The organism is Streptomyces mesophilus (genome assembly GCF_011044995.1).
Lineage (GTDB): Bacteria > Actinomycetota > Actinomycetes > Streptomycetales > Streptomycetaceae > Streptomyces > Streptomyces mesophilus.
The window spans coordinates 1-57671 of sequence record NZ_JAAKZW010000010.1; the positions used below are offsets into that span (position 1 = coordinate 1).

Annotated in this window: 49 protein-coding genes (1 of these 49 running past the window's edge); 25 read left to right on the forward strand and 24 right to left on the reverse strand. The window is 69.1% G+C overall.

What is annotated here, in order from left to right:
• Positions 1-1405 (forward strand): MFS transporter (locus tag G6045_RS05415; RefSeq protein WP_235967576.1); only part of this gene is annotated, 1405 nt, incomplete at its 5' end.
• A gap of 6 nt (positions 1406-1411) precedes the next feature.
• Here G6045_RS05415 and G6045_RS05420 read toward each other — a convergent pair.
• Genes G6045_RS05420 through G6045_RS05435 form a run of 4 tightly spaced genes read right to left on the reverse strand, consistent with a single transcriptional unit; the run spans position 1412 to position 4643 of the window.
• Positions 1412-1771, reverse strand: coding sequence for an MmcQ/YjbR family DNA-binding protein (locus tag G6045_RS05420; RefSeq protein ID WP_165330644.1), 360 nt, complete (start codon positions 1769-1771; stop codon positions 1412-1414).
• Positions 1758-3065: a hemolysin family protein gene (locus G6045_RS05425; RefSeq protein ID WP_165330645.1), complete on the reverse strand. Its 1308-nt coding sequence runs from the start codon at positions 3063-3065 to the stop codon at positions 1758-1760. The genes G6045_RS05420 and G6045_RS05425 overlap by 14 nt, the downstream gene beginning before the upstream one ends.
• The gene (gene ybeY, locus G6045_RS05430; RefSeq protein ID WP_165330646.1) at positions 3062-3559 is read right to left on the reverse strand and encodes an rRNA maturation RNase YbeY; all 498 of its coding nucleotides are present in this window, start codon (positions 3557-3559) and stop codon (positions 3062-3064) included. Before ybeY ends, G6045_RS05425 begins: the two co-directional genes overlap by 4 nt.
• Positions 3560-3587: 28 nt before the next feature.
• A complete protein-coding gene (locus G6045_RS05435; RefSeq protein ID WP_165330647.1) occupies positions 3588-4643 on the reverse strand; it encodes a PhoH family protein in 1056 nt (351 codons plus the stop codon).
• A 200-nt stretch (positions 4644-4843) separates the two neighbouring features.
• Between G6045_RS05435 and era the strand changes: the two genes are divergently transcribed.
• A complete protein-coding gene (era, locus tag G6045_RS05440; protein ID WP_165330648.1) occupies positions 4844-5785 on the forward strand; it encodes a GTPase Era in 942 nt (313 codons plus the stop codon).
• Between the two features lie 105 nt (positions 5786-5890).
• On the opposite strand, the gene G6045_RS05445 is transcribed toward era, so the two are convergent.
• The 4 genes from G6045_RS05445 to G6045_RS05460 form a co-directional block, all read right to left on the reverse strand.
• Positions 5891-8167 (reverse strand): peptidoglycan recognition protein family protein, encoded by a 2277-nt coding sequence (locus tag G6045_RS05445; RefSeq protein WP_165330649.1) that lies wholly within the window; start codon positions 8165-8167, stop codon positions 5891-5893.
• A 246-nt stretch (positions 8168-8413) separates the two neighbouring features.
• Complete coding sequence (locus tag G6045_RS05450; RefSeq protein ID WP_165330650.1) at positions 8414-8680, reverse strand: protealysin inhibitor emfourin; 267 nt, start codon at positions 8678-8680, stop codon at positions 8414-8416.
• A gap of 53 nt (positions 8681-8733) precedes the next feature.
• Positions 8734-9801 carry a M4 family metallopeptidase gene (locus G6045_RS05455; protein ID WP_165330651.1) on the reverse strand — a complete coding sequence of 356 codons (1068 nt, stop codon included), beginning with the start codon at positions 9799-9801 and terminating at the stop codon, positions 8734-8736.
• Between the two features lie 91 nt (positions 9802-9892).
• Positions 9893-11140 carry an RNA-guided endonuclease InsQ/TnpB family protein gene (locus G6045_RS05460; protein ID WP_165330652.1) on the reverse strand — a complete coding sequence of 416 codons (1248 nt, stop codon included), beginning with the start codon at positions 11138-11140 and terminating at the stop codon, positions 9893-9895.
• Between the two features lie 404 nt (positions 11141-11544).
• Between G6045_RS05460 and leuA the strand changes: the two genes are divergently transcribed.
• The 6 genes from leuA to G6045_RS05495 all read left to right on the forward strand — a co-directional run bounded on the left by leuA (position 11545) and on the right by G6045_RS05495 (position 19758).
• Positions 11545-13305 carry a 2-isopropylmalate synthase gene (gene leuA, locus G6045_RS05470; RefSeq protein ID WP_165330653.1) on the forward strand — a complete coding sequence of 587 codons (1761 nt, stop codon included), beginning with the start codon at positions 11545-11547 and terminating at the stop codon, positions 13303-13305.
• A gap of 148 nt (positions 13306-13453) precedes the next feature.
• Entirely contained in the window at positions 13454-14215 is a 762-nt protein-coding gene (locus tag G6045_RS05475) for a TerB family tellurite resistance protein (RefSeq protein WP_165330654.1), read from the forward strand.
• Positions 14216-14372: 157 nt separating this feature from the next.
• Complete coding sequence (locus tag G6045_RS05480) at positions 14373-16457, forward strand: MMPL family transporter (RefSeq protein WP_165330655.1); 2085 nt, start codon at positions 14373-14375, stop codon at positions 16455-16457.
• A gap of 74 nt (positions 16458-16531) precedes the next feature.
• Entirely contained in the window at positions 16532-17749 is a 1218-nt protein-coding gene (locus G6045_RS05485; RefSeq protein WP_206343296.1) for a sensor histidine kinase, read from the forward strand.
• Positions 17746-18414 (forward strand): response regulator, encoded by a 669-nt coding sequence (locus G6045_RS05490; RefSeq protein ID WP_165330657.1) that lies wholly within the window; start codon positions 17746-17748, stop codon positions 18412-18414. Before G6045_RS05485 ends, G6045_RS05490 begins: the two co-directional genes overlap by 4 nt.
• Positions 18415-18546: 132 nt before the next feature.
• A complete protein-coding gene (locus G6045_RS05495; RefSeq protein WP_206343297.1) occupies positions 18547-19758 on the forward strand; it encodes a sialidase family protein in 1212 nt (403 codons plus the stop codon).
• A gap of 36 nt (positions 19759-19794) precedes the next feature.
• Here the strand turns inward: G6045_RS05495 and G6045_RS05500 are convergent, their stop codons facing one another.
• From G6045_RS05500 to G6045_RS05525, 6 genes are all read right to left on the reverse strand, one after another.
• A complete protein-coding gene (locus G6045_RS05500; protein WP_165330659.1) occupies positions 19795-20421 on the reverse strand; it encodes a hypothetical protein in 627 nt (208 codons plus the stop codon).
• A 217-nt stretch (positions 20422-20638) separates the two neighbouring features.
• On the reverse strand, positions 20639-21565 hold the full coding sequence (locus tag G6045_RS05505; protein WP_165330660.1) for a dihydrodipicolinate synthase family protein: 927 nt from the start codon (positions 21563-21565) through the stop codon (positions 20639-20641).
• Complete coding sequence (locus G6045_RS05510) at positions 21562-22650, reverse strand: ABC transporter ATP-binding protein (RefSeq protein WP_328707658.1); 1089 nt, start codon at positions 22648-22650, stop codon at positions 21562-21564. Before G6045_RS05510 ends, G6045_RS05505 begins: the two co-directional genes overlap by 4 nt.
• On the reverse strand, positions 22647-24740 hold the full coding sequence (locus tag G6045_RS05515) for a dipeptide/oligopeptide/nickel ABC transporter permease/ATP-binding protein (protein ID WP_165330661.1): 2094 nt from the start codon (positions 24738-24740) through the stop codon (positions 22647-22649). The genes G6045_RS05510 and G6045_RS05515 overlap by 4 nt, the downstream gene beginning before the upstream one ends.
• Entirely contained in the window at positions 24740-25699 is a 960-nt protein-coding gene (locus G6045_RS05520; protein ID WP_165330662.1) for an ABC transporter permease, read from the reverse strand. Before G6045_RS05520 ends, G6045_RS05515 begins: the two co-directional genes overlap by 1 nt.
• Positions 25700-25731: 32 nt before the next feature.
• A complete protein-coding gene (locus G6045_RS05525; protein ID WP_165330663.1) occupies positions 25732-27369 on the reverse strand; it encodes an ABC transporter substrate-binding protein in 1638 nt (545 codons plus the stop codon).
• A gap of 256 nt (positions 27370-27625) precedes the next feature.
• Between G6045_RS05525 and G6045_RS05530 the strand changes: the two genes are divergently transcribed.
• The 8 genes from G6045_RS05530 to G6045_RS05565 all read left to right on the forward strand — a co-directional run bounded on the left by G6045_RS05530 (position 27626) and on the right by G6045_RS05565 (position 36408).
• Positions 27626-28345: a FadR/GntR family transcriptional regulator gene (locus G6045_RS05530; RefSeq protein ID WP_165330664.1), complete on the forward strand. Its 720-nt coding sequence runs from the start codon at positions 27626-27628 to the stop codon at positions 28343-28345.
• Between the two features lie 28 nt (positions 28346-28373).
• Positions 28374-30326, forward strand: a complete 1953-nt coding sequence (locus G6045_RS05535) for a beta-galactosidase (RefSeq protein WP_328707659.1) — start codon at positions 28374-28376, stop codon at positions 30324-30326.
• Positions 30327-30404: 78 nt separating this feature from the next.
• Positions 30405-30833, forward strand: coding sequence for a hypothetical protein (locus tag G6045_RS05540; protein WP_328707660.1), 429 nt, complete (start codon positions 30405-30407; stop codon positions 30831-30833).
• 70 nt (positions 30834-30903) lie between these two features.
• Positions 30904-33111 (forward strand): hypothetical protein, encoded by a 2208-nt coding sequence (locus G6045_RS05545; protein WP_165330665.1) that lies wholly within the window; start codon positions 30904-30906, stop codon positions 33109-33111.
• A 35-nt stretch (positions 33112-33146) separates the two neighbouring features.
• Positions 33147-34214: a hypothetical protein gene (locus G6045_RS05550; protein ID WP_165330666.1), complete on the forward strand. Its 1068-nt coding sequence runs from the start codon at positions 33147-33149 to the stop codon at positions 34212-34214.
• 48 nt (positions 34215-34262) lie between these two features.
• Positions 34263-35012, forward strand: a complete 750-nt coding sequence (recO, locus tag G6045_RS05555) for a DNA repair protein RecO (protein WP_165330667.1) — start codon at positions 34263-34265, stop codon at positions 35010-35012.
• A 15-nt stretch (positions 35013-35027) separates the two neighbouring features.
• Positions 35028-35867 carry an isoprenyl transferase gene (locus G6045_RS05560; RefSeq protein WP_165330668.1) on the forward strand — a complete coding sequence of 280 codons (840 nt, stop codon included), beginning with the start codon at positions 35028-35030 and terminating at the stop codon, positions 35865-35867.
• 22 nt (positions 35868-35889) lie between these two features.
• Positions 35890-36408: a YcxB family protein gene (locus G6045_RS05565; RefSeq protein WP_165330669.1), complete on the forward strand. Its 519-nt coding sequence runs from the start codon at positions 35890-35892 to the stop codon at positions 36406-36408.
• 53 nt (positions 36409-36461) lie between these two features.
• On the opposite strand, the gene G6045_RS05570 is transcribed toward G6045_RS05565, so the two are convergent.
• From G6045_RS05570 to G6045_RS05585, 4 genes are all read right to left on the reverse strand, one after another.
• The gene (locus G6045_RS05570; protein WP_165330670.1) at positions 36462-36902 is read right to left on the reverse strand and encodes a Fur family transcriptional regulator; all 441 of its coding nucleotides are present in this window, start codon (positions 36900-36902) and stop codon (positions 36462-36464) included.
• A gap of 64 nt (positions 36903-36966) precedes the next feature.
• On the reverse strand, positions 36967-37866 hold the full coding sequence (locus G6045_RS05575; RefSeq protein WP_165330708.1) for a metal ABC transporter permease: 900 nt from the start codon (positions 37864-37866) through the stop codon (positions 36967-36969).
• 2 nt (positions 37867-37868) lie between these two features.
• Positions 37869-38627 carry a metal ABC transporter ATP-binding protein gene (locus G6045_RS05580; RefSeq protein WP_165330671.1) on the reverse strand — a complete coding sequence of 253 codons (759 nt, stop codon included), beginning with the start codon at positions 38625-38627 and terminating at the stop codon, positions 37869-37871.
• A gap of 38 nt (positions 38628-38665) precedes the next feature.
• Complete coding sequence (locus tag G6045_RS05585) at positions 38666-39694, reverse strand: metal ABC transporter substrate-binding protein (RefSeq protein WP_165330672.1); 1029 nt, start codon at positions 39692-39694, stop codon at positions 38666-38668.
• A 176-nt stretch (positions 39695-39870) separates the two neighbouring features.
• Here G6045_RS05585 and G6045_RS05590 point away from each other — a divergent pair, with 176 nt between their 5' ends.
• From G6045_RS05590 to G6045_RS05600, 3 genes are all read left to right on the forward strand, one after another.
• The gene (locus G6045_RS05590) at positions 39871-41253 is read left to right on the forward strand and encodes a glycine--tRNA ligase (RefSeq protein WP_165330673.1); all 1383 of its coding nucleotides are present in this window, start codon (positions 39871-39873) and stop codon (positions 41251-41253) included.
• Positions 41254-41421: 168 nt separating this feature from the next.
• Positions 41422-42321 carry a DUF4394 domain-containing protein gene (locus G6045_RS05595; protein WP_165330674.1) on the forward strand — a complete coding sequence of 300 codons (900 nt, stop codon included), beginning with the start codon at positions 41422-41424 and terminating at the stop codon, positions 42319-42321.
• A 106-nt stretch (positions 42322-42427) separates the two neighbouring features.
• Positions 42428-42634: a hypothetical protein gene (locus tag G6045_RS05600; protein ID WP_165330675.1), complete on the forward strand. Its 207-nt coding sequence runs from the start codon at positions 42428-42430 to the stop codon at positions 42632-42634.
• 139 nt (positions 42635-42773) lie between these two features.
• Here the strand turns inward: G6045_RS05600 and G6045_RS05605 are convergent, their stop codons facing one another.
• From G6045_RS05605 to G6045_RS05615, 3 genes are all read right to left on the reverse strand, one after another.
• Complete coding sequence (locus tag G6045_RS05605) at positions 42774-44945, reverse strand: glycoside hydrolase family 3 protein (protein WP_165330676.1); 2172 nt, start codon at positions 44943-44945, stop codon at positions 42774-42776.
• 285 nt (positions 44946-45230) lie between these two features.
• A complete protein-coding gene (locus tag G6045_RS05610; protein ID WP_165330677.1) occupies positions 45231-45827 on the reverse strand; it encodes a TetR family transcriptional regulator in 597 nt (198 codons plus the stop codon).
• Between the two features lie 26 nt (positions 45828-45853).
• The gene (locus tag G6045_RS05615; RefSeq protein WP_165330678.1) at positions 45854-46858 is read right to left on the reverse strand and encodes an aldo/keto reductase; all 1005 of its coding nucleotides are present in this window, start codon (positions 46856-46858) and stop codon (positions 45854-45856) included.
• 241 nt (positions 46859-47099) lie between these two features.
• Between G6045_RS05615 and G6045_RS05620 the strand changes: the two genes are divergently transcribed.
• Positions 47100-47309: a DUF6243 family protein gene (locus G6045_RS05620; protein WP_165330679.1), complete on the forward strand. Its 210-nt coding sequence runs from the start codon at positions 47100-47102 to the stop codon at positions 47307-47309.
• Positions 47310-47380: 71 nt separating this feature from the next.
• On the opposite strand, the gene G6045_RS05625 is transcribed toward G6045_RS05620, so the two are convergent.
• A complete protein-coding gene (locus G6045_RS05625) occupies positions 47381-48247 on the reverse strand; it encodes an alpha/beta fold hydrolase (RefSeq protein WP_165330680.1) in 867 nt (288 codons plus the stop codon).
• Positions 48248-48304: 57 nt separating this feature from the next.
• Complete coding sequence (locus G6045_RS05630) at positions 48305-49804, reverse strand: MFS transporter (RefSeq protein WP_165330681.1); 1500 nt, start codon at positions 49802-49804, stop codon at positions 48305-48307.
• A gap of 65 nt (positions 49805-49869) precedes the next feature.
• On the opposite strand from G6045_RS05630, the gene dusB reads away from it, so the two are divergent.
• Positions 49870-51012, forward strand: a complete 1143-nt coding sequence (dusB, locus tag G6045_RS05635; protein ID WP_165330682.1) for a tRNA dihydrouridine synthase DusB — start codon at positions 49870-49872, stop codon at positions 51010-51012.
• 374 nt (positions 51013-51386) lie between these two features.
• On the forward strand, positions 51387-54098 hold the full coding sequence (ppdK, locus tag G6045_RS05640) for a pyruvate, phosphate dikinase (protein WP_165330683.1): 2712 nt from the start codon (positions 51387-51389) through the stop codon (positions 54096-54098).
• Between the two features lie 222 nt (positions 54099-54320).
• Here the strand turns inward: ppdK and G6045_RS05645 are convergent, their stop codons facing one another.
• On the reverse strand, positions 54321-55472 hold the full coding sequence (locus tag G6045_RS05645; protein WP_165330684.1) for an alkaline phosphatase PhoX: 1152 nt from the start codon (positions 55470-55472) through the stop codon (positions 54321-54323).
• 184 nt (positions 55473-55656) lie between these two features.
• On the opposite strand from G6045_RS05645, the gene G6045_RS05650 reads away from it, so the two are divergent.
• The 3 genes from G6045_RS05650 to G6045_RS05660 form a co-directional block, all read left to right on the forward strand.
• Positions 55657-56352 (forward strand): SRPBCC family protein, encoded by a 696-nt coding sequence (locus tag G6045_RS05650; protein WP_165330685.1) that lies wholly within the window; start codon positions 55657-55659, stop codon positions 56350-56352.
• 112 nt (positions 56353-56464) lie between these two features.
• Entirely contained in the window at positions 56465-57067 is a 603-nt protein-coding gene (rdgB, locus tag G6045_RS05655; RefSeq protein WP_165330686.1) for an RdgB/HAM1 family non-canonical purine NTP pyrophosphatase, read from the forward strand.
• A gap of 322 nt (positions 57068-57389) precedes the next feature.
• Positions 57390-57671: the start of a PTS transporter subunit EIIC gene (locus G6045_RS05660; protein ID WP_165330709.1), read on the forward strand. Its footprint extends 936 nt past the window's final position; 282 of the gene's 1218 nt are visible here — the first part of the coding sequence; its start codon is at positions 57390-57392; its stop codon lies beyond the right edge, outside the window.

Sequence of the window (57671 nt, forward strand, 5' to 3'; positions counted from 1 at the left end):
CGCCCAGCCCGCCGCCCGCCTCTCCGCCCGCGACAAGCTCGTCCTCTTCGTGCTCTGCGCCGCCCAGTTCATGGTCGCGCTCGACTTCTCCGTACTGAACGTGGCGCTGCCCGTCCTCGGCGCCGACCTCAACATGAGCGACGCCGCGCTGCAGTGGGCCATCACCGCCTTCGCGCTGCCGTCCGGCGGTTTCCTGCTCCTGTCCGGACGGCTCGGGGACCTGTACGGCAGGCGGCGGCTCTTCCTGTCCGGACTCGCCCTGTTCGGCGCCGCCTCGGTGCTCGCGACCTTCGCGTGGGACGCGCCGTCGTTCCTCGCCGCGCGTGCGCTGCAAGGCATCGGTGCGGCCGCGATCGTGCCCACCGGCATGGCGCTGCTGACCACCACGTTCCGCGAGGGCCCGCAGCGCGACCGGGCGCTCGGCCTGTCCGGCACGCTGATGTCGCTCGGCTTCACCGTCGGCATGGTGCTCGGCGGCATCCTCACCGACACCCTCGGCTGGCGCTCGACGATGGGACTGCTCGCCCTGTTCGCCGTGATCGTGCTGCCGCTCGCCCCCGCACTGCTCACGGAGTCCCAGAGCCCCGAGCGTCCGCGGCTCGACGTACCCGGCGCGATCACCGTCACCGGCGGACTGCTCGCCCTGATCTACGCCCTGACCACGGCCGCCGAGCACGGCTTCGGCACCCTCGACGTCCAACTCACGCTGGCCGCCGGTCTGTTGCTGCTCGCCGCGTTCGTCCGTATCGAATCCCGCACGGCACAGCCGCTCGTCTCGCTGCCGATGCTGCGCCGCCCGACCGTCGCCTGGGGCAATATCGGCGGCCTGATCACCTTCTCGATGATGACGACGATCGTCTTCGTCCTGACCCTCTATCTGCAGGAGACCCTCGGCCTCTCGCCCCTCCAGACCGGCATCGTCTTCGGGGTCCAGGGCCTGGCCGCCCTCGTCTCCGGCACCCTGACGCCGCGCGTCGTCGGCCGCGTCGGCTCGCGCACCGTCCTCGTCGTCGGCCTCACCGGTCAGGCGGTGTTCACGGCCGCGCTGCTCGTGACCGGCACCGGCACCCTGGGCGTGGTCCTCGCGACCCTGGTGGCCTCACTGGCCTGCATCTTCCACATGGGCGCGATCATCTCGTACGGCATCACCGTCACCTCCGGCGTCCCGGACGAGCAGCAGGGCCTGGCCACCGGCCTCGTCACCAGCAGCCAGCAGCTCGGTCTGACGATCGGCATCCCGCTGCTCGGTGTGCTCGCCACCACCGCGGACGATCTGACCTCCGGCTACCACACGGTGGTCGCCCTCGACGCGGCGATCGTGCTGGTGGCCGCCGCGCTGATCGCGCTCGGACTGCGGAAGTCGGCAGAGCGGACGTCCGTACCGCAGAAGTCCGTACAGCAGTAGGGAAGTTCAGCCCCGGTCCAGCCGCAGCCGCTCCGCCTTCGGCAGCCCCGCCACCACCAGATCGTACGAATCCTCGATGAGTTCCCGGACAACGGCGTCCGGGAGCTCTCCCACGGTCACGGTGTTCCAGTGCCGCTTGTTGACATGCCAGCCGGGCACGATCGCCGGGTACTGCTCGCGCTGGAGGATCGCGTTCTCGGGCTCGGCCTTGAGCGTGAGCGTCAGCGGCTTCTCGTCGAGCGCGCCGAACGCGAAGATCTTGCCGAGCACCTTGAAGGTGGAGAGCTCCTGATGGCGCGAGAAGGGGAACTCCTCCACCGCCGCGTTGAACGACAGACAGAACGCGCGCAGGTCAGCGGGTTTCATCCTTGGTGTCCTCCACGTCCGGTACCGCCACCGGCTCCACGAGCACCGTCATGATCTTGTTGCGCCGGCCCGCCGCCGACTCCGCGGTGAGCTTCAGGGAGCGTCCGTCGGGCAGCTCGACCTGGGCCTCGGCACCCGCGATCGGGACCCTGCCGAGCGCCTTCGCGAGCAGACCGCCGACCGTCTCCACATCGTCGTCGTCGAACTCCTCGAGCCCGTACAGCTCGCCGAGGTCCTCCACATCGAGCCGCGCGGTGACCCGGAAACGGTCCTCGCCGAGCTCCTCGACGGGGTCGATCTCGCGGTCGTACTCGTCGGTGATCTCGCCGACGATCTCCTCGAGGATGTCCTCGATGGTCACGATGCCGGCCGTGCCGCCGTACTCGTCGATCACGACCGCGACATGGTTGCGGTCCTGCTGCATCTCGCGCAGCAGATCACCGGCGTTCTTGGTGTCCGGTACGAAGGACGCGGGCCGCATCGCCGTGGAGACCAGCTCGGACTCGGCGTCCCGGTTGATATGGGTCTTGCGGGCCAGGTCCTTGAGATAGACCATCCCGACCACGTCGTCCTCGCTCTCACCCGTCACCGGGATCCGCGAGAACCCGGACCTGAGCGCGAGCGTGAGCGCCTGCCGGATGGTCTTGTACCGCTCGATGACGATCAAGTCCGTACGCGGCACCATCACTTCGCGTACGAGGGTGTCGCCGAGCTCGAAGACCGAGTGCACCATGCGGCGCTCGTCGTCCTCGATCAGCGACTCCTGCTCGGCCAGGTCCACCATCGCGCGCAGCTCGGCCTCGGACGCGAACGGCCCCCGGCGAAAGCCCTTGCCGGGGGTCAGCGCGTTACCGATCAGGATGAGCAGGCGGGGGATCGGGCCCATGATCCGGGCCAGCGGCAGCAGCACGTACGCGGACGCCGTCGCCGTATTGAGCGGATGCTGACGTCCGATGGTGCGCGGCGAGACACCGACGGCCACATAGCTGACGAGCACCATCACACCGATGGCGACCGAGAGCGCCTGCCAGGTCTCGTCGAACTCCTGCAGACAGGCGTACGTGACGAGCGAGGCGGCGGCCATCTCGCAGGCGACGCGGACGAGCAGCGCCACATTCAGATACCGCGTCGGATCGGCCGCGACCTGCTCCAGCTTGGCGCTGCCCCGGCGGCCCTGGCGCACCGCCTCGGCCGCACGGAAGCTGGAAACGCGCGCGAGGCCCGCCTCCGCACAGGAGGCGAGCCAGGCGACGATCACAAGCGCGATGACGCCGAGGATCAGGGCGGTACTCACGAGACCGTGGGCGCCGGCGACGGACCGGTCATGCCGCGCTCTTCGCGCCAGCCGTCGACGATCGCGGCCTGGAGGCCGAACATCTCGGCCTTCTCGTCCGGCTCCTCATGGTCGTAGCCGAGCAGGTGCAGCACTCCGTGCACGGTGAGCAGCTGCAGCTCCTCGTCCATGGAGTGCTCCGTCTCGGCGTCCTTGCCCTGCTTCTCGGCGACCTCCGGGCAGAGCACGATGTCGCCGAGCAGGCCCTGCGGCGGCTCCTCGTCGTCCTTCATGGGCGGGCGCAGCTCGTCCATCGGGAACGACATGACATCCGTCGGACCCGGCAGGTCCATCCACTGGATGTGCAGCTGCTCCATGGCGGCGGTGTCCACGACGATCACCGACAGCTCGGAGAGCGGGTGGATCCGCATCCGCGCGAGCGCATAGCGGGCGATGTCGAGGATCGCCTGCTCGTCGACCTCGGTTCCGGACTCGTTGTTGACGTCGATCGCCATGGTGCGCTGTTGCTCCGTATTGAAAAAGTCACGCCCGCTTGGTGCGGCCGCCCTTGTGGGTGCCGTTCTCCGTGCCGTGCTCGCTGTCGTACTTCTCGTAGGCGTCGACGATACGGCCGACGAGCTTGTGCCGTACGACATCGTGCGACGTGAGCCGCGAGAAGTGCACATCGTCCACGCCCTCCAGGATCTCCTGGACCTGGCGCAGACCGCTCTTCGTACCGCTCGGCAGGTCGACCTGGGTGACGTCACCGGTGATGACGATCTTCGACTCGAAGCCGAGCCGGGTCAGGAACATCTTCATCTGCTCGGGCGAGGTGTTCTGGGCCTCGTCGAGGATGATGAAGGCGTCGTTCAAGGTCCGGCCACGCATGTACGCCAGCGGCGCGACCTCGATCGTCCCGGCGGCCATCAGGCGCGGGATCGAATCCGGGTCGAGCATGTCGTGCAGCGCGTCGTAGAGCGGGCGCAGATACGGGTCGATCTTCTCGTAGAGCGTGCCCGGCAGGAAGCCGAGGCGCTCGCCGGCCTCGACCGCGGGGCGGGTCAGGATGATGCGGTTGACCTGCTTGGACTGCAGGGCCTGCACCGCCTTCGCCATGGCGAGATAGGTCTTGCCCGTGCCGGCGGGGCCGATGCCGAAGACGATCGTGTGCTGGTCGATCGCGTCGACATAGCGCTTCTGATTGAGCGTCTTGGGCCGGATCGTGCGGCCGCGCGAGGACAGGATGTTCTGCGTCAGTACCTCGGCCGGCGTCTCGTCCGGCCCTTCCCCGTTCTCGCTCGCCCTGAGCATGGCGATCGAGCGTTCCACTGCGTCCTCCGTCATCGGCTGGCCCGTGCGGAGCACCAGCATCATCTCGTCGAACAGGCGCTGTACGAGAGCGACTTCTTCGCGGTCGCCGACGGCGCTGATCTCATTGCCCCGGACATGGATGTCGGCCGCCGGGAAGGCCTTCTCGATCACACGCAGCAGGGAGTCTCCGGAGCCGAGCACCGTCACCATGGGGTGCTTGGCAGGCACGGTGAACTGGGCTCGTGCGGGGCCCTGCGCGGAGGGCTGAGCTGTCGGTGTCTGAGTCATGGGCCGGCGCTGTGGCCTGAGGTCGTCCTCCTCGTACGGGGCTCCGCCTGAGGCGGCGGACCTTGCACTCCAAGGGTACGTCGGGGGACTGACAGGACCGAGGGGTTTTACGGCCCCCGGCGGACGGTTGGTGCCCCGTGCCGTTGTTTTAAGGGGCACCGTGGCAGGCAGCCCTCCAGGTATCAGGGACAATGGGCCGCATGAGCGCACCTTCCTCCGAGTCGCAGGCACCGCACCGCGCAGGTTTCGCCTGCTTCGTGGGCCGGCCCAACGCGGGCAAGTCCACCCTGACCAACGCACTCGTGGGCCAGAAGGTCGCCATCACGTCGAACCGGCCGCAGACCACGCGGCACACGGTGCGCGGCATCGTGCACCGCGAGGACGCGCAGCTGATCCTGGTGGACACCCCTGGCCTCCACAAGCCGCGCACCCTCCTCGGCGAGCGGCTCAACGATGTCGTCCGTACGACCTGGGCCGAGGTCGACGTGATCGGCTTCTGCCTGCCGGCGAACGAGAAGCTCGGCCCTGGCGACCGTTTCATCGCCAAGGAGCTCGCGGGGATCAAGAAGACCCCGAAGATCGCGATCGTCACCAAGACGGACCTCGTCGAATCCAAGGCGCTCGCCGAGCAGCTGATCGCCATCGACCGGCTCGCGCAGGAGCTGGGCTTCGAGTGGGCCGAGATCATCCCGGTCTCCGCGGTCAAGGGCGAGCAGGTCGACCTGCTCGCCGACCTCCTCGTACCGCTGCTGCCCGAGAGCCCGCCGCTCTACCCGGAGGGCGACCTCACGGACGAGCCGGAGATGGTGATGGTCGCGGAGCTGATCCGCGAGGCCGCGCTCGAAGGCGTACGGGACGAGCTGCCGCACTCGATCGCGGTGGTCGTCGAGGAGATGCTGCCGCGGGAGGACCGTCCGGCGGACAAGCCGCTGCTCGACATCCACGCGAACGTCTACATCGAGCGCTCCAGCCAGAAGGGCATCATCATCGGCCCGAAGGGCAAGCGCCTCAAGGACGTCGGGACCAAGTCCCGCAAGCAGATCGAGGCGCTGCTCGGTACGCCGGTCTTCCTCGACCTGCATGTGAAGGTCGCCAAGGACTGGCAGCGGGACCCGAAGCAGCTGCGGAAGCTGGGCTTCTAGCCGGCCTCGCGCACAGCCGTGAACGCAGAAGTCCGGGCGTCCACCCCACATGCTGGGTGGACGCCCGGACTTCTGCGTTCGGCGGCATGACCCGCTCGGCGTGACCTACTTGATGTAGACCAGACCGTCCGTCGTGATCGTCGGACGGCCGCTGGTGCCGACCACGACGATCTTCACGGTGTGCTTGGCGCTGCCGGACCAGGTCTTCGTCCAGATCGCCTGGCGGTACTTCACGGTGGAGGACTTCAGGTCGACGGTGCTGACCTTGACGCCGTCCACGTAGACGTACGCCTGACCCGAGGTCGAAGCCCGGCTGACCACCCACGAGGCGGAGCGGCCGGTGAACGTCCAGGTCAGGCTCGCGCCCTTGGAACCGCTCGAGTACGACTTGCCGCCCAGGTAGCTGGTGGACGACCGGCTCGTCCAGCTGCCGGACCTGACCGCGGAGGTCTCCTGCAGGATGACCGGCGTGTAGGCCGCGGACGCCGTACGGGAGTTGCCCGCGACGTCGTACGCCGCCATCGACCAGGTGGTCGCGGTGCCGGGCTTGGCCGTGCGGGCGACCGAGGTGGTGGTCGGGCCGAACGTGGTGGCGGTGGGAACGAGCTGCTTGACGCTCTGCAGGGCCGCGTTGTCGGCGGCCTTCCAGCGCAGGCTCACCGGGACCGAGGTGGTGCTGACCGTGCCGGTGGCCAGGGCCAGGTTCGGCGTGGTCGAGAAGGTCGGCGCGGTCGTCTCCGCCACGAAGTTCTGCGCGGTGGTGGTCACGGCCTTGCCGGACTGGTGCACGGCCCGTACGGCGACGGTGTGGTTGCCCAGGGCGAGGGTGGCGGCGGCCGAGGTGGCCGTACCGGAGGCGGTGGCGGCGACCTTGCCGTCCACGAGCAGCTCGAAGCGCTTGATCAGCGAGCCGGGCGTCGTGGTCGACCACTTCGCGGTGATCGCGCCCTTCGTGTAGTACGTCGTACCGGAGGCGGTGGCGCCGGAGACCGACGTGACCTTCAGGCCCTGCACCGGTCCGGACGCCATGGTGCGGATGGCCGGCAGCTGGGCGTAGAGGGAGTTGCCCGGGCACTGGGTGTTGTAGCCGTCGCGGTGCCCGGAGACGGCCTTGAAGGTGTACTGCTGCCCCGCGAAGTACTTGGCGCCGAAGTAGTTCGTCAGCACGACGCGGTTGTCCGGGGTGTCCGGCTTCTCGGGGTCGATGAGGATCACCGGCGCCGTCATCTGAGTGCTGCCGCTCGGGTCGATGCCGTACTGGCCGAGTTTCCACGCCGCCAGCCGCGCGACGGCTGTCTGCGCGGCCGTGGAGACGCCGGCGTCGGTATACGTGCCGAGCACCGCGATGCCCGCGGACTGGCTGTTCCAGCCGTAGGTGTGGGCTCCCGTGACGGGCAGGTCCACGCCGCCCTTGCGTCCCTCAAAGATCGTGCCGCACTTGTCGACGAAGAAGTTGTAGCCGATGTCGTTCCAGTGGTTGGTGTTCACGTGGTACGCGTAGATGCCGCGCACGAGCGCCGCCGAGTCGGCGCAGGAGTAGCTGTTGCTGTCGACCGTGTGGTGCACGAAGACGGTCTTCACGCCGGCGTTGTAGTTCGACGGGTCGGGGCTCATCGATTCGTTGGCACCCCAGCCGGCCCGCGAGACGATCGACGGCTTGGGCACGGTGGACGGCGGCGCCGTGGGAACGGTGGGCGAGGGGCTCGCGGTCGCGGAGGCCGACGTCGAAGTGGAGGCGCTCGCGCTCGGCGAGACCGACTCCGACGGCGGGACGGACTCGCTCGGTGACGCCGACGGCGAAGCGCTGTCGCTCGGCGACCCTGTAGCGGCCGGCGACGTCTCCGCCGCGAAGGCCGCAGGCTCGTACGCCACCGGCTCCGCCTGCGTCTCGGCCTTGGTCACCACGCCCGGGTCGACCAGGCTGACCTCGAGACCCTTGGGCAGCGCGGAGGTGGAACCGTCCTTGTGGACGACCTGGACCTGGACACCGTCGGAGGGGCCCACCCAGATCGGCTCGGTGGCGCCGCGCGCCTCCTCGCGGGCCTCGGGGTCCTCCAGCGGGTCCACGTTCGCCTCGAGGTCCTGCCACCCGGACCACTCACCGGTCCCGATGCTGCGGGTGCGCACCTGGGCCGTGCCCTGCAGCCGCTTCTCCGCGTCCGTCCAGGAGACACCGAGCATCGAGAACTGCTCGGTCTCGGTACGCGGCAGCTCACGCTTGCCGCTCGCGGGGCTCTTGAGCGTCAGGTCGTAGACCTTCACCGGACGCTTGGCCCGGCCCGCGTCCGACGGTCCGTCGGAGGGGCTCGCAACGGCGTAGGTGATGATGCCGCCGCCTCCCACCAGCACCGCACTCAGCGTCAGCCAGGCCCGGCGCTTCATGCTGAGCGGTCTGTATGCATGCGACATGCGTCGACTCACGGATTCCCACCCCTGAAAGGTCCGAGGACCAAAAGAAAGAAGTCACTGGAGGCACACCCGTCACAGGTGCGGCCACGCTTGGACAGCGGGGTGGGAGCAGGAAGTGTCACTGCCGAGCCGCTTCAAGTGACCTAAGTCACGCTACGGCTGGGGGAATTGGGGTACATGGGGCGGGACCAGAGGCTGACAGCCCCGCGGAGCGAACTCCTAGTCGCCCTCCTTGAGTACCCGCGAGATCAACTTCCGCTGCGGCTCGGTGAGTCGCGGATCCGCGCAGTACACGGTCCGCCCGTCGACGGTGATCTGGTAGGCGAAGCCGTCCGGCACCCCGATCGGGGGCGAGAGCCGGCCCTGCGCGAGGGCCTCCTCGGCGAGCGCCTGCCAGTCCGCCGCGTCCAGGCGGCCTTTCGTATCGACCGAGCGGTGGTGATCGAGACCGCCGAATCCTCCGGTACGCCTGACTTGGATACGCATGTCTTCCTGTCTAGTACGGGGCGGGCCGGTGCGGAACCCGCCCCGGACTCGGATCAGGAGGACGCGACGCCCACCTGGGACCAGGCCTTGACCACCGCCTGGTGCTCCTCGCCCTCCCCGTAACGGGAGGCCGCGGCCGCCACCGTCGCCTTGGCGAAGTCCTCGAAGTTCGCGTCGACTTCGAGCCCGCCGGCCGTCAGCGTGTCGTACCAGATCTGCCCGGCCCGCTCCCATGCGTTGCCGCCGAGGGCCTCCGCCGCCAGGTAGAACGCGTGGTTGGGGATGCCCGAGTTGATGTGCACGCCGCCGTTGTCGCGGCCGGTGCGCACATAGCCGTCCATCGTGGCCGGTTGCGGGTCCTTGCCGAGCACGTCGTCGTCGTACGCCGAACCCGGCTCCTTCATCGAGCGCAGCGCCTTGCCCGTCACGCGCGGTGCGAGCAGCCCCGCCCCGATCAGCCAGTCGGCCTGTTCGGCGTTCTGGCCGAGCGTGTACTGCTTGATGAGCGAGCCGAAGACGTCCGAGACCGACTCGTTGAGCGCGCCCGGCTGACCGAAGTACGAGAAGTTCGCGGTGTACTGCGTGACGCCGTGGGCCAGTTCGTGGCCGATGACATCCACCGGGATCGTGAAGTCGAGGAAGATCTCGCCGTCCCCGTCGCCGAACACCATCTGCTCGCCGTTCCAGAAGGCGTTCCCGTAGTCCTCGCCGAAGTGCACGGTGGCGATCAGGGGGAGGCCCTGGCCGTCGATGGAGTTGCGGGAGAACGCCTTCAGGAAGAGCTCGAAGGTCGCGCCGAGGCCCGCGTACGCACGGTTGACCGTGGCGTCCTTACCGGGCTTGTCGCCCTCGCCGCGAACCTTCTTGCCGGGCAGGTCCTGCTTGTGCTTCGCGTCGTGGATGGTGCGCTGCGGCTTCTCCGGCTCGGCGGCGGGCGAGACCGAGGGAGCGCCGACGACCGTGGTCAGCCGGCGCGCGGTGCGCTGGGCGGCGTCCGCGACGAGGGTCTTACGGGCGGCTGCGGACAGCCGCGGATCCCCGGACCTCGCGAGGTGGTCGAGGACATGGGGCGGCACGATGGTGCAGAAGACGGGCTCGAAGCCCGTGCGGTTGGCGGTCATGGCCGCACAGTGGCACTGAGTTATGGCCCTGTCACTACCAGCAACCATGATCGTTGAATGCTCCCCCTCAAGAGTGAGGAGGATTCCTGGCTCACGCTGCTCGTTCGTCCTGCGGACGGCCGAGTCTGACGCGATCGACACCAGCCGGGGTCAGGCCTGCCCGGCGGAGCATGACGAACGCGGAGTTCTTGTCCCGGGGGACGGAGATTCCGCATACGTCGCACCGATAAGTACGTGCGCTGAGCGGCAGGCGGGACTTGGCTCTCGCCCCGCATGCCGCACAGTCCGTCGTGGTGTGTGCCGGAGGGATCAGGTGTACATCACGACCGTGTTTTCGGCCCATGTCGACGACGGCCTGTTTCGCCGCACCGATTGCCGCGTCGGCAGCCTTGCGCGCCATGGGGGACTTGGCCAGGAATTGGGGCCGGAAGTCCTCGACCGCCAGCACGTCATGGGCGCGCACCACCTTCTTGGCCCACTTTCGTGCTGTGTCCTGGCGTTGCCGAGCGACCTTCCGATACGCCTTGGCTGCCATGCGTTGCGCCTCACGGTAGCCACGCGAGGGCAGCCTGCCCTTCTCGGGGCGACGGCGGGCCATCATGCGCTGCGCGGCTGCCAGCCGCGCTGCGGCCTTCGCGCCATGCTGGGGATGCTCCAAGTCGTGGGCGTCACTGGTCGTGATCGCCAGCGCCTTCACCCCCCAGTCGATGCCGATCACTTGCCCCGTGGCAGGCAGCGGATCAAGGGCAGCGGGGACGACGAAGGAGGCATACCAATGTCCCAGTCGATCTTGGAAGACGCGGACCGACGAGGGGCCGGCGGGAAGCGGACGTGACCACACCACTCCCACCTGGATGCCCCCAGCCAGCCACAGTCGGCCGCCTGTCATCGTGCTGTCGCCCTGGCCGGTGAGGCGGAAGCCTCGCCGGGTGTAGTTCAGGCTCGGGCGCGAGGCCCGCTTGCCCTTGCGGGCCTTGAGCCGTGGCATACCCGTGCGCTGGTGGGCAGGCAGTTTCGCAGTGATGTCCTTGATGGCCTTTGCGCGAGCCCGGCCGAAGTCACGGATGATCTGCTGTTGCGGCACGCAGGAGCCCTCCCGCAGCCACGGGGTGATGGACCGGGCGCGGGTGAGCATCCGGTCCAGCTCGGCGGGCCCGCACGTCCGCTTGTCCTGCGGGTTGTCGAGGTTGTGGGCGTGCGTGCCCTGCGAGCGGGCCACGCACTCGTTCCACACCCAGCGGCAGCGCGCCCACTCGGCTTCGAGCTCTCGCCGTGCGGAGGCCGGGACCCGCAGTCGGTAGACGAAGCGCGCGTGGCCTGCGGTCATGGTCTTCGTCATCGGCCCGCCCCGCTTCCGTCATGCTCGCTGTGATCAAACCGGCTCGTACCGTAGTGCGCGTTACGCGCAGTCGTCCGGCCACCTGTGACGGATCACCGTTGCGGGCGATGATGGGTATGGGTGTTCGTCAATCGGAGCGAGGGCAAGGGGCGCCGGACCAGGCGATTCGAGGCTTTCCTCACCTCTGGCCCGATAGGTTCGCCCAGTCCCGCATACTGAAACGGTCCCGCGCCCGGCGTGAGCCTCGGCTACGCTGCTCGGCATCATGCGTTTCGGGCTGCTTCTTCTTAGCTGCCGCGGCGAGGGCCTGTAAGACGTAGGCCGACCCCCTCCCCGCGGAGTTTGGTGTTGCGCTACGACCCGTCGGCCGCCCACGAGCGGACCAATGAGGAGCCCTACGCATCATGACTGCATTTGCAGGCAACGAGACGCCCATCACCAATGCCACGCACGACCAGAAGCCCTCGGGCATGCCGGTCCACAAGTACCGCGGGTACGAGGACGTGGACATCGCCGACCGCACCTGGCCCTCGCAGCGCATCACCAAGGCGCCCCGCTGGCTGTCCACGGATCTGCGGGACGGCAACCAGGCGCTGATCGACCCGATGTCGCCCGAGCGCAAGCGCCGGATGTTCGACCAGCTGGTCAAGATGGGCTACAAGGAGATCGAGGTCGGCTTCCCGGCCTCCGGTCAGACCGACTTCGACTTCGTACGGTCGATCATCGAGGAGCCGGGCGCCATCCCGGACGACGTCACCATCTCCGTACTGACCCAGGCCCGTGAGGACCTGATCGAGCGGACCGTGGAGTCCCTGAAGGGCGCCAAGCGGGCCACCCTGCACCTGTACAACGCGACCGCGCCGGTCTTCCGCCGGGTCGTCTTCCGCGGCTCCAAGGAAGACATCAAGCAGATCGCCGTGGACGGTACGCGGCTGGTGATGGAGTACGCCGAGAAGCTGCTGGACGAGCGCACCACGTTCGGCTACCAGTACAGCCCCGAGATCTTCACCGACACCGAGCTGGACTTCGCCCTGGAGGTCTGCGAGGCCGTCTGCGACGTATGGCAGCCGGGTCCGGGCCGCGAGATCATCCTCAACCTGCCCGCCACGGTGGAGCGTTCGACCCCCTCCACGCACGCGGACCGCTTCGAGTGGATGGGCCGCAACCTGACCCGCCGCGAGTACGTCTGCCTGTCCGTGCACCCGCACAACGACCGCGGCACCGCCGTGGCCGCCGCCGAACTGGCCGTGATGGCCGGCGCCGACCGTATCGAGGGCTGTCTGTTCGGCCAGGGCGAGCGCACCGGCAACGTCGACCTGGTGACGCTGGGCATGAACCTGTTCTCGCAGGGCGTCGACCCCGAGATCGACTTCTCCGACATCGACGAGATCCGTCGCGTGTGGGAGTACTGCAACCAGATGGAGGTCCACCCGCGCCACCCGTACGTGGGCGACCTGGTCTACACGTCCTTCTCCGGCTCCCACCAGGACGCCATCAAGAAGGGCTTCGACGCGATGGAGGCCGACGCCAAGGCCAAGGGTGTCACCGTCGACGACATCGAGTGGGCCGTGCCGTATCTGCCCATCGACCCGAAGGACGTGGGCCGCTCCTACGAGGCGGTCATCCGGGTCAACTCGCAGTCCGGCAAGGGCGGTATCGCGTACGTCCTGAAGAACGACCACAAGCTGGATCTGCCGCGCCGTATGCAGATCGAGTTCTCGAAGCTGATTCAGGCCAAGACGGACGCCGAGGGCGGCGAGGTCACGCCGGCCGACATCTGGGCCACGTTCCAGGACGAGTACCTGCCCAACCCGCTGAACGCGTGGGGCCGGATCCAGGTGCGCAACGGCCAGTCCACGACCGACCGCGACGGCATCGACACGCTGACCGTCGAGGCCGAGGTGGACGGTGTGGAGACCACGCTGGTCGGCACCGGCAACGGTCCGATCTCCGCGTTCTTCCACGCGCTGCAGGGCGTCGGCATCGACGCACGCCTGCTGGACTACCAGGAGCACACGATGAGCGAGGGCGCGTCCGCGCAGGCCGCCTCGTACATCGAGTGCGCGATCGGCGACAAGGTCCTGTGGGGCATCGGCATCGACGCCAACACCACGCGCGCCTCGCTGAAGGCGGTCGTCTCGGCGGTCAACCGCGCCTCGCGCTGACCCGTTTCGGTACCGGCTGATCCTTTTCGGCACCCGCCGGCCGGAGCCCCGTCCGCATCCCGGCGGACGGGGCTCCGGCCTTTTTCTGTACGTGTGTACGTACGGTCTTGGCCAATCTGGCGTCACAGGTGCTGACGGGCAATCACTGATGTGGCTAACATCACGCCAACGCGGCAGCGTTGCCGAAGCGTTACGGAGGTGTGGCGTGCGGACCAGTGGACGAGTTGGTCGAAACCCCGGCGTACTGGGACGCATCTGCGGTGTCCGTACCGCGTGGAACACCATCGGTGACGGGGAGTTCTTCTGCCCGGGCTGCGGCGGGGACCGCAACTACCGGCGCAGGACCGGCCGCAGACGCTTCACGCTGCTCGGTGTGCCGCTCCTTTCGCGCGGCACCGCGGGCCCGGTCGTCGAATGCGCCTCGTGTCGCGACCACTTCGGGACCGACGTCCTCGACCACCCGACCACGCACCGGTTCTCCGCGATGCTGCGCGACGCCGTGCACACGGTCGCCCTCGCGGTGCTCGCGGCCGGCGGCACCTCTTCTCGTACGGTGCTTTCGCGTGCCGTCGGGGCGGTGCGCTCCGCGGGCTTCGACGACTGCACGGAGGACCAGCTGACCACGCTGGTGGCCGCGCTCGCCGAGGACACGGGGCGGCTGCCCGGCGGTCCCTGCGACCCCTCGGGGGTCACCCTCGCGATCGAACTCCACGAGGCGCTCGACCCGTTGGCGCCGCATCTGGCTCCGCCCGGGCGGGAGGCGATTCTGCTGCAGGCCGCGCGGATCGCTCTCGCGGACGGTCCGTACACCCCTGCCGAGCGCGAGGTGCTCGCCACGGTGGGGGCCGCGCTGACCATGGAGGCCGAGGAAGTCGAGCGGCTTCTGGCGGCCGCCCGTACGCCGTCCTGATCCCGTACGAGCAGCAGCCGTTACTCCCCAGGGAGTAACTCCACCCCCGGGCCACCCCGGGGAGTACCCCCCAACTCGCCCGCACGTCCGACGAAAGCCGCCCTGCCCGCCGGGAGTCTGGTGACCACCGGACAACGGGACGAGGGAGGGATTCGCCATGACGGCGAAGACACAGGGCAGGACCCGCAGGCGGGCGATTCCGTGGGTGATGCTCGGGCTGTGGGTGGCGATTCTCGCGCTCGCCATGCCGTTCGCGGGCAAGACCGGGGATGTGCAGCAGGACAGGGCCGTCGACTATCTGCCGGCCAGTGCCGACTCCACCCGGGTGGCGAAGATCCAGGAGCAGCTGCCCGGCGGCGAGTCCACGGAGCTGGTGCTCGTCTACCACCGTGACGGCGGCCTTACCGCGCAGGACAAGGCCACCGCGCAGGGGCAGATCGACGAGATCGCCGGGCAGCACAAGCTCGTGGGCACCCCCGAGGCCGTACCGGCGAAGGGCGGGGACACCCTGTTCTATCCGGTGGCGAGCAATGAGCCCGGTTCGGACGAGAAGCTGCGGGACGCGTTCGTCAACGAGGTACGGGAAGTCGCCGAAGGCAGCGGTGGGTTGAGCGTCGATGTCGGCGGACCCGGTGCGCTCGCGACCGATGCCTCCGAGGTCTACAACGCCCTCGACGGTCCGCTGCTCTACACGACCGTCGCCGTCGTCGCGATCCTGCTCATCATCATCTACCGCAGCCCGCTCCTGTGGCTGGTCCCGCTGATCGTCGCCGGGATCGCCGACATGCTGTCCCTCGCCGTGACGTACGGCCTTCACCAGACCTTCGACATCACGGTCAGCGGACAGTCCACCGGCATCATGACGGTGCTCGTCTTCGGCGCGGGGACGGACTACGCACTGCTCCTGATCGCCCGCTACCGCGAGGAACTGCGCCGCCAGGAACGCCCGTTGGACGCCATGGCCACGGCGCTGCGCGGCTGCGGCCCCGCGATCCTCGCCTCCTCCGGCACGGTCGCCGCGGGCATGCTGTGTCTGCTCGCCGCCGACCTCAACTCCAGCAGCGGCATGGGCCCGACGGCCGCCGTCGGCGTGCTGTGCGCCCTGGTCACGATGACCACGCTGCTTCCCGCGCTGCTCGTCCTGCTCGGCCGCCGGGTGTTCTGGCCGCTGATCCCCGCCTTCGGCTCCGCGCCCAAGCAGCGCCGGAGCGTCTTCGGGGCCATGGGTGCCTCGGTGCAGCGCCGTCCGCTCGCCGTGCTCGTCTCCTCGGCGGTGGTGCTCGGTGCCCTTGCGCTCGGCGCGTTCAACCTCTCCGGGAACGTGAAGCAGGAGGACTCCTTCACCAAGACCCCCGAGGCCGTACGGGCGATGACGACGCTCTCCGACGCGTACCCGGAGCGCTCCAGCCAGCCGATCACCATCCTCGCGCCGAACGGCGAGGCCGACCGAGTCCTCGGCGCCGCACGGGACACCAAGGGGGTGTCCGCCGCCGAACAGGGACGCAGCGGTGATACCTGGACCGAGATCTCCGTGATCGCCGAAGCCCCGCCGCAGTCCGCGGCCGAGACCGCGACCATCGAGAAGCTCCGGGACAAGCTCGACACCAGCCTGGTCGGCGGGCCCAGCGCCCAGCAGCTCGACCTCCAGGACACCAGCTCGCGCGACACGATGGTCGTCGTACCGATCGTGCTGCTCTCCGTCCTGCTCATCCTGATCGTGCTCCTGCGCTCCCTGGTCGCCCCGCTGCTCCTGACCGCGGCCGTGGTCGCGGTGTGGGGCGCTTCGCTCGGCATCGGCGGTCTGGTCTTCGACTCGGTCTTCGGCTTCGAGGGCTCCGACTCCGGACTTCCGCTGATCTCCTTCGTGTTCCTCGTCGCCCTGGGCGTCGACTACGGCATCTTCCTGATGCACCGGATGCGTGAGGAGGTGCTCGGCGGCCAGGACACCCCGACCGCCGCGCTCACCGCCCTGCGGACGACCGGAGGCGTGATCGCGTCGGCGGGCCTGGTGCTCGCGGCGACCTTCGGGGTCCTGATGAACATGCCGCTCGTCCAGCTCGTCGAGATGGGCTTCGTGGTCTCGGTCGGCGTGCTGCTCGACACCTTCCTCGTCCGCACCTACCTGGTGACCTCGGCGAGCATGGTGCTCGGCAGCAAGGTGTGGTGGCCGGGCCCGCTGTCGAAGCTGCCGGCGCGGACCGTGGTGCCCGAGCGGACCGAGCGGCCCGCGGCGACCGTGTGAGGCACCCACGCGGCCGCGGACCGGATTTCCTGGCAATGGCCCAGGGGGTCCGGTCCGCGGCCCGATCGGCAAGGATGGGGGATGTGTTGAGGATCAAGCTGCCGTCCCGGAGCGACGAGAGGCGGCCCACGCCGCGCGACTGGCTGCTCGCGGTGGGGGTCGGCGTGGCGTCGATCCCGCTGGCGTTCGTCGGGCAGGGCGACAACGCCCATACGCCGGACCTGGTCGGCTGGACGCTGTTCGCCCTGTCGGCGCTGACGCTGGCCTGGCGGCGGTACTTCCCGATGGGCGTCCTGGTCGCGCTCATCGTGCTCGAGGGCACCTACCACCGCCTGAACAACGCCCACTCGGCGCTGATCCCGGTGACGATGGTCGCCATCTACTCGCTCGCGGTGGCCGGGCCCAGGCGGCGGACCCTGACCGTGCTGCCCACGCTGCTCGGCCTCAGCGTGATCATGCTGCTCAGCGTCAACCCGCACCAGGGCGTGGAGCTGCTGCGGATCTCCGGCTGGATCATGGCCTGCGCACTCACGGGAGAGGCGGTCCGCGTGCACCGCAACTACATCGGCGCCATCGTGGAGCGCGCCGAACGCGCCGAACGCACCCGCGAGGAGGAGGCCGCGCGCCGCGTCGCGGAGGAACGGCTGCGGATCGCCCGCGACCTGCACGATCTCCTCGCGCACTCCATCACGTTGATCGGCGTGCAGACCTCGGTCGCCTCCCATGTCCTCACCGTCGACCCGGACCGCCTCGACCGCGCGGCGATATCCAAGGCGCTGGACGAGATCTCCGAGACCTGCCGCACGGCGCGCGGCGAACTGCGCTCCACGCTCGAAGTGCTGCGGGAGGCCGAACTCCCGGACGGTCGCGGCCCGTTGCCCGGCCTTGACGGACTGTCCGATCTGGCGGACTCCGCCCGTACGGCAGGTGCCCATGTGACCTTGGACGTCCAGGTGACGGATGCACCGGCCGCGGTGGGCGCGGCCGTCTACCGCCTCGTACAGGAGGCGCTCACCAATGCCGTACGGCATGCGGGGCCAGGCGTGAAGGTGGCGGTGCGTGTGGCGCCCGAAGGCGCCTGGGGTCTGCGCCTGAGCGTCGAGGACGACGGTCCCGAAGGGGCTGCGCCCGCCCGCACCGGCACCCCGGGATACGGTCTCGTCGGGATGCGGGAACGGGTCCGCAGCGTGGGCGGCACCTTGGACGCGGCCCCGCGCGGGACGGGCGGGTTCGCGGTGACGGCGGTGCTGCCGCTGGGGCTCGCGGCCGCGGGGGAGAGGAGCGAGGGATGACCATCCGAGTGCTGCTCGCGGACGATCAGCGCCTGGTGCGCGCGGCGTTCGCGATGCTGGTCGAATCGGCCATGGACATGGAGGTCGTCGGCCAGGCGGGCACGGGACGAGAAGCCGTCGAACTGGCCCGCAGCGAACGCGCCGACCTGGTCGTCATGGACATCCGGATGCCCGATCTCGACGGCATCGAGGCGACCCGTCTGATCGCCGCGGACGAGGACCTCGCGGGCGTCAAGGTCCTGGTCCTCACCACGTACGACACGGACGAGCATGTGCTCGAGGCGCTGCGCGCGGGCGCGTCCGGTTTCCTGGTCAAGGACACCAAGCCCGCCGAACTCCTCGATGCCATACGGACGGTGGCGGCCGGGGAATCGCTCCTGTCACCGGGGCCGACGTCCCGTCTGATCGCCCGCGTCCTGCGCGCCCCCGAGGCCCCGCAGTCCGGCGGACCCGAAGGCCTCTCGGGACGTGAACGCGAGGTGCTCACGCTGGTCGCCCGCGGCCTCAACAACACCGAGATCGCCGAGTCGCTTGGCCTCAGCCCGCTCACGGCGAAGACCCACGTCAGCCGCATCATGGGCAAGCTCGGCGTCCGCGACCGGGCCCAACTGGTCATCTGCGCCTACGAGTCGGGTCTGGTGGCGCCCGGCGACTCCGGGTCCTGACGGCTTCCGTCCCGGGGCGTGCAGAAGTATTGCCGTACCCCTTGCGGCCCACTACGTTCACGCAAGACGTCCTACGTCCTACGTCCGATGTGCACGCGCCCGATGTGCATACGTCTTGTGCGAAGGAGAACGATGCTCTCACCGTGGAAGCGCAAGAGATCCCTGGCGGCGGGCGGTCTCGTCGCCGCCGCCCTCGCCGCGCTGCTGCTGCCGGGCGCGCCCGCGTCGGCGGCGGCCCCCTGCACCGGTTCCGTCCCGTACGCCTCGGGCGAGGGCGGCTATGACACGTACCGCATCCCCGCCGTCATCGAGACCCGCGCGGGCACCCTGCTGGCCTTCGCCGAGGGCCGGGTCGGAGGGGCCGGCGACACCGGCAACATCGACGTCGTCGTCAAGCGGTCCCGCGACGGGGGCTGCACCTGGGGCGACTTGAGCATCGTCGCGGCCGGCGGCGGTGACACCCGGGGCAACCCGGCGCCCGTGATCGACCCGCGCACCGGCAGGATCGTGCTGCTCACCTCGTACAACAGCGGCGATGTCACCGAAGCCCAGATCATGCGGGGCGAGGCGACGGCCGAGCAGAGCCGCCGGGTCTTCGTGCAGACCAGCCGCGACGACGGCCGCAGTTTCAGCGCGCCCCGCGACATCACCGCCACGACCAAGCACGCCGACTGGCGCTGGTACGCCACAGGTCCTGGCCATGCCGTCGCCCTCACCCACGGCCGGCACGCGGGACGCCTCGTCGTCCCGGCCAACCACTCCATCGCGCCGCCCGCCGGGTCCGCGGACACGGGAGCGGAGGCCAAGTACTACGGCGCGCACTCGCTCTACAGCGACGACGGCGGGCAGAGCTGGCGGATCGGCTTCGTCGACGACTCGTACGACGGCGTGATCAACTCCAACGAGTCGATCGCCGCCGAACTCCCGGACGGAATCCTCTACTTCAGCTCCCGCGACCAGAACGGCACGAGCCCCGGCAATCGTCTCGACAGCTACTCGCGCGACGGCGGGAGGACGCTGACCCGGCCGTACGCCGTCGAGCCCACGCTGAACGACGTGCCCGTGGTGCAGGCAAGCGTCCTGCAACTGGCCGGAAAGAACGCGCCGTTGGTGTTCTCGGGGCCGTCCGTGCCGACCGCACGGCAGTCGATGGCGCTCTGGGCGAGCGAGGACCGCGGCGCCACGTTCACCAAGGTCCTCACCCTCTCCCAGGACAAGGCGGCCTACTCCGACCTGGTGCAGGTCGACCGCCGTACGGTGGGGCTCCTTTACGAGACCGGGGTGGCCGGAACGTACGAGACGATCACGTTCCGGCGGATCCCGGCGGACGTGATCGCTCCGTAGCGCGGGCTGTGGGTAGAGGCCCGGCCGGCCGGGCCTCTACCGGGCGCTGCGCCTGCGGTGGTACGCGAAGCAGACGGCCGCAAGCAGCGGTCCCCACAGCAGGAGCGGGACGTAGGTGAGGTGGAAGAAGGCGAGTTCCCAGCCGTGCAGCGCCTTCGTGGGGTGGTCGCCGGGAAGCTGCTCCCCTTGGAGGGTGACCCCGGCCAGCTCGGTGGCGAAGGCGGCGGTCCACATGACGGTCAGGACCACGGCGCCGAGCGCGGCGGGTACGACGGCGGCGAGGGGCGGCACCCTGCGGCCGCCGAGCAGCGGGATCCAGCGCGGCAGGACCTCGCCCCACGCGGCGACAAGCCCGACGGCGGTGAAGGCGATCAGCTCGGAGAAGATCGACAGGGCGACGATGTACACCGGCCCCGGCAACCACGACGGGAGCTGCCCCACACCGTGCGTGGCCTCGTCGCCGATGTGGAAGACGACGGTCATGATCCGCCATACGCCGGAAGGAAGCACGGTGAAGGGGATGGCGTAGGCCGCGATCCGCGCCCAGCGGGGGACACCGGGCACCGGGGTGTGCGCGCGCTTGAAGGCTGCGCGCAGTCGCCCGGTCGGGGCCGGGGCGGTGGGTGCGGTGGGCGCGGCGGCATGGTCGGCGGTGACGGTCATGCGTGCTCCTCGGGCGGTCAGCTGTTGCTCGCTTGAGCGGTATCAACTGTCACAGCCGTCCACGCCCGGGACGTCGCCCACCGTACTGAACCCGGATCAGTACGGTGGACGAGAACGCCGCTGCTTCCGTAAGCCCTCAGGATGATCGTGCGGGCAGGGCACGTGCCCCCTGAGGATCATGCGCACGATGCGCGATGCGCGATGCGAGGTGCACGATTCAGAGCAGCCCGGCGGCGGCCAGGTACTTGCCCACCCGCTCCACCTCCGAAGGCGACAGCGGCACCTGCGGGACCGCTGTCGCCGCGCAGTCGATGACGCCGCGCAGGTGGAGCGCCGCCTTGAAGGCGCCGAGCGCCGAGGAGGAGCCGCCCATGCGGGCGGCGTCGCCGACGCCGACCATGCCGAACAGGGCGCACAGGCGCTCCTGTTCGGCGCGGGCGCGGTCCCAGTCGCCGTCCTTCGCGTACCGGTACAGGTGGACGTAGCCCTCGGGGTCCACGTTGCCCAGGCCGGGGACCACGCCGTGCGCGCCCATCGCGAGGGCGGAGTCGACGGTCAGTTCCGAGCCGGTCAGGACGCTGAAGCCGGGGATCCCCCGCGTGGCGATCAGGGAGGCGCGGAACGCGCCCTCGTCGCCGCTGGAATCCTTCAGGCCCGCGATCACCCCGTCCGAGGCCAGCTCGGCCACCAGGTCCGTGCCGAGCTTCAGGGGGACGGACACCGGCTGGTCGTAGGCGAAGACCGGCACGGGGGAGTGGGCCGCGACCGCGCGGAAGTGGCGGGAGATCTCGGCCGGATGCGTACGGGTGTAGAACGGCGCCGTCACCACGACCGCGTCCGCGCCCGCCGCCGTGACCGCGTCCACATGGTCGTGCACGCGCAGGGTGGTCATGTCGATCGCGCCCGCGAGGACGGGCAGTTGGCCCGCGACATGGCGGACGACCGTGTCGACGACGAGACGGCGGTGGCGGTCGGGGAGATACGCGGCTTCGGAGGACGAGCCGAGCACGAACAGGGCGTCGACGCCGGCCGACACCAGATGGTCCACGAGACGGGTGAGCGAGGCCGTGTCCACCTCGTTGTCCGGTGTCAGGGGAGTGCAGACGGGCGGTACGACACCGGTCAGCGGGGCGGGGAGCGTCATCGAGTCTCCTTCACGGCCGTGGCGGCGGCCGGGTCGAGTACGGCCGTGGCGGCGGCCTGGTGTACGAGGTCGTGGGTCGACTGGGAGCCGTCCACGGGGTGGTGACAGCGGAAGCGATGCCCGGCGGTCGCGGACTCGGTGACCTCCGGCATCGTCGCGGCGCACTGGTCGTCGGCCTTCCAGCAGCGCGTACGGAACGGGCAGCCGGACGGCGGACGCGTGGCCGAGGGCACCGGGCCCACCAGCGGGATCGGGTCGATCGGCGCGAGCAGGCCGGGCGTGGCCGAGAACAGGGCGCGGGTGTACGGATGGCGGGCGGCGTCGAGCACCTCTTCGGCCGGGGACTCCTCCACGATCCGGCCGAGATACATGGTGATCACGCGGTCGCTCATCCTGCGCACCGTCTGGATGTCGTGCGAGACGAACACCAGGGCCAGGCCCAGGCGTTCCTTCAGGTCGAGGAGCAGGTTGAGGATCTGGGCGCGTACCGACACGTCGAGCGCGCTGGTCGGTTCGTCCGCGACCACCAGGTCCGGCTCGAGCGCCAGGGCGCGGGCGATGGCCACGCGTTGGCGCTGGCCGCCGGAGAGCTGTCCGGGCAGCCCGTCCGCGAGCACCTTGGGCAGGCCGACCAGGGCCATCAACTCCCGTACGCGCTCCTCGCGTTGGGCCGGAGTGCCGCGGCGGTGGACGTCGAGCGGGTCGCGCAGGATCTGGCGGATGGTGAGGCGGCGGTTCAGGGCGGTGGACGGATCCTGGAAGATCATCGCCGTGTGGGTGCCGATCGCGGCCCTGCGCTCGGCCGGCTTCATCGTCCACAGGGCCTTGCCCCGGAAGGCGACCGTGCCCGAGGTCGGCCGCTGCACGCCGACGAGCACCTTCGCCAGGGTGGACTTCCCACAGCCCGACTCGCCCACGACGCCCACCGTCTCGCCGGGTGCGATGGCGAGGTCGGCGCCGGTCAGGGCGTAGACGCGATCGCGCGAGAACAGACCGCCGGAGCGCGCCTTGTGCACGACGTGGGCGTCGGTCAGCGAGATCAACGATGTCGCCGTCGGGATCAACTGGTCGGTGGAGCTGGTCACTTGAGTGCCTCGCTTCCTTCGCTGCTGCGGGGCGCGGGCACCGTGAGCGGTACCGCCGGATGGTGGCAGGCGGCTTCGTGCGCCCGGCTCGCACCGGTGAGTTCGGGTGCCGTCGTACGGCAGATCTCGCTCGCGAGGGGGCAGCGGTCCGCGAAGCGGCAGCCGGCCGGGAAGTCGGCGGGCGAGGGCACCACACCCTTGATCTGCGTGAGCCGCTCGGCGGAGGCTTCGAGGGAGAGCACCGACCCGAGCAGGCCGCGCGTGTAATGGTGCGAGGGCTGCTCGACGAGATCGGCGGTGACACCGGACTCGACGATCTGCCCGCCGTACATCACCACCACCCGGTCCGTGACGTCCGCGACCAGCGCCAGGTCGTGCGAGACGAGGATGAGGGCGAAGCCCAGCTCCTCGCGCAGCCGGAGCAGGAGCTGGATGACCTGCGCCTGCACGGTGACGTCGAGCGCGGTGGTCGGCTCGTCGGCGACGATCAGCTTCGGGTTGCGGGACAGGGCCATCGCGATCAGGACGCGCTGGCGCTGGCCACCGGAGAGTTCGTGCGGGTAGCTGCGCAGGGTGCGCTCCGGGTCGAGGCCCACCAGCTCGAGGAGTTCCTCGGATGTGCGCGCTCCTCCTCGCCGTACGACCTGCTTGAGCTGGGCGCGGATCGTCATGGCGGGGTTCAGGGAGGACAGGGCGTCCTGGTAGATCATCGCCATGTCGTGCCCGAGCAGGCGCCGGCGTGAGCGCATCGGAAGGCCGATCAGCTCCTGCCCGTCGAACATCACCGAACCGCGGATCCGCGCACCCTTGGGCTCCAGACCCATCACGGTCAGCGCGGTCAGCGACTTGCCGCAGCCCGACTCGCCCACGAGGCCGAGGACTTCACCGGGGCGCACCTCGAAACTGATGCCGTCGACGATGTCGATACCGCTGTGCCGCTGCTCGAAGCCGATCGCCAAGTCCCGTACGGACAGGACGGGTTCACCGGTCGGCAGCGCCCGGGCGCGTTCGCGCAGCCGGGCCGCGGCCTCGGTGAGTCCGGGGAGTTCGAGCACCTCGCCGGTGCCGGTCTCGGGGGCCTCCAGCTTGTCCTCGGCAAGGGCCTTCTTCGCCGGTACGTCACGGGCCACCGGAGCCGCCCAGGCATCGGAGACGCCCTCGGACAGGATGTTCAGGGCCAGGACGGTGATCACCATCAGGAGGCCGGGGAACCAGGTGGCCCACCAGCCGTCGATCAGGACCAGGGCCTTGCCGTCCGCGATGACGTTGCCCCACGAGGGGTCCGGGGGCCTTACGCCCGCCCCGATGAAGGACAGGGAGGCCTCGAAGACCATCGCGTCCGCGACCTGCACCGTGCAGAACACCAGGATCGGCGCGGCACAGTTGATGGCCACGTGCTTGGCGACGATATGCCAGGTGCGGGCGCCGATGACGCGTTCGGCGGTGACGTAGTCCTCGCCGTACTGGTCCATCACATTGGCGCGCACGACCCGGGCGATCGGCGGGGTGTAGAGGAACGCGATCGTGCAGATGAGGACCGGTACACCGCCCTCGAAGACCGCGATGAGCACGGCCGCGAGCGCGATGCCGGGGAAGGCCATCACCACGTCGAGGCAGCGCATCAGGAACTCGTCGACCGCCTTGCGCGAGGTCGCCGCGATCGCCCCGATCACCGCGCCCGCGATCAGACCGAGCAGGGTGGCCCCGAGCCCGATCAGCAGCGACATGCGCGCGCCGTACATCAGCCGGCTGAGGATGTCGCGGCCGAGATGGTCCTGGCCGAGCCAGTGCTCACCGGAGGGCGCGCCGTCGCCGCCGATCCGTGGTGCCTGGTCGAGCGGGTCGTGCGGGGCGAGCAGCGGCGCGAACACCGCCATCAGGACGACGGCGGCCAGGATGCCGACCGCGATCCGGGACCTGAGCGGCATCCGCTTGAGGCCGCGCAGCCGGATTCCCGGGCGGGACAGGGCAGTTGCCAGGCTCTTGCGCCGGGACAGACCGAGCGGGCTCTTCTCCCCGAGTGGGGCGTCGCCGTGCGGGGAGTCACCGTGCGGAACGTCGCCGTGCGGCGCTTGCTGAGTGGTCGGCATCAGGCGGCGCTCCTCAGGCGGGGGTTCACCAGGAGATAGAGGATGTCGATCACGAGGTTGATCACCAGGAATCCGATCGCGGCGGTGAGGACGGCTCCCTGCACGACGGCCGGGTCACCGTTCTTGACCGCGTCGATCATCAAGGTGCCCATGCCGGGCAGCTGGAAGATCTGCTCGGTGACCACCGCGCCGCCGAGCAGATACCCGACGCGCAAGCCCAGCACGGTCAGCGGGTTGATCAGTGCGTTGCGCAGCACATTGCGCCCGACCACGACGACCGGGGGCAGTCCGCTGCCGATCGCCGTACGGACGTAGTCCTTGTCGAGCTCCTCGACCACGGCCGTACGGACGATACGGGTGAGCTGTGCGGCGATCGGCAGGGAGAGCGAGAAGGCGGGCAGCACCATGGTCCTGAGCCAGCCGCTGAAGGAGTCCGCCGGATTCACATAGCCGCCGGACGGGAACCAGCCGAACCCGTTGGCCAGGTACTGGATCATCAAAAGCGCCAGCCAGAACCCGGGAGCCGCGACCCCGACCAGGGAGATCACGCGGATCGCCTGGTCGGGCATGCGGTCGCGGTAGATCGCGGCGGTGACGCCGAGGACCAGGCCCACGACGATGGCGATCGCCAGACCCATGAAGGTCAGTTGCAGGGTCAGCGGCAGTGCGGTGCCGATCTCGTCGAGCACCGGTGTCTGCCGCAGGGCGCTGGTGCCCATGTCGCCCTGCAGCAGATCCCCGACGAACGCCATGTAGCGCACCGGCAGCGGATCGAGCAGCCCGTTCTCCTCGCGGAACTCCGCCAGTTGCTCCTGCGTGGGGTTCGCGCCCTGGAAGAACGCGGAGGCCGGATCGGCGTCCGAGAACTGCATCACCAGGAAGACGAACAGGATCACGCCGAGCAGCAGAGGCACGAGCAGGGTGATGCGGCGGGCCAGAATCCTGGCGATCGCAGCCACGTATTGCTCCTCACATCTCTTTCAGCAGCTGGTCAGTTGGCCCACTTGGCCTTGAGCAGATTGATCCCCGGATACGGCTGCGCGACGACGCCCGTCAGCTTCTTGGGATCCCAGGCCGTCATCAGCTCGGTGTGCACGACCGGGTACAGGACCGCGTTCTCGGCGACGATGTCGATGTAGTCCTGCGTCATCTGCTTCTTCTTCGCGGGGTCCGCTTCCTCGGTGGCCCGGTCCATCAGCCTGAAGAGGTTCTTGGCCTCGGAGCTGGACGCCCACTTCGAGTACGTGGTCGACCACAGGTTCTGCGGCCCGTAGTTGTAATGCATGATCAGATCGGCGTCGAGCCCGAACTGATTGGGGTTGGATGCGGCCGCGACCACCTGGAAGTCCCGCTTCTGGTCCAGCTTGGTGAAGACCGCGGTGGTCTCCTGCGGTTCGAGCGTGGTCTCGACACCGATCGCGTCCCAGCCCTCCTTGATGGTGGGCAGACAGTCCACGAGCCAGCTGACGTTGACCGCCATCAGGTCGATCTTGAGGCCCGAGACGCCCGCTTCCTTGAGGAGCTTCTTGGCCTTCTCCGGGTCATACGCGTAGACCGTCTTGGCCGGGCGGTGCGAGGGGTTGTCCTCGTTGAGGAAGGACGTGGCCGGCTTGCCGTGTCCGCGCAGCGCGACCTCGACCATCTTCTCCTTGTCGATCGCGTAGTGCAGCGCCTGGCGCACCCGTACGTCGTCGAAGGGCTTGTGCTTGGTGTTGAACATCAGGAACAGGTTGTTCATCCCCGCCCCGCCCTCGACGGTGAGCCCGCCCTTGCCGAGCTGGTCGATATTGGCGTACGGGATGTTGTCGGCGATCTGCGCTCCGGCGCTCGCACCCGAGATCTTGGCGACGCGGGCGGCGGCGTCCACGATGGTCAGCCAGTTCATCTTCTTGAAGGCGGCCTTGCGCGGACCGTTGTAGTCGGCGAACGCCTCGAAGGTGGTGTTCGTCTTCGGCTGGTGCGAGGTCATCTTGTACGGACCCGAGCCGACGACCTTGGTGCCCTTCATCGCCTCGTCCCACGCGCCCGCCTTGCCGAACACGTGCTTCGGCATGATCTTCGCGAGCGTGAGCCGCGCGGCGCCGTCCGGGAAGGGGAACTTGAGGTGCAGTTCGACGCTCTTCTCGTCGACCTTCCTGACCTCTTTCAGCCAGCTCGCGAAGAAGCCCTTGGCCAGGGTCGCGGTGTCCGGGTCGAGGATGCGGTCGAAGACGAACACCACGTCGTCGGCGGTGACCGGCTTGCCGTCATGCCACTTGGCGCCCTCGCGCAGCGTGAACTTCCAGGTGGTGGCGTTCAGATCGGCCGGTACCTCGGTGGCGAGCGCCGCGTACGGCTCGCGGGTGATCGGGTCGGTGTCGAGCAGACCCTCGTACACGTGGTGGTTGCCCGCCATCGCGAACGCGGACGCGGTCTGCGTCGGGTCCCAACTGCCGTCGTTGCCGTAGCCGATGACCGCGGTGAGGGTGGTGTCGCCGCCCTTGCCGCCGCCGCCCGTCTCGTTGGTGGACTTCGGGCCGCCGGAGCAGGCGGAGAGGGTCGTGGTGATGGAGGCGGCCAGGCCAAGGGCGCCGGTGTACTTCAGGAAGGAGCGGCGCTGCAAGGCCGATCCCTGGGTCACGTCGCTCACGGTTCCTCCGGCGGTACGGGTAGGAGATCGGACGTCCTACGTCATCGGACTGGCGTGACCATAGGAGCGCCGTACGGGCCGGTCAAGAGCCCGCGCACAGATCGGCCGGATCGTCGGGACGACTCGGACATTGTCCAGAGGTCTAGACATCTCGCGGGCTCGTCGCATGCCAACTGACCTGCCATTTCTCGGATTTCAAAGAAAGTTGTCGCCTGAGGTGGGACGTGGGATGTCTTACGGGTCTAACCTGTCCGCCATGTCCGAGGACCTTGTGGGCCGCCGCCATGTCGGGGGCCAGATCCGGCGCGAGATCATGCAGTTGATACTCGACCGCCGGCTGCGCCCGGGGTCGCCGCTGCCGACCGAGTCCGAGCTGATGGATTCGCTCGGCGTGAGCCGCAACTCCGTACGCGAGGCGCTCAAGGCGCTGCAGGCCCTGGACATCGTGGAGATCAGACACGGCTACGGCACCTATGTCGGACAGGCCTCGCTGACCCCGCTCGTCGACGGCCTCACCTTCCGCACGCTCTCCCAGGTCGATGACGACACCCATGCGCTGGGGGAGATCCTCCAGGTCAGAGAGGTGCTGGAGGAGGGGCTCATCCGCCGCGTCGCGGAGACCCTCAGCGACGCCGAACTCGACAGCCTCGAGGCGATCATCGAGCGGATGGAGGAGAAGGGCCGGGCGGGCGAGGCCTTTCCCGAGATCGACCGCGAGTTCCACGAAGCGCTCTACACCTCCCTCGGCAACGAGCTGGTGCCCCAGCTGCTCGCCGCCTTCTGGAACGTCTTCCACCGCGTCGCGCGCGTGCGCGGCTGGGCCCGCGATCCCGCACCCGCCGTCACGGCCCGCCGCCACCGCGAGATCCTCACGGCGCTGCGGGCGCGGGACGTGACCCACGCCCAGCGCGCGATGGCGGACCACTTCCGCGGGATCGAGGCGCGGGCGTGGCAGGCGACGCTCGGGGTCAAGTAATGCTGCTCATCGATGACTTGGAGTCCTGGTGACGGACCGCACGGCCGATGTGAACCGCGTGAGCGACGCGGACCGCATATCCCACTTCCACGGCAGGCTCGGCTCGCTCGCGTACGGAGGGGACTACAACCCCGAGCAGTGGGGCCCCGAAGTGCACGCCGAGGACAGTGAGTTGATGCGCGAGGCCGGGGTGAACCTCGCGACCGTGGGAATCTTCTCCTGGGCCCGCGCGGAACCCGATCCCGGCCACTACGACTTCGACTGGCTCGACGGCCATCTCGACCGGCTGGCCGCGGACGGCGTCGCCGTCTGCCTCGCCACGATGACCGCGTCCCCGCCGCCGTGGCTGGCCCGTCTGCACCCGGAGACCCTGCCGGTGCTCGACGACGGCACCCTCCTCTACCCCGGCTCCCGCCAGCACTGGTGCCCTTCGAGCCCGGTCTTCCGTACGTACGCGGTCCGCCTGGTCGAACAGCTCGCCAAGCGGTACGCGCACCATCCGGCCCTCGCCCTGTGGCACATCGGCAACGAATACGGCTGCCACATCTCCCGCCACTGCCACTGCGAGGTCTCCACGGCCGCCTTCCGTACGTGGCTGCGCGAGCGCTACGGGAGCGTCGACGCGCTCAACGAGGCCTGGTCCACGACCTTCTGGTCCCAGCGCTACTCCGCCTTCGAAGAGATCCACACCCCGCGCACCGCCCCTTCCTTCCGCAACCCGGCACAGCAGCTGGACTACCGCCGCTTCTCCAGCGACGAGCTGCTCGCCTGCTACCTCGCCGAGAAGGAAGTCCTCGACCGCCTCACCCCTGGCATCCCCGTCACCACCAACTTCGTGCCCCTCGCACCCACCCTCGACCTCTTCCGCTGGGCCCGCGAGATGGACGTGGTCTCGTACGACTCGTATCCGGACCCGCACGACGCGAATGCCGCCCACGAGACGGCCTTCAACTACGACGTGATGCGCGGCCTGAAGAACGGCGACCCCTGGCTGCTCATGGAGCAGGCCCCCTCGGCGGTCAACTGGCGCCGCCGCAACGGCCGCAAGCAGGCCGGCCGGATGCGCCTGGACTCCTGGCAGGCGGTCGCGCACGGCGCGGATTCCGTCCTCTTCTTCCAGTGGCGCGCCTCGCGCGGCGGCGCCGAGAAGTTCCACTCGGCGATGGTGCCGCACGGCGGCCGCGACACCCGGATCTTCCGCGAGGTCGGCGCGCTGGGCACCGAACTGGCCGAGCACCCCGCCCTGTTGGGCTCCCGCCCCGAACGCGCCGAAGCCGCCCTCCTCTTCGACTGGCCCAACTGGTGGGCCCTGGAACAGGAAGCGCACCCGAGCGCGGACGTCCGCCTCCTGGACGGCGCCCGCGCCCTCCACAAGCCGCTGTACGACGCCTCGGTGGCCTGCGACGTGGTCCCGGCGGACGGCGACTTCTCCCCGTACAAGCTGCTGCTCGTCCCGCACCTGTACTCCCTGTCGGCCGAGACCGCCGACCGCATCACCTCCTTCGTACGCAGCGGAGGCACAGCGCTCGTCACGTACTTCTCCGGCATCACCGACGAACACGACCGCGTGTACCTCGGCGGCTACCCGGCCCCGTTGCGGGAGGTCCTCGGCCTGCACATCGACGAGTTCGACCCGCTCGCGGAGGGCGAGCGGATCGAACTCTCGTCGGGCGCGGGCGAGTTGTGGTCGGAGGACGTGATCTTGGAAGGAGCCCAGGCCGTCGAGACCTTCACGGACGGCCGCCCGGCGGTGACGCGGCACGCGTACGGCGAGGGCACGGCGTGGTACCTGGCCACCACTCCGGACCCGGCCACGCTGAGGGCCCTGATGGACCGCATCCGCAGGGAGAAGGCCATCACGCCCGCACTCCCCGACCTGCCCCAGGGCACCCAGGCCCGCACCCGCATCGCGGCGGACGGGACGCGGGTGCATGTGGTGTACGACTACGGGGCGGGGGAGATCGCGGTGAAGCGCGGATGAGACCGGCGGAACCCTTTACTTTCGTGAATGGATCTTCGTAGGGTGGCCCGGTCGTGATCGCGATCTAGGGGGGCGGGCGTGACCCGGGACGAGTGGGAACAGTCCGGAACTGACGCGGGTGCACGGGCGGATGGGATGCGCCTCAACGAGTTGGCGCCCGCACGGAGCGGAGGAGCGGCGGATCTGGCGTCCACGCCGGCGGAGAAGAAGGCCGCTGCTAACGCGATCGAGCTGCATCTCGAACCGGACACCAAGAAGGCCGGCAATGATGCCGAGGAGAAGACGAACGCGGCGGTGAAGGAGTTCGACGGCAAGGACGGCCGGGGCTGGGGCACATCCACCGCCCTGAAGAAGGCGCACGCCACCTGGGAGCGGCAGGTCAAGGCGCTGAGGGACCGGCTCGGCGCGGACAAGAGTGCACTGCGCAGCACGTCACTTCTGTTCCAGAACAACGACATCGGCATCGGAGTGCGGGTTCACCGGTCCTCGAACCTCGACCACCTCTGAGAGCGCGACGCCGAGCCAGCCACCGACGACTTCCACGGGGGAAGACGACGTGCCGACGTATCACGAAGCGATGACCACCGACCTGTCCACGCTGACCTACGCTGCGGACAAGTGGGACGCCATGGCAGGGGAGTTCAGGAAACTCAAGACCGCCTATGAGCGGGACGTGGCGAAGATATCCCTCGGCCAGAGCTGGCAAGGGCTGGCGGCGACCGCGGCCAACGATCGCTTCAAGGTCACCCTCCGCGAGTACCAGGGGGCCGAGAAGGAGGCCAAAGCCATCGCGGCTCTGCTGCGCGACGCGCACGGCCAGTTCACCGAACTGCGCGGCAAACTGAAAGCGGTTCGAGCCGACGCCGTCAAGGCAGGCATGGCGGTGTCCGAGCAGGGCTACGTCTCCTTCGACACCGAGAAGCTCGACGCGGGCAGCCGCAATGCCTACCACCACGACCCCGACTACCAGGCCTCCGTCCGTAAGGCGGTGGGCGAGTGGAACGAAGCCGTCGCGGCGGCGGTGACGGCGATCAGCGACGCGGACGAAGGCGTGAGGATCGCCCTGGAGGCGGTGGTCGTCGACGGGGACGCCCGGGACGGCACCTTCAACGGTTTCAACCGTGAGGCGAAGTCGGACATCGAGCAGTACGAGGCCGATCGCGCGGCGGACATCGCCACCCGCGTCAACGGGGGCGAGAAGGTTTCCACGGCGGAGATGGCCGAACTCAAGCGAACCTTCCGCGACAACTCCGACGACCCGGCGTTCTCACGGACGCTCCTCAACACCCTTGGCGCATCAGGCACATTGAAACTCACGAACCGGCTCAGTGAGGTCGCGCACTTCGAGGACAAGGGGCGCAAGCAGGACTACCTGGGGCTTCAGAAGGGTCTCGCCATGACCCTCGCCACGGCGACCAAGGATCCTGATTCCAGGTTCTACAAGGACTTCCGGGCCGATATGCGGAAGGCGGGAGTCGAACAGTTCAAGGTGGACGGACTGAGCCCGATCCCGGACGAGCAGGTCCGTGGTTATCAGAGCCTGGTCACGCTGATGCAGCAAGGGAGCGGCTATTCCGGGCAGTTCCTCGAGGACACCGCCGACGACATCCGCAAGGCGGAGGAGTCGCACTTCCGTAAAGGCAACCTCGAATCCGTCTGGGCCCTCCGGGACGACTTCGACGGAAAGGACCGTGGCTGGTTCGCCAACGATCCGCTCGACGGAGTTCTCGGCATCATGTCCCAGGATCCGAAAACCAGTACCGCCTACCTGGACCCGGACCGGAATGACAACCTCAAGTACCTCTTGCACGAGCGGGACTGGGGCACCGTCATCGACCATTTCGCCACCCCGCCGGGCGGCACCACGACCGGCATGCCGGTCATGGCCGAGGACGGCGATGTCCGCACGGGGTTCGGTGCCGCCCTCGAGGCCGCCACCACGGGAGAAGCGCCGGGCAGCTACCACGCGGTCGCTCAGCACACCGAGCCACAGGCTCGCATCCTGCAGGAGACCATCAACACACTGGCCGTGGACAAGCACGCGGAAAAACTGCCGGCCAACCTGACGCAGCCCTTGGCGCATGTACTGACGTCGTACACGCCCGACACACACGAGATCTACGCCGCCTCGGAATCCAAGTACGACATCCCGTTGGACAGTTCGGGCAACGTCTGGAGCGACAAGGACGGCGCTCACATGGCGGTGGGGCATGACCGTCTCGCCGCTGTCATGCGAGGAATCGCCGATGATCCGGAGGCCTTCGGTCGCCTCTATGGGGCCGAACAGCAGTATGCACATGACGTTCTGGAACGGATTCCCCAGGACGCCGGCATGACGACGATCGAGAACCGCATCATCGAGTCCTCACGCGCCATCGGCGCCTATGACGGCATTCGGTCGGACATCATCTTCGACGAGCGGTTCAAGAAAACCCAGTGGGCCGCGGACTTCAACCAGGGCGTCAGCACCGGATTCGGCACCGCGATGCTCTTCAACCCGACCAGCACAGGCCCTGCGGGTGACCTCACTTCGAAGATGCTCGACGTGTGGATCTACGAATCCAACAAGGAACACACCGCCGAGGCGAATCTCGAGGCCACCAGAGAGAACGCCAAGACCTACGACGCGGGGATGCGTGATGTGAACAACATGGTCAGGGCATGGGGCGACAGCCGTGGGCACGGCATCGACAGCGACTGGACGAAGTCGCTGCTCTACGCAGGGCAGGACCAGTACGACTGGGGTCGTGACCACACGCTCAACACCCTTCGCGCAGACCGCTGACGCAGACAGAAAGCGCACCCGAGAGAATGACGACGATGCACACCGACCCCACGCCCCGGCGGATACGCGCTTGGTGGTGCGCGCTCGCGGTGGTCGTGACCCTGGGGGTCGTGGCCTTCCTGCTCTACAGCACCGGTACGTACGACTCTTGGCGCGACGGCCGTTCGCTGGACCGGGCCTGCGACGGCACGCTGGCTCAGGACGGGCTGGCCGCCGCGATCGGCTCCTCCCGGCTGAAGGCCGAGCCGGACGACGGCAGTTCCCTGGCGCAGTGCTTCGTGAAGACATCCCCCACCGGAACGGGGCGCGCGGTGCAGGTCACCCTGCGCTGGAGCACGACAGGGGCTCCTTCGGGCGCATCGGTCTGGTACGACACCGTTGGCAACGGCGTGGACGCGCAGGCCGCGCCGCTCGGTCAGGGCTGGTCCGGTGTCGTGCGGCGGGACGGCACCTGGCAGGTCATGGTCTCCCTCGACTGTGTGAACCAGAAAAGCAAGGCGCTGGTCGCCTACGGGGATCTGTACGGAACGTCGGACGGTACCGCGCTGACCGGACTCGGCCGGGTCACCACGGAGACCGCACGGAAGGCCGCCGACAAGTACGGATGCCGGGTCGACGCGGGAAAGCCGCTCGCGAAGGTGCCCACGGCTCAACTCGGCAAGCCGGACACGGCCAAGCCGCTGAGCGAGGCCCGGGGATCCTGCGCGGCCTTGCGGGGTACGAGGGCCGCGCAGAGTGGCACGCCGCAGATCATGGAGTACCCGCTCGACGCCGACGCACCGCAGACCAACTGCTACCTGGTCACGAAGGATCACAAACCGGGGTACGGCCTGTACGCGTACTACGGTGCTGCCGCCAAGGACTTCCAGTCGGCGGGACCGGACTCCGGCGGCAACGAGCGCGTCTGGGCGACTGCCGACTGCCCCCGTTCCGCACAGGAGGCGATCTTCGTGCTCTACCGCCTCTACGACAGGGACACCGACTCCTTCCCGGCCGCCCGCTACTCGACCGAGGTCGCCACATCGGTGCTCAAGGCCTTCGCCGACCGTGAAGCGCAACTGCGCGGCTGCTCCGACGTCCGCGTGATCTCCGGGAAAGCCTGACCGCCGTCCCGGCCCGCACTGTCACCCCCGTAAGCGACAATGGACGTCATGAGTCTGTTCCGTGATGACGGCGTCGTGCTGCGCACCCAGAAGCTGGGTGAGGCCGACCGCATCATCACGCTCCTCACCCGCGGGCACGGACGCGTACGGGCCGTGGCCCGCGGAGTGCGCCGCACCAAGTCCAAGTTCGGCGCCCGGCTGGAGCCGTTCTCGCACGTCGACGTGCAGTTCTTCGCGCGCGGCAGCGAACTCATCGGCCGCGGACTGCCGTTGTGCACACAGAGTGAGACCATCGCTCCGTACGGTAGCGGGATCGTCGCGGACTACGCCCGCTACACCGCGGGCACCGCGATGCTGGAGACGGCGGAACGGTTCACGGACCACGAGGGCGAACCGGCCGTCCAGCAGTACCTGCTCCTGGTCGGCGGCCTGCGCACCCTCGCGGCGGGTGAGCACGCGCCGAACCTGATCCTCGACGCGTTCCTGCTCCGCTCCCTCGCCGTCAACGGCTATGCGCCCAGCTTCGACACCTGCGCGAAGTGCGGCATGCCGGGACCCAACCGGTTCTTCTCCGTCGGCGCCGGCGGAGTCGTCTGCGCGGAGTGCCGCGTACCGGGAAGTGTCGTACCGTCTGCGGAGGCCATCGCCCTGCTCGGCGCGCTGCTCACCGGAGACTGGGAGACGGCGGACGCCAGCGAGGCGAGGCATGTCAGGGAGGGCAGCGGCCTGGTGTCGGCCTATCTGCACTGGCACATGGAGCGCGGACTGCGCTCGCTGCGTTATGTAGAGAAGAGCTAGGGGAGCGAGAAGCACATGGCACGACGCGGGATCCTGGGCCGTAACCGTCGCGAGTACGTCACGCCCGAACCGCATCCGTCGGGCGCGCGGCCGCCGAAGCTGCCCGGTGAGCTGGTCCCCGGCCATGTGGCGATCGTCATGGACGGCAACGGCCGCTGGGCCAAGGAGCGCGGACTGCCGCGCACCGAGGGCCACAAGGTCGGTGCGGAGCGGGTGCTCGACGTGCTCCAGGGCGCGATCGAGCTGGGCGTCGGCAGCATCTCCCTGTACGCCTTCTCTACGGAGAACTGGAAGCGCTCGCCCGACGAGGTCCGCTTCCTGATGAACTTCAACCGCGACTTCATCCGCAAGACCCGCGACCAGCTCGATGAGTTGGGCGTACGCGTGCGGTGGGTGGGCCGGATGCCCAAGCTGTGGAAGTCGGTCGCCAGGGAGCTGGAGATCTCCCAGGAGCAGACGGTCGACAACGACAAGCTGACGCTCTACTTCTGCATGAACTACGGGGGCCGCGCGGAGATCGCGGACGCGGCGCAGGCGCTGGCCGAGGACATCCGCTCGGGCCGCCTCGACCCGTCGAAGGTCAACGAGAAGACCTTCGCGAAGTACCTTTACTACCCGGACATGCCGGACGTGGACCTCTTCCTGCGCCCGAGCGGCGAGCAGCGCACGTCCAACTACCTGCTCTGGCAGAGCGCGTACGCGGAGATGGTCTTCCAGGACGTCCTGTGGCCCGACTTCGACCGCCGCGACCTGTGGCGCGCCTGCGTCGAATACGCCTCCCGCGACCGGCGGTTCGGCGGCGCGACGCCCAACGAGGTGCTGTTGTCGCTGGAGAGCGGCAAGCCCCTCGGCTGAGCCGCACGCTAGGGTCCCGCCCATGACTGATCAGGGGCGGGACACGGCAGTCGGTGCCGTGGAGTTGGCATATCGGCCACGGCGCGGGGACATAGTGGCGGGCATCGCGGTGCGGGACCGCAAACGCGGACTCGTCTTCGTACGGTGGGGCTTCGCGCTGCTGTTCGCGGTCCTGGGGGTGGGGACTCTCGTCGCGTACGAGTCCTCGGCCGTCTCCGCGGGCCTCGCCTTCCTCTGCGCGGCGCTGATCTGGGCCCTTCCGCATCTGCAGGCCCACCAGGTGATCCGTGCCGTGCAGTGGCAGGGCGAATACCGCACCAAGGTCTCGGCCGACGGCATCACGACGGCGTCCGACCACTGTGTGCTGACCCAGTTCTGGACGACGTTCCGCGGCTACCGCGAGACCCGCGACCACTTCGTGCTGCTCAGCCGCGACCGCAACATCCTGTGCGTGGAGGTCCTGCCCAAGCGGGCCCTGTCGGCACCCCATGACGCGGACCGGGTCCGCGCGCTGCTCGACCGGCACAGCACCCGCGTGTGACCGGGCTCACCCGAAACCGAACCCGAACCCGAACCCGAACCTGACGCCGGGCGTCAGCCCTTCGCCGACGCCGCGCACTCCGCGCACGTGCCGAAGATCTCCACCGTGTGGGCCACGTTCACGAAGCCGTGTTCCGAGGCGATGGCCTCGGCCCACTTCTCGACCGCGGGGCCCTCGACCTCGACCGCCTTGCCGCAGATCCGGCAGACCAAGTGGTGATGGTGGTCGCCGGTCGAGCAGCGGCGGTAGACGGACTCGCCGTCGCCGGTGCGCAGGACGTCCACCTCGCCGGCGTCGGCGAGGGACTGCAGCGTGCGGTAGACCGTGGTCAGGCCCACCGACTCACCGCGATGCTTCAGCATGTCGTGGAGGTCCTGGGCGCTGCGGAACTCGTCCACCTCGTCCAAAGCCGCCGCCACGGCGGCGCGCTGCCGGGTCGACCGGCCGCGTACGGGCGCTGTCACAGGGGCCTCCTCACGAATGCTCCGGGCCATTGTGCCAGGTTGTGCCGTCACCTAAGGCATGCCTTAGGTGACGGGGTCCGACGCACGGCTCGTTTCAGACCTTCACCTCGTCGCCGGCACGAGCCTCGGGCACCCGCAGCGTGCACGCGGCCTCCGCCTCCTCCGCGGCCTGCAGCGCACGGGCCCGGCGCCGCGCGAGCGGTGTCGCGAGCGCCGTCAGGACGACGAAGACACCGATCGCCATCAAAACGATCGTCGCGCCCGGCGGTACGTCCTGGTAGTAGGACGTGACGGTTCCGGAGAGCGTCACGGCCGTACCGATCGCCACCGCGAGCACGAACGTCACCTTGAACGAGCGGGTGATCTGCTGGGCCGCCGCGACCGGCACCACCATCAGGGCGCTCACCAGGAGCAGCCCCACGACGCGCATCGCGACCGTCACGGTCACCGCCGCGGTCACCGCGATCAGCAGGTTCAGGACGCGTACGGGAAGACCCGTGACCCGGGCGAACTCCTCGTCCTGGCTGATCGCGAACAGCTGCCGCCGCAAGCCCACGGTCACCAGGACGACGAACGCGGCGAGCAGCACGATCGCCGTCACATCCGCGTCCGACACGGAGGAGAGCGAGCCGAAGAGGAACGACGTGAGGTTCGCGTTGGAGCCCGCGTCGGACAGGTTGATCAGCATCACACCGCCCGCCATACCGCCGTAGAACAGCATGGCCAGGGCGATGTCGCCGCGCGTCTTGCCGTACCAGCGGATGAGCTCCATCACGACGGCGCCGACGACGGAGACCAGCGTCGCCATCCAGATCGGGTTGGTGGAGAGCAGGAAGCCGAGACCGACGCCGGTCATCGCGACATGGCCGATGCCGTCGCCCATCAGGGCCTGACGGCGCTGCACCAGGTAGATACCGATCGCGGGCGCGGTGATGCCGACGAGCACCGCGGCGATCAGCGCGCGCTGCATGAAGGGGTTCTGGAGGAGTTCCATCATCAGGTCAGCAGTCCCGTGCGGATCGGCTCGTTCGCCGAGTGCGGATGTACGTGGTCATGGCCGGGCAGCGCATGCTGGCCGACGGCCTTCGGGGGCGGCCCGTCGTGGACGCAGCAGCCGTCGCGCAGCACCACCGCGCGGTCGATCAGCGGCTCCAGGGGGCCGAGTTCATGCAGGACGAGCAGGACGGTCGCACCGCGCTCCACCTGGGCGCGCAGGGTCGTCGCGAGGATCTCCTGGCTGGCGATGTCCACCCCGGCCATCGGCTCGTCCATGATCAGCAGCTCGGGGTCGGCGGCGAGCGCCCGGGCGATCAGGACGCGCTGGTGCTGGCCGCCGGAGAGCGCGTTCACCGAGTCCTTGGCGCGGTCGGCGAGCCCGACGAGCTCGATGGCCCCGTCGACCGCGGCCCGGTCCGCCTTCGAGGGCAGCCGGAACTTCGAACGGGACAGGCGGCCCGACGCGACGACCTCGCGCACCGTGGCCGGCACGCCCGAGGAGGCGGTGGTGCGCTGCGGCACGTAGCCGACCCGGCCCCAGTCCTTGAAGCGCTTGAGCGGCTTGCCGAACAGCTCGACCGAGCCGCCCGACAACGGCACCTGGCCGATGACGGAGCGTACGGCCGTGGACTTGCCCGAACCGTTGGCGCCGAGCAGCGCGACGACCTCACCGCGGTGCACGGTGAGGTCGATCCCGCGCAGCACGGGGCGCGAGCCGAGCGTGGCCTGGGCCTCGCGCAGGGATATGACGGGATCCATGGCTGCTCGCGCCTCCGGTCCTTGCATGGGTACGTGACTTACTTGGCGCCGAGCGCGGACTTCAGCGCGGTGAGGTTGGACTGCATGACCTCGAGGTAGTCAGCGCCCTTGGACTTGTCGGTAATTCCCTCGAGCGGGTCGAGGACGTCGGTCTTCAGACCGGTGTCCTTCGCGAGGGTCTTCGCCGTCTTGTCGCTGGCGAGCGTCTCGAAGAAGATCGTCGACACCTTGTCGTGCTCGGCGGTCTCCTGCAGCTCCTTGATCCGCGCCGGGCTGGGCTCGGCCTCGGGGCTCAGACCGGAGATGGCCTCCTGGTCCAGGCCGTAGCGCTCGGCGAGGTAGCCGAAGGCGGCGTGCGTGGTGATGAAGGTCTTGGTCCCGGTGTTCTTCAGACCGTCCGCGAAGTCCTTGTTCAGGGCGTCGAGCTTGCCGACCAGCTCTTCGGTGTTCTTCTTGTAGTCGGCCGCGTGGTCCGGGTCGGCCTTCGCGAGCGCGTCGCCGACACCGTTGGCGACCTCGGCGTACTTCACCGGGTCGAGCCAGATGTGCGGGTCCTCGCCGGCCTCGGTCTCGTGCGAGTGGCCCTCTTCCGCGTGGCCTTCCTCGCCTTCGTGACCGGCCTCGCCCTCGTGGCCCTCTTCGCCGCCGTGGTCGTGGCCCTCGTGGTCCTCGGAGGAGCCGTGCGCCTCCAGCTTGGTGAGGGTGGCGGCGTCGACGACGGTCTTCACGCCGGACTGGCCGATGGCCTTGTCGACGGCGGGCTGCAGATCCTTCAGGTAGAGGATCATGTCGGCGTTGCCGAGCTCGACGGTCTGCTTCGGGCTGAGCTCGAGGTCGTGCGGCTCGACGCCCGGCTTGGTCAGGGTGTCCACGTTCACGTGCTCGCCGCCGATCTGCTCGGCGAGGTACTGCATCGGGTAGAACGACGCCACCACGTCGAGCTTTCCGTTGCTCTTGCCGTCGGCCGCGTTCGAGCTGCCGCAGGCGGAGAGCGCGAGCAGGGCGGCGCTGGTGGCGCCGGCGATCGCGGCGGTGGATATCAGACGGGAGGGGCGTCGTACGTTCATGACACTCATTTTCAACAAAACTGGAAACGATTGTCAACAAGCCGAAGGTCCCTTGCATGCGGAAATGCCCCCCCGAACCGATTTGATCCGGGACCGGTCGCCGCCGGTAACCTGAGGCATTCGCTCCCGGAGCGCGTATCCAGCGCGCTCTTCGCCGTCGTACTGAAGAGAGCACCGTGGCCGCCGACAAGATCGACACCATCGTCAGCCTCAGCAAGCGCCGTGGCTTCGTTTTCCCCTGCAGTGAGATCTACGGCGGTCAGCGGGCCGCCTGGGACTACGGGCACCTGGGCGTCGAGCTCAAGGAGAACATCAAGCGCCAGTGGTGGCGCTACATGGTCACCTCCCGCGAGGACGTGGTCGGTATCGACTCCTCGGTGATCCTGGCGAGCGAGGTCTGGGAGGCCTCCGGTCACGTCGCCACCTTCTCCGACCCGCTCACCGAGTGCACCTCGTGCCACAAGCGCTACCGCGCGGACCACCTCGAAGAGGCGTACGAGGAGAAGAAGGGCCGCGCCCCGGAGAACGGTCTCGCGGACATCAACTGCCCCAACTGCGGCACCAAGGGCCAGTTCACCGAGCCCAAGCAGTTCTCCGGCCTGCTCTCCACGCACCTCGGCCCGACCCAGGACAGCGGCTCCGTCGCGTACCTGCGTCCCGAGACCGCGCAGGGCATCTTCACCAACTTCGCCCAGGTGCAGACGACCGCGCGCAAGAAGCCGCCGTTCGGTATCGCGCAGCAGGGCAAGTCCTTCCGCAACGAGATCACGCCCGGCAACTTCATCTTCCGCACCCGCGAGTTCGAGCAGATGGAGATGGAGTTCTTCGTCAAGCCGGGCGAGGACGAGAAGTGGCAGGAGTACTGGATGGAGCAGCGCTGGAACTGGTACACCGGTCTCGGCCTGCGCGAGGAGAACATGCGGTGGTACGAGCACCCGCAGGAGAAGCTCTCCCACTACTCCAAGCGCACCGCTGACATCGAGTACCGCTTCCAGTTCGGCGGCTCGGAGTGGGGCGAGCTCGAAGGCGTCGCCAACCGCACCGACTTCGACCTCTCGGCGCACTCCAAGGCCTCCGGCCAGGACCTGGTCTACTTCGACCAGGAGGCCGGCGAGAAGTACACCCCGTACGTCATCGAGCCCGCGGCCGGTGTCGGCCGCACCATGCTCGCCTTCATGCTCGACTCGTACTTCGAGGACGAGGCGCCCAACGCCAAGGGCAAGATGGAGAAGCGCACGGTCATGCGCTTCGACCACCGCCTCGCCCCGGTGAAGGTCGCGGTGCTCCCGCTGTCCCGCAACCCGGAGCTGTCGCCGAAGGCCAAGGGTCTGGCGCAGGCGCTGCGTGCCAACTGGAACATCGACTTCGACGACGCCGGCGCCATCGGCCGCCGCTACCGCCGTCAGGACGAGATCGGCACGCCGTACTGCGTCACCGTCGACTTCGACACCCTCGACGACAACGCGGTCACCGTGCGCGAGCGCGACTCGATGAAGCAGGAGCGCGTCTCGCTCGACCAGATCGAGGGCTACCTGGCCCAGCGTCTGGTCGGCTGCTGATCCCTTCGCCCGTACGGATACCCCCGGCGCCCTTTCGAGGAGGCCGGGGGTATTCGTGTCTGCGGGCCCAACTGACGCCAATCCCTTGGGAGTACGGCTCCGAAGCACCCGTATGCGGACCGCAGGGCGCGGTCCGTGACATCAGGTACTTCGGCCACGGGGGCGTACATGCGCAAGCAGACCATCATCGGGATCATGACCATCGGGCTCGCGCTCGGGACCGTCGGAGCGGTCGGGGCGGGCGCGGTCGGGGGCTCGCCGTCCTCGTCGGACGGTGCGGCCATCGGCAAGCAGACCGCGGTCCAGGCGCTCGGCGTCCCGGGCCCGCGGGCCGTCGGGCTCACGGCCGACCAGCGCCTGGTCACCTTCCGTACCGACCAGCCCGGCAAGACCGTCCCGCTCGGAAAGGTCGACGGGCTCGAAGGCGACACGGCCCTGATCGGTATCGACTACCGCGTACAGGACAAGAAGCTCTACGGCGTCGGCGACCGCGGCGGGATCTACACCCTGCGCGAGATCGGCGCGAAGGCGCAGAAGGTCTCCCAGCTCACCGTCGCGCTGCAGGGCGAGAACTTCGGCGTCGACTTCAACCCGGCCGCCAACCGGCTCCGGGTCATCAGCGACACCGGCCAGAACCTGCGGCACAACCTCGACGACCCGGCCGGTGCGCCCGCCGCCGGGTCCACGGCCGTCGACGGAACGCTCACCAACCCGACTCCGCCCGGCGGCACGGCACTTGGGGTGACCGCGGCCGCGTACACCAACAACGACCTGGACGCGGCGACCGGGACGACCCTCTTCGATCTGGACACCGCCGCCGACCAGATCGCGATCCAGTCCCCGACCAACAACGGCAACCTGGCGCCGACCGGCAAGCTCGGCGTGGACGCGGCCGCGGTCTCGGGCTTCGACATCCTCAGCGCGCAGGGCTCGGGGGGCAACACCGGATATGCCGTCACTCAGAACAAGGTGTTCCGCGTCAACCTGCTGACAGGGAAGGCGAGTTCACTGGGGAGTCTGCCGGGCGCCCGGCAGGTCGTCGACCTGGCACTCCCGTTGGGCCAGTAGGCAACGACTGGTGAACATCCCCTGCGGCAGGCCCCGTTGATGTTGTGGATGCTGCACACTGGGCGGCGCTCATTGCCACCAGTGTCGGATGTGCCAGGAGGCACGGATGCCGTCCATGACCACCAGCAAGGTCAGCCGCTGGGACCAGCACGGCCGTGAACACACCGTCCAGGTCAGCAAGTCGGGGGTGCAGCGCGTTCTCGTGTGCGGCACCTGCGGCTGGCGTCGCAGCGCCCAGTTCCTGCCCTGGCTCAAGGCCGAGGAGCACCTGGCCGAGGAGCATCAGGCGACGGTGGACCCCTCGGACAGCTGAGCTCCGCGGCTGTACGGGCGTGGGCGGCCAGGCCCGATGAGGACCTGGCCGCCCGCATCCGTACGGCCGGAACGTCGGCGCGCTGCACGCCCGTGGACGGGCCGGAACGCCGGCGCGCTCACACCCGCAGACGGGAACGCTAGCGCGCGACCTTCGCGAGCAGGTTCCGCGCGTTGGACGCGTCGCCGGCGAGACGGGCGTGCTCGGCGCCGGCGATGAGCTCCGCCCAGTCTGCGGGCGCCGTGCCCGCGAGGACCGCCGCCTGTGCCCGGTCGAGGGCCTGGGCGTCCCGGTCACCGCCGTGACCCCCGGTGCGCAGACCCCAGCCGAAGGGGTACTGCGGCCGGTAGTTCGCGTCACCGACGTTGATGGGCTCCTGGGCCGCGGTGGCCGGCCAGGTCACCGGAAGCCGCCCGGTGAACGGCTTCCTGCCGAAGAGCACATCCGCGACGCCCGCGCCCTCGCTGCCCGGCAGCCAGGAGGCCACCAAAGCGTCGATCCTGCCCCCGGGATCGGCCACGATCTGCGGACGCCCGGAGACCACCAGGACGACACAGGTGTCGACGGCGGCACAGACCTTGTCCACGACCGCCTGGTCCCCGGCCTGCAGCGTCAGCGACTTCTCCTCCTGCTGCGCCGGTGTGCACCAGCCGCACTCGGGCCCGCCGACGTCTCCATAGCCTTCGGCGTACGGGGTCTCCCCGACGACGACCACACCGACGTCCGCGCCCTGTGCGGGAGCGGAGCCGTCCGCGCTGTAGGTGACGTCCGCACGCGGGGCGACCTGGCGGATGCCGTCCAGGATCGTGTCGCCCGGGACGAGATCGCCGGACGCGCCCTGCCACGTGATCGTCCAGCCGCCCGCCTGGTTGCCGATGTCGTCGGCATTGCGCCCGGCCACGTAGATGCTGTCCTTGCCGGACAGCGGCAGCGCACCGCGTGAATTCTTCAGCAGCACCTGGGACTTGGCGACGGCCGAGCGGGCGAGGGAGCGGTGCTCACGGCTGCCGACCTCGTCCAGGTCATCGGCGGAGGCGTACGGGTTCTCGAACAGGCCGAGCTCGAACTTCTTGGTCAGGATGCGGCCCACGGCGTCGTCGATACGTGCCTGGGATACGCGGCCCGCGGCGGCCTCCGCGAGCAGCAGGTCCTGGAACTGCCGCGAGGTGTTGGGCTCCATGAACATGTCGATGCCGGCGTTCACGGCGGTGCGCACCTTGTACGCGGTCAGTCCGGTGTTCGCCGGATCGGCCGGGTCGGGTATCTGGTGGATGCCCTCCCAGTCGGAGATGACGAAACCGTCGAAGTCCATCCGGCCCTTGAGAGTGCCGGTCAGCAGATCACGGTGGGCGTGCATCTTGGTCGGGTTGCCGACGCCGTCCTCAGTCCAGTCGACGCTGGAGAACGAGGGCATGACGCTGCCGACGCCGTACCGGTCGAGCGCCGGGCCGTAGGGCGCGAGATGCAGCCGCTGGAAGTCGCGCTTGTTCGTGACGGTGATGCCCTGGTCGATCGTGTACTTCTGCTCCCACCAGGGCTTGCCCTCGTTCGCCTCCGCTGTCGCGGTGTCGAAGCGGGTGCCGCCGTCGCCGGCGAAGTGCTTGGCGGTGGCGAGGACTTCGTCGTCATCGAAGCCGCGGCCCTTGCCGCCGTCGCCCTGCAATCCTTCGACGGCGACGGCCATCTGTGAGACCAGCGCCGGGTCCTCGCCGAAGCTCTCGTAGCTGCGGCCCCAGCGCGCGTCGCGCGAGACGCACAGGCACGGGGCGAAGTTCCAGGGGATGCCGGTGGCCCGTACCTCCTCGGCGGTCGCGCGGTTGACCTGCTCCACCAGGCGCGGGTCGCGCGTGGCGCCCAGGCCGACGTTGTGCGGGAAGACGGTGGCGCCCTGCACGTTGCCGTGGCCGTGCACGGCGTCGATCCCGTACAGGAGCGGGATCTTGAGGCGGGTCTGAAGAGCCTGTTCCTGGAAGCCGTTGACCATCTCGACCCATGCGGCCGGGGTGTTCTCGGCCGGTGTGGAGCCGCCGCCCGAGAGCAGCGAGCCGAGCATCTGCGTCCTGACCAGCGTCGGGTCGTCGGCGACCGCGGCCCGCTCGGCCTGCGTCATCTGGCCGATCTTCTCCTCGAGCGTCATCCGCCCGAGGAGGTCGGCGACCCTGCGCTCGGTGGACTGCCGCGAGTCGAGGTAGGCGGGCGCGGGTGCGGCCTCCGGTGTCGCCGCCCACGCGGGCACCAGCGGTGCGAGCAGGGCGGCGAGCGACGCCGCCACCACAGAGATCCTGGACCGGGTACACGTGCGTCTTCTCATCCGCGGCTCCTTGCCGTCACGTGGAACGCGTGCACTGATGCCGTACGGCCTTCATTAGTTGAAGACTTGGCGCAAAGGGTGGGGCGCGGAGCGAGGGCCGCCCGTGCGGAAAGGGGGGCTTGCTCCCCAACTCGCTTATCTCACGGCGTGATTGAACTGTCCGAGCATGGCCGCGTCAAGAGGATGTGCGGTTCCCGCCTTCAGCATCGGAAGTCCTGCGACAACATCTGCCGCATGTCTTGCCAAGACCTGAACGCACTCCTAGATTCCGGCGCGCGGGTCCGGCTACGGGCGGCGCTTGAGGCCGTTCACGAGGAGGGCCAGGAGGGCATCCATCTCGGCCTCGATCCCGGGCTTGGACCACTCGGCCGCGTATACGGGATCGTGGAAGCGGATCGTCGCGTCGAACACCGCGCGGGCCGTGGCCTCGACGTCCCCCTCGACCGGCGTGAAATCTCCCGCGTCCACACCGTCCTGAACGATCCGCACCAACTGGCCGACGAGTTCGGTGATGTGCTCGTCCACCACCCCGCTGTTCTCGCGCAGCAGCACCTCGTACGTGGCGAACAGCTGCGGGTCGGCCCCCGCCTTCTTGCGCTTGGCGGTGAACAGCGCCACGTTCCAGAGCGCCAGCCGGTCCTCGGCGCTGCGCGACCCGTCGGCGACGATCCGGCTCAGCTCTGCCGTGGTCCGGTCGAGCCACCGCTTCGTCACCGCCTCGCGCAGCGCCGCCTTCGTACGGAAATGGCGGTACACGCTGCCGTGGCTGACGCCGAGCGCGCGGGCCACGTCCACGACGGTCGCCTTGGCGGGTCCGTACAGGCGCAGCACGTCCTCGGTGGCGGCGAGGATGCGCTCGGCGGTCAGCGTTTCGGTGGCCATGGAGGGAACCGTACCCGGGGGTCCTGTCAGCGCTCGCTGTCGAGGTGTGCCATCTGCTGGGCCGGGTAGCGCTCGCCCGCGGCCGCGTCGGCCGGGACGGCTTCGGCGATGGCGCTCAGGTCCGCCGCGTCCAGCGTCACGTCGAGAGCGCCGAGGGATTCGTTCAGCCGCTCGCGGGTGCGGGCGCCGACGAGCGGGACGATGTCCTCGCCCTGGGCCGAGACCCAGGCGATCGCGGTCTGCGCGACCGTGACGCCCTTCTGCTGGGCGATCTTGCGCAGGGCGTCGACCAGATCGAGGTTGCGGTCCAGGTTCTCGCCCTGGAAGCGGGGGCTCATCCCGCGGAAGTCGTTCGCGGCGAGCTTGCGGTCGCGCGTGAAGTGGCCGGAGATCAGTCCGCGGGACAGGACTCCGTACGCGGTGATGCCGATGCCCAGCTCGCGGGCCGTCGGCAGGATCTCCGCCTCGATGCCGCGGGTGATGAGGGAGTACTCGATCTGCAGGTCGGAGATCGGCGCGACGGCGGCCGCCCGGCGCAGGGTCTCGGCGCCGACCTCCGAGAGGCCGATATGCCGTACGTGCCCGGCCTCCACCAGCTCGGCGATCGCGCCGACCGTCTCCTCGATCGGTACGTCGGGGTCGACGCGGGCGATCCGGTAGATGTCGATGTGGTCGGTGCCCAGGCGCTGGAGCGAGTACGCGGCGAAGTTCTTGACCGCGTTCGGCCGGCCGTCGTAACCGGTGAAGCCGCCCTCGACGGTGCGCAGGGCGCCGAACTTGACGCTGGTGAGCGCCTGTTCGCGATGGGCGGCGGGTGCGGTGCGCAGTGCCTCGTTGATCAGCAGTTCGTTGTGGCCCATGCCGTAGAAGTCGCCGGTGTCGAGCAGCGTGACGCCCGCTTCGAGCGCGGCGTGGATCGTGGCGAGGGACTCGGCGCGGTCGGCGTCCCCGTACAGGGCGGACATGCCCATGCAGCCGAGGCCGAGAGCGGAGGTACGGGGGCCGGTGGTGCCGAGCGTGGTGGTGCGCATGAGGGGCTCCTTCGGATGTCGTGCGATGCGGTGCTGTCACCAGCTTGACCCAACAGCTGACAGATTTCAATATCTGTCAGCTGTCATCTGTCAGCGCGCGGCAATTCCGGTGCAACCGCCACGCACGCTCCGGTACCGTCGCCCCCATGTACTTTCACCTCCCGATCTACGAGTGAGATCCGGCGGGCACGACCCCGCCGCCCAAAAAACCTTCATCTCTCTCACCTGATGGGAATCACCCGTGGCCAAGAGCCGGAACAACCTGCTCGGCGTGGGCGGGCAGCGCAAGAAGCTGTCCCGTACGAACGACGCCGGATCCGCGACCTCGCGCGCGAACGACCGCAAGACGGCCGAGGAGCTCAAGCAGGACCTCGTACGCAAGATGCAGGAACGTGCGCAGGGCGCGTCGAAGACCGATGACGCGCAGCAGGAAGGCACCGAGAACAGCTGACCCAGGCAAGCCGGCGGCCCGCAACTCCCAGGGAGTTGCGGGCCGTTGCTGTTGCCGTCACCTGTTTTACGTCATGGCGGGGGCAGCACGCGATCGAGGAATCCACGGACCAGCGGGACCACCTCGTCGAGGTGGGTTTCGAGCAGCCAGTGGCCTCCGTCGAGCAGGTGCAGCTCCGCCTCGGGGAGGTCGCGGTGATAGGCGCGGGCTGCGGCTTCGGGCATGTACCCGTCGTGCGGCCCCCACACGATGAGCGTCTCGGGCCGGTGCTCACGCAGATAGGCCCGCTGACGGCCGAACCAGGCAAGGGTGCTCGGCTGGTCCTCCAGGAGCCGGACCAGGTTCGCCACGCGTTCGGGGCTCTGCATGAGCGCCCAGTGCAGCGTCCACAGATCGGGTGGAATCCGGTCCGCGACGTGGTCGGGTAGCTCGCCGGCGAACTCGTCGCGGAAGCCCTCCAAACTGACGTGGGCGGCGATCCCGCGGCGCGACTCGGGGCCCGGATGGGCCCAGAACTGCCGAAGGGCGTCGTACTTGGGCCCGAACGCGTCCTCGTAGATGTCGCCGTTCTGGATGATCAGTCCCGCCACGCGGTCCGGTTCGCGCATCGCGAGCCGGAGTCCGAACTGGGAGCCGTAGTCGTGCAGCCAGATCGCGTAGCGCTTCAGGCCGAGGCTTTGGGTGAAGTCGAACAGGAAGTCGGCGTAGGCGTCGAAGGTGTAGCCGAACTCCTCCGGTGTGGGAGTGGCGCTGTAGCCGAACCCGGGCAGGTCCGGGGCGATCAGCCGCCATCGGTCGCCCAGCGCGGCCATCAGATGCCGGTACACGAAGGACGACCCGGGGTAGCCGTGCGGCAGCAGCACTACGGGTGCGTCCTGGGGGCCTGTTTCCCGGTAGAAGGTAGCTATCCCGTCGACCGAGGTGGTGAGGTGTCGCATGCCTCCCTATTTTTTCACAGGCGTACCGAAAGGGTCCGGGCCGCCGCCCGCTCGGCGTCACACCTTGACCGATGCCTCCGCCGCCTCCGTGTGCTCCAGCCGCTCCGCCGTACGCACCGCCGTCCCGCGCGCCCACCGGCCGCTCGTCATCGCGCCGACCACCAGGACGCTCAGGCCGCAGCCCGCGATGATCCACCAGGCCGGCTTGCTCGCCTCGACGAAATGCGTGGAGGAGGACGCGGACGACGCCATCCCCGCCGCGAGCACCGCACCGATCACCGCGACGCCGAGCGTTCCGCCCACCTGACGGCTGGTCGAGGCCACCGCGGCGGCCACGCCCGCCTGGGCGCGGGGCATACCGGAGACGGCGGTGTTGGTGATGGGGGCGTTGACGAAGCCGAAGCCGATACCGAAGATCACGTATCCGATGACGAGCGTGGTGTTCGAGGTCTCCGCCTCGAAGGCCGCGAACAGCACCCCGCTCACGGTCATCGCGACTCCCGCCACCAGCAAGGAGATCCGCGGCCCCCGGCTGCCCACGAGCCGCCCGGAGACCGGCGCGCAGACGAAGCACATCGCCGCCATCGGCAGCATCCACAGTCCGGCGTGCAGGGCGTCGAGCCCGCGTACGTCCTGGAGATAGAGCGTCGACAGGAAGAGGAAGCCCGCGAGCGCGGCGAAGGCGCTCACCGCGATCACGGTCGCCCCGCTGAACGGCGCGCTGCGGAAGAACCGCAGATCGATCAGCGGCTCGTCCCGCCTGCGCTCGTACCGGACCAGAGAGACCAGCGCGCAGACGGCCACCGCGCTGAAGACGAGGATCTCCGCCGAGAGCCAGCCCTTCGCGGGCGTCTCGATGATCGCGTACGTGACGGAGCCGAGCAGCGCGATCACCAGGACCTGGCCCACGGGATCGGGGCGCCGGGGCTTGGGTGCGCGGGACTCGGGCACGTAGCGCAGTGTCAGGACCAGGGCGGCGAGACCGACCGGCAGGTTGACCCAGAAGATCGAGCGCCAGCCGACCGTGTCGACGAGCAGCCCGCCGACCAGCGGTCCGGCCGCCATCGAGATACCGACGACCGCGCCCCAGACGCCGATGGCGCGGGCACGCTCCTTGGGCTCGGTGAAGGTGTTGGTGATGATCGACATCGCCACCGGGTTGAGCATCGAACCGCCCACGGCCTGCACCATCCGGAACGCGATCAGTGATTCCAGGTTCGGCGCGAGCGAGCAGAGCACCGAGCCGATCGTGAAGAGCACGAGCCCGGTCATGAAGACCTTGCGCCGCCCGATCCGGTCCGCCGTCGAGCCGGCCAGCATCAGGAGCGAGGCGAGGACCAGGGTGTACGCGTCGATCGTCCACTGCATGCCCGCCACGTCCGCGTCGAGCTCCTTGCGCATGGACGGCAGGGCCACGTTCAGAACGGTGTTGTCGAGGCTGACGATCAGCAGGCTCATACAGCAGATCGCGAGGATCAGCATGCGCCGGCGGTGGGTCAGGGGCTCGAGGGCGCGGTCGGATGCGGACGACGACGCGGCGGGGTCAGGCAACGGCATCCATCAAAAGTACGCCTAACTAAAGACCCTGTCCGCCGGTGGTCCGCGTACGCGACAATGGCGGGATGCCGCAGCACTCTTTCTCCCCGCTCACCGTCGGCCCGCATGTCGTACAGCCCCCCGTGGTGCTCGCACCCATGGCCGGCATCACCAACGCTCCGTTCCGCACCCTGTGCCGTGAGTTCTCCGGCGGCAAGGGGCTGTTCGTCAGCGAGATGATCACGACGCGCGCCCTGGTCGAGCGCAACGAGAAGACCATGCAGCTGATCCACTTCGACGAGACCGAGAAGCCTCGCTCGATCCAGCTGTACGGAGTGGACCCGGCGACCGTCGGCAAGGCCGTCCGCATGATCGCGGAGGAGGACCTGGCCGACCACATCGACCTCAACTTCGGCTGCCCGGTCCCCAAGGTCACGCGCAAGGGCGGCGGTTCGGCCCTCCCGTACAAGCGTCATCTGCTGCGCGCGATCCTGCGCGAGGCCGTCAGCGGCGCCGGCGATCTGCCGGTCACGATGAAGATGCGCAAGGGCATCGACGACGACCACATCACCTATCTCGACGCGGGCCGTATCGCGGTCGAGGAAGGCGTCACGGCGATCGCGCTGCACGGGCGCACGGCGGCGCAGCACTACGGCGGTACGGCGGACTGGTCCGCGATCGCCCGCCTGAAGGAGCACGTGCCGGAGATCCCGGTGCTCGGCAACGGCGACATCTGGTCCGCCGAGGACGCGGTCCGCATGATGCGCGAGACCGGCTGCGACGGCGTGGTCGTGGGACGCGGCTGCCTCGGGCGGCCATGGCTCTTCGGGGACCTGGTCGGCATCTTCGAGGGCACCCAGGCGCCCGCGGCCCCTTCGCTTCGAGAGGTCGCGGAAGTGATGGTGCGGCACGCGACGCTGCTCGGCGAGTGGATCGGCGATGAGGCACGCGGTGTCATCGACTTCCGCAAGCACGTGGCCTGGTACCTCAAGGGCTTCGCGGTCGGCTCCGAGATGCGCAAGCGGCTCGCGATCACGTCCTCCCTGGAGGAGCTGCGGGGCGGGCTCGACGAGCTGGACCTGGACCAGGCCTGGCCGGTCGGCGCGGACGGCCCGCGCGGCCGTACGTCGGGCAACAACCGGGTCGTGCTGCCGGACGGCTGGCTCAAGGACCCGTACGACTGCGCGGGTGTGAGCGAAGAGGCGGAGCTGGATACGTCCGGGGGCTGAGAAGCCGGTCCGTATCGGCGCTGATTGATGATCGATCGTCGAGTGATTCTCGCCACCTTGAGAAGCCTACTGCTCACATGAGCGGATCTTGAAGGTGTTCGGAGCATGCAGGGTGGCACGGGGTGCCACCCTTTTTGCGTTCAAGACTTGAACTCAAATGCTTCAGATCTCGCTCAGGTGAGCGCGATCATTCTCGATGAGGTCAAGCTCCCTTCGGGGGATGAAAACTTCGCCTACCGAAGGGTCACTTTCGATCTGCTGGCGGACGGGTGGTTACGGCCGTAAGGCGCTCAGGTGTATCTCCTCAGACGCCTTCGATCTGGGTATGTTCCTCGACGTCAGGGCAGCCACCGAGCCTCGAGGAGTCGAGACCCGTGTCGGAAAACAAGAAGCAGAAGTTCGTCTACGACTTCACCGAGGGCAACAGGGACCTCAAGGACCTCCTCGGCGGAAAGGGCGCCAACCTCGCCGAGATGACCAATCTCGGTCTGCCGGTCCCTCCGGGCTTCACGATCACCACCGAGGCCTGCAAGGTCTACCTCGACAGTGGCACGGAGCCCGCTGAGCTGCGCGAAGAGGTCAGTGAGCACCTCGACGCCCTCGAGCGGAAGATGGGCAAGAAGCTCGGCCAGGCCGACGATCCGCTCCTTGTATCCGTACGCTCGGGCGCCAAGTTCTCGATGCCCGGAATGATGGACACCGTCCTCAACATCGGCCTCTCGGACGCCTCCGTGAAGGGCCTCGCGAAGCAGTCCGGCGACGAGCGCTTCGCGTGGGACTCCTACCGCCGCCTCATCCAGATGTTCGGCAAGACCGTGCTCGGCGTGGACGGCGAGCTCTTCGAGGACGCACTCGAAGCGGCCAAGAAGGCCAAGAAGGTCACGGTCGACACCGACCTCGACGCCCCCGAACTGCAGAAGCTGGTCAAGCAGTTCAAGAAGATCGTCAAGACCGACGCGGGCCGTGACTTCCCGCAGGACCCGCGCGAGCAGATGGATCTCGCCATCACCGCGGTCTTCGACTCTTGGAACGGCGACCGCGCCAAGCTCTACCGCCGCCAGGAGCGCATCCCGGGCGACCTCGGCACCGCGGTCAACGTCTGCTCGATGGTCTTCGGCAACCTCGGCCCCGACTCCGGCACCGGCGTCGCCTTCACCCGCGACCCGGCCTCGGGCCACCAGGGCGTGTACGGCGACTACCTGCAGAACGCGCAGGGCGAGGACGTCGTCGCCGGTATCCGCAACACCGTGCCGCTCGCGGATCTCGAGAACATCGACAAGAAGTCGTACGACCAGTTGATGCAGATCATGGAGACGCTCGAGACGCACTACAAGGACCTGTGCGACATCGAGTTCACCATCGAGCGCGGCCAGCTGTGGATGCTGCAGACCCGTGTCGGCAAGCGCACGGCCGCGGCCGCGTTCCGTATCGCCACGCAGCTCGTCGACCAGGGCCTGATCGACGAGGCCGAGGCGCTGCAGCGCGTCAACGGCGCCCAGCTCGCGCAGCTGATGTTCCCGCGCTTCGACGAAGACGCCAAGATCGAGAAGCTCGCCCGCGGTATCGCCGCCTCGCCGGGCGCGGCGGTCGGCAAGGCCGTCTTCGACTCGTACACCGCGATCAAGTGGTCGCGTTCGGGCGAGAAGGTCATCCTGATCCGCCGCGAGACCAACCCCGACGACCTCGACGGCATGATCGCCGCCGAGGGCATCCTGACCTCGCGCGGCGGCAAGACCTCGCACGCCGCCGTCGTCGCCCGCGGCATGGGCAAGACCTGTGTCTGCGGCGCCGAGGAGCTCGAAGTCGACACCAAGCGGCGGCGGATGACCGCGCCGGGCGGTGTGGTCATCGAGGAGGGCGACGTCGTCTCGATCGACGGCTCGTCCGGCAAGGTCTACCTCGGTGAGGTGCCCGTCGTGCCCTCGCCCGTCGTCGAGTACTTCGAGGGCCGGATGCACGCCGGTGCCGAGGAGGCCGGCGAGCTGGTCGCCGCCGTGCACCGCATCATGTCCTTCGCCGACGGCAAGCGCCGCCTGCGGGTGCGCGCCAACGCCGACAACGCCGAGGACGCGCTGCGCGCCCGCCGCTTCGGCGCGCAGGGCATCGGCCTGTGCCGTACCGAGCACATGTTCCTCGGTGAGCGCCGCGAGATGGTCGAGAAGCTGATCCTCGCCGACACCGACGACGAGCGGGAGGAAGCGCTCAAGGAGCTGCTTCCGCTGCAGAAGAAGGACTTCGTCGAGCTCTTCGAGGCGATGGACGGACTCCCCGTGACGGTGCGTCTGCTCGACCCGCCGCTGCACGAGTTCCTGCCCGACATCACCGAGCTCTCCGTTCGCGTCGCGCTCGCCGAGTCCCGCAAGGACGCCAACGAGAACGACCTGCGCCTGCTCCAGGCCGTGCACAAGCTGCACGAGCAGAACCCGATGCTGGGTCTGCGCGGCGTACGCCTCGGCCTGGTCATCCCCGGCCTGTTCACCATGCAGGTACGGGCCATCGCCGAGGCCGCCGCCGAGCGCAAGGCCGCCAAGGGCGACCCGCGGGCCGAGATCATGATTCCGCTGGTGGGCACCGTCCAGGAGCTGGAGATCGTCAAGGACGAGGCGGACCAGGTGATCGCCGAGATCGAGGCCGCCACCGGCATCGACCTCAAGCTGACCATCGGCACGATGATCGAGCTGCCGCGGGCCGCGCTCACGGCCGGCCAGATCGCGGAGGCCGCCCAGTTCTTCTCGTTCGGCACGAACGACCTCACCCAGACCGTGTGGGGCTTCAGCCGCGACGACGTCGAGGCCAGCTTCTTCACCGCGTACCTGGAGAAGGGCATCTTCGGGGTCTCGCCGTTCGAGACCATCGACAGGGACGGCGTCGGCACGCTCGTGAAGTACGCCGTCGAGCAGGGCCGCAAGACCCGCCCCGACCTCAAGCTGGGCGTCTGCGGCGAGCACGGCGGTGACCCGGAGTCGGTGCACTTCTTCCACGAGGTGGGGCTCGACTACGTGTCCTGCTCGCCGTTCCGTATCCCGGTCGCGCGTCTCGAGGCCGGCCGTGCGGCGGCGGCCTCGCTGGGCAGCGACAGCCGCTGACCGCGTTGAACACCGGGGTCGTCGGCGGGTCATGCCCTGACACACCCTCACCGGTTCGTCGCCGGCCCCGGCTTGTGGAGGAAGGGGGCGCCCTGTGCGGGGGCGCCCCCTTCTCCGCGTCCGGGGCCTGTACGACCGGTGAACTCGCCCGCGGGGCCGGGGTGTCACCGGCTTCCGCCGCCCGGCACGCCTGCGCGCTGCGCGAGGCGGGCCTGGGGCCCTCTAGCTCCGGAAGGGTCCCGTCACCTCGTACGTGATCCCGCCCGAGGAACTGCCGCTCGTACCGCGCTGGCTGGAGAAGTACAGACGCGTGCCGTCGGGCGAGAACGCCGGGCCGGTGATCTCGGAGCCCGACTGGCCGGTGATCCTGAGGAACGGGGCGACGACCTCGTCCGGCGTGATCATGCAGATCTCCATGTTCCCGCCGTCCTCCGCGATGAACAGATCGCCGGACGCGGTCCCCGTCACGTTGTCGACCCCGGTCAGCGGCGGGCCGCTCACCAGCGAGTCGTCATAGGCGAGTTCGAGGGTGGAGGCGGCCGCGTTGTACTGCCACACGCGGTTGTCACCCTTGGTCGTGAACCAGCAGGTGTCGTCCGCGTAGTAGCAGCCCTCTCCGCCGTTGAAGCGCTTGGCGCCGGAGACCTGGCCGCGGGTGGCGGTGGCGCCGCTCGGGTCCGGCACCTGGGCCCAGGTCACCGGACCGCTCGTCCCCGAGCCCATCTTCAGGACCTCCAGCTTTCCGGCCGAGAGATCGCCCCAAGTGGTGGGCGTGAAGCGGTAGAAGCAGCCGTCGGATACGTCCTCGGTGAGGTAGATCGTCCTGCGTACGGGGTCGGCGGCGGCGGCCTCGTGCTTGAAGCGCCCCATCGCGTCCCGCCGGACCGCCGCCTTCACACCCCAGGGGTCCGTCTCGTAGACGTACCCGCGGTCGACCTCCTCGCAGGAGAGCCAGGTGTTCCACGGAGTCTTGCCGCCGGCGCAGTTGGTGCGGGTGTTGGAGAGGATGCGGTACGCACCCGTGATCGCGCCGGTCGCGGAGAACTTGACCGCGCCCGCGCCGCCACTCGGACTGATCTCCGAGTTGGAGACGTAGATCCAGCCCGAGCCGTCCGCGTAACAGGCGCCGCCGTCCGGGGCGTTGTGCCAGGTGTACGAGGTGGAGCCGACTTTCTGCCCGGAACGGGCGATCACTCTGCTGCTGAACCCCGCGGGCAGCTGGATCCCGTTGGCGTCCGCCGTGCCGAGTGCGCCGTACGGGCCGGTGCCGGGCTGTGCGGGGTCGGCGAAGGCGGCGCCGCGCCACAGCGTGCCGCCGAAGGCGGCCGCCGAGCTGCCGATGACCGCGCCGCGCAGGAAGGTCCGACGTTCCACTGTCACTCCAGGTGGTGGGGGTCACCCCGCGCGCCGGGTACGGCGACGGGGTCGCGCGGTTCGAGAACCTAGGCGGGCTGCGTTGTCTGTACATGAACAAGGAGCGAAGGGTCGGAGCAGGTTTGCGTGCGCGGCCCCGGGCGCACGTTTGCCCGGCGCGGGCACCCGGCCTACCGTCGGCCCCATGAGTACCGGGAAGAGCACGGGCGCAGGCGTCGGTCGGGGTGCAGGCACCGGTCGGGGTGCCGGTACCGGCAAGGGCGCCGGTACCGGCGCTGGCTCCCGCACCGCTACCGGCCCCCGCACCGCCACCGGCGCCGGCGCCGGCAAGAAGATCACCGAGAAGCTGTCGGCAGCCGTCCTGAGCGAGTCCACCGGCAAGGACTGGGTCGGCTGGTTCGCCGTGCTCGACAAGTGGGGCGCGCACCAGCGCGGCCACACCGACATCGCCCGGCATCTGCGCGAGGAGCACGGCGTGAACGGCTGGCACGCCCAGTCGATCACCGTCGGCTACGAGCAGGAACGGGGGATGCGCGAGGTCGGCCAGTCCTGCGACGGCACCTGGGAGGCCTCCGGCAACAAGACCGTGAACGTGCCGGCCGAGCGCGTCACGGAGGCCTTCGTGGACGAGGCGGTCCGGCGCCGCTGGCTCCCGGACGCCGACCTGACGCTGCGCACCCACCGCGCCGGCAAGTCCCTCACCGCCGACTGGGACGGCGGGGCCAGCCGTATCTCCGTCTTCCTGACGGTCAAGGGCCCGCAGAAGACCCAGATCACCCTCGGGCACCACAAGCTGGCGGACGCGGATGCGGTGGTGGCGTACAAGGAGTTCTGGCGGGAGCGGCTGGGGGAGCTGAAGCGGGTCCTCGAGGTGGGCTGAGGCTCCCGTGCGGGTGCGGTCCCGTTGCCGGGTGCGGGTGGGTGGCGCCTGCGGCGGGCCGCTCTCCCCCGCCCCTTCCCGGCGGGGCTGAAGGGGAAGCCATAATCGCCCCATGACCCGCCTCATCCTCGCCACCCGCAACGCCGGAAAGATCACCGAGCTGCGTGCGATCCTCGCCGATGCCGGGCTCGCGCACGAGCTCGTCGGTGCCGACGCCTACCCCGAGATCCCGGACGTCAAGGAAACCGGCGTCACCTTCGCCGAGAACGCGCTGCTCAAGGCGCACGCCCTCGCCCAGGCCACCGGACTGCCCGCCGTCGCCGACGACTCCGGCCTCTGCGTGGACGTGCTCGGCGGAGCGCCCGGCATCTTCTCCGCCCGCTGGGCCGGACGGCACGGCGACGACAAGGCGAACCTCGACCTCCTCCTCGCCCAGCTCTCCGACATCGACGCACCCCACCGCGCCGCCCACTTCGCCTGCGCCGCGGCCCTCGCGCTGCCGGACGGTACGGAGCGCGTCGTCGAAGGTCGGCTGCGCGGAGTGCTCCGCCACGAGCCGGCCGGTGACGGCGGCTTCGGCTATGACCCGATCCTGCAGCCGGACGGTGAGACGCGGACGTGCGCGCAGCTGACGGCCGCGGAGAAGAACGCGATCAGCCACCGGGGCGTGGCGTTCCGGGCCCTGGTGCCGGTGGTGAAGGAACTGCTGGACTGACCTTCGCCAACCGGTAGCCCCGGGCGCCCAACTGGCGCCCAGTACGGACGAAAGACCCCCGAATCGCGCCGATTCAGGGGTCTTTTGTCATGCCTGTCCCGCTGTGTCCCAGGCCACTGGAACCGGAGGTTCCTTATCTGGTCTTCACCGTGTTACAACTGGTCTACACCACTAACTGGTGTAGACCACGCGGCCGATCGGTCCGCGTCTTCTGAGCGACGTCGCCGTCCCCAAACTTCCCTGTTCCAAGGCGGCGTCATGCCCACTGGAGGAAGTTGTGTCCACGGCTGCCGCCCCCGCGGCGAAGAAGGGCTCCGGCGCGATGGCTGTCATGCAGCGCATCGGCCGCAGCCTGATGCTGCCCGTCGCGGTCCTGCCCGCCGGAGCGCTCCTGCTCCGCTTCGGCCAGGCCGACATGCTCGGCGCTGACGGCCTCGGCTGGAACAAGCTCGCGAGCTACATGGCCGCCGGTGGTGGCGCGCTGCTCGACAACATGCCGCTGCTGTTCGCGGTCGGTATCGCCATCGGCTTCGCCAAGAAGTCGGACGGCTCCACGGCCCTGGCGGCCGTCACCGGTTACCTCGTCTTCCAGAAGGTGCTCTCC

Excerpts from the sequence above, each read along its gene's own strand:
- G6045_RS05575 (WP_165330708.1), bottom strand. The coding sequence starts at position 37,866 with ATGGAACTCCTCCAGAACCCCTTCATGCAGCGCGCGCTGATCGCCGCG.
- G6045_RS05605 (WP_165330676.1), bottom strand. The coding sequence starts at position 44,945 with ATGAGAAGACGCACGTGTACCCGGTCCAGGATCTCTGTGGTGGCGGCG.
- G6045_RS05550 (WP_165330666.1), top strand. The coding sequence starts at position 33,147 with ATGCACACCGACCCCACGCCCCGGCGGATACGCGCTTGGTGGTGCGCG.
- G6045_RS05580 (WP_165330671.1), bottom strand. The coding sequence starts at position 38,627 with ATGGATCCCGTCATATCCCTGCGCGAGGCCCAGGCCACGCTCGGCTCG.
- G6045_RS05435 (WP_165330647.1), bottom strand. The coding sequence starts at position 4,643 with ATGACTCAGACACCGACAGCTCAGCCCTCCGCGCAGGGCCCCGCACGA.
- G6045_RS05475 (WP_165330654.1), top strand. The coding sequence starts at position 13,454 with ATGTGGCTAACATCACGCCAACGCGGCAGCGTTGCCGAAGCGTTACGG.
- G6045_RS05420 (WP_165330644.1), bottom strand. The coding sequence starts at position 1,771 with ATGAAACCCGCTGACCTGCGCGCGTTCTGTCTGTCGTTCAACGCGGCG.
- G6045_RS05600 (WP_165330675.1), top strand. The coding sequence starts at position 42,428 with ATGCCGTCCATGACCACCAGCAAGGTCAGCCGCTGGGACCAGCACGGC.
- recO (WP_165330667.1), top strand. The coding sequence starts at position 34,263 with ATGAGTCTGTTCCGTGATGACGGCGTCGTGCTGCGCACCCAGAAGCTG.
- G6045_RS05585 (WP_165330672.1), bottom strand. The coding sequence starts at position 39,694 with ATGAACGTACGACGCCCCTCCCGTCTGATATCCACCGCCGCGATCGCC.
- G6045_RS05565 (WP_165330669.1), top strand. The coding sequence starts at position 35,890 with ATGACTGATCAGGGGCGGGACACGGCAGTCGGTGCCGTGGAGTTGGCA.
- G6045_RS05530 (WP_165330664.1), top strand. The coding sequence starts at position 27,626 with ATGTCCGAGGACCTTGTGGGCCGCCGCCATGTCGGGGGCCAGATCCGG.
- G6045_RS05480 (WP_165330655.1), top strand. The coding sequence starts at position 14,373 with ATGACGGCGAAGACACAGGGCAGGACCCGCAGGCGGGCGATTCCGTGG.
- G6045_RS05650 (WP_165330685.1), top strand. The coding sequence starts at position 55,657 with ATGAGTACCGGGAAGAGCACGGGCGCAGGCGTCGGTCGGGGTGCAGGC.
- G6045_RS05445 (WP_165330649.1), bottom strand. The coding sequence starts at position 8,167 with ATGAAGCGCCGGGCCTGGCTGACGCTGAGTGCGGTGCTGGTGGGAGGC.
- rdgB (WP_165330686.1), top strand. The coding sequence starts at position 56,465 with ATGACCCGCCTCATCCTCGCCACCCGCAACGCCGGAAAGATCACCGAG.
- G6045_RS05615 (WP_165330678.1), bottom strand. The coding sequence starts at position 46,858 with ATGCGCACCACCACGCTCGGCACCACCGGCCCCCGTACCTCCGCTCTC.
- G6045_RS05490 (WP_165330657.1), top strand. The coding sequence starts at position 17,746 with ATGACCATCCGAGTGCTGCTCGCGGACGATCAGCGCCTGGTGCGCGCG.
- G6045_RS05455 (WP_165330651.1), bottom strand. The coding sequence starts at position 9,801 with ATGACCGCCAACCGCACGGGCTTCGAGCCCGTCTTCTGCACCATCGTG.
- G6045_RS05595 (WP_165330674.1), top strand. The coding sequence starts at position 41,422 with ATGCGCAAGCAGACCATCATCGGGATCATGACCATCGGGCTCGCGCTC.
- G6045_RS05610 (WP_165330677.1), bottom strand. The coding sequence starts at position 45,827 with ATGGCCACCGAAACGCTGACCGCCGAGCGCATCCTCGCCGCCACCGAG.
- dusB (WP_165330682.1), top strand. The coding sequence starts at position 49,870 with ATGCCGCAGCACTCTTTCTCCCCGCTCACCGTCGGCCCGCATGTCGTA.
- G6045_RS05505 (WP_165330660.1), bottom strand. The coding sequence starts at position 21,565 with ATGACGCTCCCCGCCCCGCTGACCGGTGTCGTACCGCCCGTCTGCACT.
- ybeY (WP_165330646.1), bottom strand. The coding sequence starts at position 3,559 with ATGGCGATCGACGTCAACAACGAGTCCGGAACCGAGGTCGACGAGCAG.
- G6045_RS05485 (WP_206343296.1), top strand. The coding sequence starts at position 16,532 with ATGGGGGATGTGTTGAGGATCAAGCTGCCGTCCCGGAGCGACGAGAGG.
- G6045_RS05515 (WP_165330661.1), bottom strand. The coding sequence starts at position 24,740 with ATGCCGACCACTCAGCAAGCGCCGCACGGCGACGTTCCGCACGGTGAC.
- G6045_RS05545 (WP_165330665.1), top strand. The coding sequence starts at position 30,904 with ATGACCACCGACCTGTCCACGCTGACCTACGCTGCGGACAAGTGGGAC.
- leuA (WP_165330653.1), top strand. The coding sequence starts at position 11,545 with ATGACTGCATTTGCAGGCAACGAGACGCCCATCACCAATGCCACGCAC.
- G6045_RS05560 (WP_165330668.1), top strand. The coding sequence starts at position 35,028 with ATGGCACGACGCGGGATCCTGGGCCGTAACCGTCGCGAGTACGTCACG.
- G6045_RS05630 (WP_165330681.1), bottom strand. The coding sequence starts at position 49,804 with ATGCCGTTGCCTGACCCCGCCGCGTCGTCGTCCGCATCCGACCGCGCC.
- G6045_RS05495 (WP_206343297.1), top strand. The coding sequence starts at position 18,547 with ATGCTCTCACCGTGGAAGCGCAAGAGATCCCTGGCGGCGGGCGGTCTC.
- G6045_RS05570 (WP_165330670.1), bottom strand. The coding sequence starts at position 36,902 with ATGGCCCGGAGCATTCGTGAGGAGGCCCCTGTGACAGCGCCCGTACGC.
- G6045_RS05450 (WP_165330650.1), bottom strand. The coding sequence starts at position 8,680 with ATGCGTATCCAAGTCAGGCGTACCGGAGGATTCGGCGGTCTCGATCAC.
- G6045_RS05460 (WP_165330652.1), bottom strand. The coding sequence starts at position 11,140 with ATGACGAAGACCATGACCGCAGGCCACGCGCGCTTCGTCTACCGACTG.
- G6045_RS05625 (WP_165330680.1), bottom strand. The coding sequence starts at position 48,247 with ATGCGACACCTCACCACCTCGGTCGACGGGATAGCTACCTTCTACCGG.
- era (WP_165330648.1), top strand. The coding sequence starts at position 4,844 with ATGAGCGCACCTTCCTCCGAGTCGCAGGCACCGCACCGCGCAGGTTTC.
- G6045_RS05500 (WP_165330659.1), bottom strand. The coding sequence starts at position 20,421 with ATGACCGTCACCGCCGACCATGCCGCCGCGCCCACCGCACCCACCGCC.